At 63.0% G+C, this 56,954-nt stretch carries 50 protein-coding genes and 2 tRNA genes (1 of these 52 cut by a window edge); 32 read left to right on the top strand and 20 right to left on the bottom strand.

Going from position 1 to position 56,954, the window contains the following annotated elements; all coding sequences use genetic code 11:
* From O0882_RS20555 to O0882_RS20510, 10 genes are all read left to right on the top strand, one after another.
* A protein-coding gene (locus tag O0882_RS20555; protein ID WP_289950970.1) for a LysR substrate-binding domain-containing protein crosses the window boundary here: on the top strand, window positions 1–95 show its 3' portion. 808 nt of this gene lie to the left of the window's left edge; 95 of the gene's 903 nt are visible here — the last part of the coding sequence; the start codon falls outside the window, past its left edge; it ends in the stop codon at window positions 93–95.
* Window positions 96–198: 103 nt separating this feature from the next.
* The gene (locus O0882_RS20550) at window positions 199–1,392 is read left to right on the top strand and encodes an MFS transporter (RefSeq protein WP_289950968.1); all 1,194 of its coding nucleotides are present in this window, start codon (window positions 199–201) and stop codon (window positions 1,390–1,392) included.
* Between the two features lie 72 nt (window positions 1,393–1,464).
* Window positions 1,465–1,989: a hypothetical protein gene (locus O0882_RS20545; RefSeq protein WP_289950966.1), complete on the top strand. Its 525-nt coding sequence runs from the start codon at window positions 1,465–1,467 to the stop codon at window positions 1,987–1,989.
* A 10-nt stretch (window positions 1,990–1,999) separates the two neighbouring features.
* Window positions 2,000–3,646: a GMC family oxidoreductase gene (locus O0882_RS20540; RefSeq protein ID WP_289950965.1), complete on the top strand. Its 1,647-nt coding sequence runs from the start codon at window positions 2,000–2,002 to the stop codon at window positions 3,644–3,646.
* The gene (locus O0882_RS20535; protein ID WP_289950963.1) at window positions 3,643–4,602 is read left to right on the top strand and encodes an alpha/beta fold hydrolase; all 960 of its coding nucleotides are present in this window, start codon (window positions 3,643–3,645) and stop codon (window positions 4,600–4,602) included. The genes O0882_RS20540 and O0882_RS20535 overlap by 4 nt, the downstream gene beginning before the upstream one ends.
* 301 nt (window positions 4,603–4,903) lie before the next feature.
* The gene (locus O0882_RS20530) at window positions 4,904–8,542 is read left to right on the top strand and encodes an EAL domain-containing protein (RefSeq protein WP_289950961.1); all 3,639 of its coding nucleotides are present in this window, start codon (window positions 4,904–4,906) and stop codon (window positions 8,540–8,542) included.
* 142 nt (window positions 8,543–8,684) lie between these two features.
* Window positions 8,685–9,278, top strand: a complete 594-nt coding sequence (locus O0882_RS20525; RefSeq protein WP_289950959.1) for a phasin family protein — start codon at window positions 8,685–8,687, stop codon at window positions 9,276–9,278.
* 138 nt (window positions 9,279–9,416) lie between these two features.
* Window positions 9,417–10,088 (top strand): TetR/AcrR family transcriptional regulator, encoded by a 672-nt coding sequence (locus tag O0882_RS20520; protein ID WP_034758777.1) that lies wholly within the window; start codon window positions 9,417–9,419, stop codon window positions 10,086–10,088.
* A gap of 41 nt (window positions 10,089–10,129) precedes the next feature.
* Window positions 10,130–10,903 carry a hypothetical protein gene (locus O0882_RS20515; protein WP_289950957.1) on the top strand — a complete coding sequence of 258 codons (774 nt, stop codon included), beginning with the start codon at window positions 10,130–10,132 and terminating at the stop codon, window positions 10,901–10,903.
* Between the two features lie 11 nt (window positions 10,904–10,914).
* Window positions 10,915–11,460: a TIGR00730 family Rossman fold protein gene (locus O0882_RS20510; RefSeq protein ID WP_289951239.1), complete on the top strand. Its 546-nt coding sequence runs from the start codon at window positions 10,915–10,917 to the stop codon at window positions 11,458–11,460.
* Between the two features lie 28 nt (window positions 11,461–11,488).
* Here O0882_RS20510 and O0882_RS20505 read toward each other — a convergent pair whose 3' ends face one another.
* The 3 genes from O0882_RS20505 to O0882_RS20495 all read right to left on the bottom strand — a co-directional run bounded on the left by O0882_RS20505 (window position 11,489) and on the right by O0882_RS20495 (window position 13,068).
* Complete coding sequence (locus O0882_RS20505) at window positions 11,489–12,001, bottom strand: YgjP-like metallopeptidase domain-containing protein (RefSeq protein ID WP_289950955.1); 513 nt, start codon at window positions 11,999–12,001, stop codon at window positions 11,489–11,491.
* Window positions 12,002–12,123: 122 nt separating this feature from the next.
* Window positions 12,124–12,522 (bottom strand): KGG domain-containing protein, encoded by a 399-nt coding sequence (locus tag O0882_RS20500; RefSeq protein ID WP_289950953.1) that lies wholly within the window; start codon window positions 12,520–12,522, stop codon window positions 12,124–12,126.
* A gap of 33 nt (window positions 12,523–12,555) precedes the next feature.
* Window positions 12,556–13,068: a phasin family protein gene (locus tag O0882_RS20495; RefSeq protein ID WP_289950951.1), complete on the bottom strand. Its 513-nt coding sequence runs from the start codon at window positions 13,066–13,068 to the stop codon at window positions 12,556–12,558.
* 344 nt (window positions 13,069–13,412) lie between these two features.
* Between O0882_RS20495 and purU the strand changes: the two genes are divergently transcribed.
* Window positions 13,413–14,294, top strand: a complete 882-nt coding sequence (gene purU, locus O0882_RS20490) for a formyltetrahydrofolate deformylase (RefSeq protein WP_116743699.1) — start codon at window positions 13,413–13,415, stop codon at window positions 14,292–14,294.
* 50 nt (window positions 14,295–14,344) lie between these two features.
* On the top strand, window positions 14,345–14,887 hold the full coding sequence (locus O0882_RS20485) for a YaeQ family protein (protein ID WP_071078577.1): 543 nt from the start codon (window positions 14,345–14,347) through the stop codon (window positions 14,885–14,887).
* Window positions 14,888–14,951: 64 nt separating this feature from the next.
* Here O0882_RS20485 and O0882_RS20480 read toward each other — a convergent pair whose 3' ends face one another.
* Entirely contained in the window at window positions 14,952–15,500 is a 549-nt protein-coding gene (locus tag O0882_RS20480; RefSeq protein WP_289950945.1) for an XRE family transcriptional regulator, read from the bottom strand.
* 141 nt (window positions 15,501–15,641) lie between these two features.
* On the opposite strand from O0882_RS20480, the gene O0882_RS20475 reads away from it, so the two are divergent.
* On the top strand, window positions 15,642–16,457 hold the full coding sequence (locus O0882_RS20475; RefSeq protein WP_289950943.1) for an aldolase: 816 nt from the start codon (window positions 15,642–15,644) through the stop codon (window positions 16,455–16,457).
* 26 nt (window positions 16,458–16,483) lie between these two features.
* The gene (locus tag O0882_RS20470; RefSeq protein WP_289950941.1) at window positions 16,484–17,371 is read left to right on the top strand and encodes a dihydrodipicolinate synthase family protein; all 888 of its coding nucleotides are present in this window, start codon (window positions 16,484–16,486) and stop codon (window positions 17,369–17,371) included.
* Here O0882_RS20470 and O0882_RS20465 read toward each other — a convergent pair.
* On the bottom strand, window positions 17,368–18,153 hold the full coding sequence (locus O0882_RS20465; protein WP_289950939.1) for a head GIN domain-containing protein: 786 nt from the start codon (window positions 18,151–18,153) through the stop codon (window positions 17,368–17,370). The genes O0882_RS20470 and O0882_RS20465 overlap by 4 nt on opposite strands.
* Window positions 18,154–18,341: 188 nt before the next feature.
* On the opposite strand from O0882_RS20465, the gene O0882_RS20460 reads away from it, so the two are divergent.
* Window positions 18,342–18,977, top strand: coding sequence for an SAM-dependent methyltransferase (locus tag O0882_RS20460; protein ID WP_096234638.1), 636 nt, complete (start codon window positions 18,342–18,344; stop codon window positions 18,975–18,977).
* Between the two features lie 53 nt (window positions 18,978–19,030).
* On the opposite strand, the gene O0882_RS20455 is transcribed toward O0882_RS20460, so the two are convergent.
* Complete coding sequence (locus O0882_RS20455; RefSeq protein WP_289950937.1) at window positions 19,031–20,305, bottom strand: cytochrome c; 1,275 nt, start codon at window positions 20,303–20,305, stop codon at window positions 19,031–19,033.
* Window positions 20,302–21,030, bottom strand: a complete 729-nt coding sequence (locus O0882_RS20450; protein WP_289950935.1) for a c-type cytochrome — start codon at window positions 21,028–21,030, stop codon at window positions 20,302–20,304. The genes O0882_RS20455 and O0882_RS20450 overlap by 4 nt, the downstream gene beginning before the upstream one ends.
* A 152-nt stretch (window positions 21,031–21,182) precedes the next feature.
* On the opposite strand from O0882_RS20450, the gene O0882_RS20445 reads away from it, so the two are divergent.
* Window positions 21,183–22,601, top strand: coding sequence for a PLP-dependent aminotransferase family protein (locus O0882_RS20445; RefSeq protein ID WP_289950933.1), 1,419 nt, complete (start codon window positions 21,183–21,185; stop codon window positions 22,599–22,601).
* 6 nt (window positions 22,602–22,607) lie between these two features.
* Here O0882_RS20445 and O0882_RS20440 read toward each other — a convergent pair whose 3' ends face one another.
* The 3 genes from O0882_RS20440 to O0882_RS20430 are packed head-to-tail and all read right to left on the bottom strand — an operon-like array spanning window position 22,608 to window position 24,216.
* Window positions 22,608–23,036: an SMI1/KNR4 family protein gene (locus tag O0882_RS20440; protein ID WP_289950932.1), complete on the bottom strand. Its 429-nt coding sequence runs from the start codon at window positions 23,034–23,036 to the stop codon at window positions 22,608–22,610.
* Window positions 23,037–23,052: 16 nt separating this feature from the next.
* Window positions 23,053–23,703 (bottom strand): 3'-5' exonuclease, encoded by a 651-nt coding sequence (locus tag O0882_RS20435; protein ID WP_289950930.1) that lies wholly within the window; start codon window positions 23,701–23,703, stop codon window positions 23,053–23,055.
* A 9-nt stretch (window positions 23,704–23,712) separates the two neighbouring features.
* Window positions 23,713–24,216: a ProQ/FINO family protein gene (locus tag O0882_RS20430; RefSeq protein WP_289950928.1), complete on the bottom strand. Its 504-nt coding sequence runs from the start codon at window positions 24,214–24,216 to the stop codon at window positions 23,713–23,715.
* A 575-nt stretch (window positions 24,217–24,791) separates the two neighbouring features.
* Here O0882_RS20430 and rpoD point away from each other — a divergent pair.
* Window positions 24,792–27,350 carry an RNA polymerase sigma factor RpoD gene (rpoD, locus tag O0882_RS20425; RefSeq protein ID WP_289950926.1) on the top strand — a complete coding sequence of 853 codons (2,559 nt, stop codon included), beginning with the start codon at window positions 24,792–24,794 and terminating at the stop codon, window positions 27,348–27,350.
* Window positions 27,351–27,417: 67 nt separating this feature from the next.
* On the opposite strand, the gene O0882_RS20420 is transcribed toward rpoD, so the two are convergent.
* The 3 genes from O0882_RS20420 to ppc form a co-directional block, all read right to left on the bottom strand.
* Window positions 27,418–28,557: an HAF repeat-containing protein gene (locus tag O0882_RS20420; protein ID WP_289950924.1), complete on the bottom strand. Its 1,140-nt coding sequence runs from the start codon at window positions 28,555–28,557 to the stop codon at window positions 27,418–27,420.
* 55 nt (window positions 28,558–28,612) lie between these two features.
* On the bottom strand, window positions 28,613–30,409 hold the full coding sequence (locus tag O0882_RS20415; RefSeq protein WP_289950922.1) for a PAS domain S-box protein: 1,797 nt from the start codon (window positions 30,407–30,409) through the stop codon (window positions 28,613–28,615).
* Window positions 30,410–30,586: 177 nt separating this feature from the next.
* Complete coding sequence (gene ppc, locus O0882_RS20410) at window positions 30,587–33,427, bottom strand: phosphoenolpyruvate carboxylase (protein WP_289950920.1); 2,841 nt, start codon at window positions 33,425–33,427, stop codon at window positions 30,587–30,589.
* 272 nt (window positions 33,428–33,699) lie between these two features.
* On the opposite strand from ppc, the gene hemC reads away from it, so the two are divergent.
* Genes hemC through O0882_RS20390 form a run of 4 tightly spaced genes read left to right on the top strand, consistent with a single transcriptional unit; the run spans window position 33,700 to window position 37,819 of the window.
* Entirely contained in the window at window positions 33,700–34,680 is a 981-nt protein-coding gene (gene hemC / locus O0882_RS20405) for a hydroxymethylbilane synthase (RefSeq protein ID WP_289951238.1), read from the top strand.
* Window positions 34,673–35,455, top strand: a complete 783-nt coding sequence (locus O0882_RS20400) for a uroporphyrinogen-III synthase (RefSeq protein ID WP_289951236.1) — start codon at window positions 34,673–34,675, stop codon at window positions 35,453–35,455. The genes hemC and O0882_RS20400 overlap by 8 nt, the downstream gene beginning before the upstream one ends.
* Window positions 35,452–36,618, top strand: a complete 1,167-nt coding sequence (locus tag O0882_RS20395) for a uroporphyrinogen-III C-methyltransferase (protein ID WP_289950917.1) — start codon at window positions 35,452–35,454, stop codon at window positions 36,616–36,618. Before O0882_RS20400 ends, O0882_RS20395 begins: the two co-directional genes overlap by 4 nt.
* Before the next feature lie 4 nt (window positions 36,619–36,622).
* Window positions 36,623–37,819 carry a heme biosynthesis protein HemY gene (locus O0882_RS20390; protein ID WP_289950916.1) on the top strand — a complete coding sequence of 399 codons (1,197 nt, stop codon included), beginning with the start codon at window positions 36,623–36,625 and terminating at the stop codon, window positions 37,817–37,819.
* An 88-nt stretch (window positions 37,820–37,907) separates the two neighbouring features.
* Here O0882_RS20390 and O0882_RS20385 read toward each other — a convergent pair whose 3' ends face one another.
* A complete protein-coding gene (locus O0882_RS20385; protein ID WP_289950914.1) occupies window positions 37,908–40,334 on the bottom strand; it encodes a membrane-bound PQQ-dependent dehydrogenase, glucose/quinate/shikimate family in 2,427 nt (808 codons plus the stop codon).
* Window positions 40,335–40,971: 637 nt separating this feature from the next.
* Here O0882_RS20385 and ppa point away from each other — a divergent pair.
* Window positions 40,972–41,514, top strand: a complete 543-nt coding sequence (gene ppa, locus O0882_RS20380) for an inorganic diphosphatase (protein ID WP_101480430.1) — start codon at window positions 40,972–40,974, stop codon at window positions 41,512–41,514.
* 75 nt (window positions 41,515–41,589) lie between these two features.
* Here ppa and O0882_RS20375 read toward each other — a convergent pair whose 3' ends face one another.
* Window positions 41,590–42,723 carry a GNAT family N-acetyltransferase gene (locus O0882_RS20375; RefSeq protein WP_289951234.1) on the bottom strand — a complete coding sequence of 378 codons (1,134 nt, stop codon included), beginning with the start codon at window positions 42,721–42,723 and terminating at the stop codon, window positions 41,590–41,592.
* Window positions 42,724–42,814: 91 nt separating this feature from the next.
* On the opposite strand from O0882_RS20375, the gene O0882_RS20370 reads away from it, so the two are divergent.
* The gene (locus O0882_RS20370) at window positions 42,815–44,431 is read left to right on the top strand and encodes an NAD+ synthase (protein WP_289950909.1); all 1,617 of its coding nucleotides are present in this window, start codon (window positions 42,815–42,817) and stop codon (window positions 44,429–44,431) included.
* Between the two features lie 173 nt (window positions 44,432–44,604).
* Entirely contained in the window at window positions 44,605–44,943 is a 339-nt protein-coding gene (locus O0882_RS20365) for a P-II family nitrogen regulator (RefSeq protein WP_034758685.1), read from the top strand.
* Between the two features lie 25 nt (window positions 44,944–44,968).
* On the opposite strand, the gene O0882_RS20360 is transcribed toward O0882_RS20365, so the two are convergent.
* The 3 genes from O0882_RS20360 to trxB all read right to left on the bottom strand — a co-directional run bounded on the left by O0882_RS20360 (window position 44,969) and on the right by trxB (window position 47,357).
* Window positions 44,969–45,598: a trimeric intracellular cation channel family protein gene (locus O0882_RS20360; RefSeq protein WP_071078511.1), complete on the bottom strand. Its 630-nt coding sequence runs from the start codon at window positions 45,596–45,598 to the stop codon at window positions 44,969–44,971.
* A gap of 123 nt (window positions 45,599–45,721) precedes the next feature.
* Window positions 45,722–46,396 (bottom strand): Smr/MutS family protein, encoded by a 675-nt coding sequence (locus O0882_RS20355; protein WP_289950906.1) that lies wholly within the window; start codon window positions 46,394–46,396, stop codon window positions 45,722–45,724.
* 7 nt (window positions 46,397–46,403) lie between these two features.
* The gene (gene trxB, locus O0882_RS20350; RefSeq protein ID WP_096234654.1) at window positions 46,404–47,357 is read right to left on the bottom strand and encodes a thioredoxin-disulfide reductase; all 954 of its coding nucleotides are present in this window, start codon (window positions 47,355–47,357) and stop codon (window positions 46,404–46,406) included.
* Window positions 47,358–47,572: 215 nt separating this feature from the next.
* Here trxB and O0882_RS20345 point away from each other — a divergent pair, with 215 nt between their 5' ends.
* From O0882_RS20345 to O0882_RS20335, 3 genes are all read left to right on the top strand, one after another.
* Window positions 47,573–49,933, top strand: a complete 2,361-nt coding sequence (locus tag O0882_RS20345; protein ID WP_289950903.1) for a DNA translocase FtsK — start codon at window positions 47,573–47,575, stop codon at window positions 49,931–49,933.
* Between the two features lie 5 nt (window positions 49,934–49,938).
* Complete coding sequence (gene lolA / locus O0882_RS20340) at window positions 49,939–50,595, top strand: outer membrane lipoprotein chaperone LolA (RefSeq protein WP_257224860.1); 657 nt, start codon at window positions 49,939–49,941, stop codon at window positions 50,593–50,595.
* Window positions 50,596–50,665: 70 nt separating this feature from the next.
* Entirely contained in the window at window positions 50,666–51,985 is a 1,320-nt protein-coding gene (locus O0882_RS20335; RefSeq protein WP_289950896.1) for a replication-associated recombination protein A, read from the top strand.
* 1 nt (window position 51,986) lies between these two features.
* On the opposite strand, the gene O0882_RS20330 is transcribed toward O0882_RS20335, so the two are convergent.
* Complete coding sequence (locus tag O0882_RS20330) at window positions 51,987–52,727, bottom strand: NAD(P)-dependent oxidoreductase (RefSeq protein ID WP_289950895.1); 741 nt, start codon at window positions 52,725–52,727, stop codon at window positions 51,987–51,989.
* Entirely contained in the window at window positions 52,724–53,014 is a 291-nt protein-coding gene (locus O0882_RS20325; RefSeq protein WP_289950893.1) for a DUF2917 domain-containing protein, read from the bottom strand. Before O0882_RS20325 ends, O0882_RS20330 begins: the two co-directional genes overlap by 4 nt.
* Before the next feature lie 180 nt (window positions 53,015–53,194).
* Between O0882_RS20325 and O0882_RS20320 the strand changes: the two genes are divergently transcribed.
* The 5 genes from O0882_RS20320 to O0882_RS20300 all read left to right on the top strand — a co-directional run bounded on the left by O0882_RS20320 (window position 53,195) and on the right by O0882_RS20300 (window position 56,921).
* Window positions 53,195–54,616, top strand: a complete 1,422-nt coding sequence (locus tag O0882_RS20320) for a PLP-dependent aminotransferase family protein (RefSeq protein WP_289950891.1) — start codon at window positions 53,195–53,197, stop codon at window positions 54,614–54,616.
* Window positions 54,617–54,765: 149 nt separating this feature from the next.
* Complete coding sequence (locus O0882_RS20315; protein ID WP_289950889.1) at window positions 54,766–54,969, top strand: hypothetical protein; 204 nt, start codon at window positions 54,766–54,768, stop codon at window positions 54,967–54,969.
* Between the two features lie 134 nt (window positions 54,970–55,103).
* A complete protein-coding gene (gene serS, locus O0882_RS20310) occupies window positions 55,104–56,393 on the top strand; it encodes a serine--tRNA ligase (RefSeq protein WP_289950887.1) in 1,290 nt (429 codons plus the stop codon).
* 78 nt (window positions 56,394–56,471) lie between these two features.
* A tRNA-Ser gene (locus O0882_RS20305) sits at window positions 56,472–56,561 on the top strand.
* Window positions 56,562–56,831: 270 nt separating this feature from the next.
* Window positions 56,832–56,921: transfer RNA gene (locus O0882_RS20300), tRNA-Ser, on the top strand.
* Window positions 56,922–56,954: the final 33 nt, after the last annotated feature.

The following is a 56,954-nucleotide window of genomic DNA, read 5'->3' as shown; positions in this document are numbered from 1 at the left end:
GCCAGCTCGACCTGTACATGGCGTGGGACCCGCAGCGCACGTCTCCCGTGCGCGAGCGGCTGCTGGCGCAGCTGCGGCTGTCCGCCACTCAATGAGACTTAAAATGAGACGTTAAGCGTCTCGTTTCAAGATAAATAAGATATTTTACAGATGACGGCCCAGGGGCCAGCATGGCGTTTTTGATTGTCGGGAATTGCCATGTCCATCGTTTCATCGCGCAACCGTGCGCTGCCTCCCTCTATTTATTGGCTGTCGCTGTGCAGCTTTGCCTTCGGCTTGTGCGAATTCATCGCCGCCGGCTTGCTGTCGCCCATGGCGCGCGACCTGCACGCCAGCGTGGCGGCGACCGGCGGCGCCATCGCCGCGTATGCGCTGGGGGCGGCCATCGGCGCGCCCGTGCTGACGGCCATGCTGGCGCGCCGCCCCACGCGCCAGATCCTGGTGGCCACCATGCTCGTGCTGGCGGCCGGCAGCGTGGCGATGGCGGCCGCGCCGGCACTGGGCGCGCTGCTGGGTGTGCGCTTTGCCGTCGGACTCGCGCATGGGGTGTTCATGGCGGTGGCTTCGCATGCGGCCACCAGCCTGGTCGACCCGTCCCGCGCGGGCAGGGCGCTATCCATCGTCTGGCTGGGCCTGACCCTGGCGCTGGCCGGCGGCGTGCCGCTGGGGACGTGGCTGGGCGCCGTCTCGTCGTGGCGCTGGGTGTTTGCCGCCATCGGCGTGCTGGCCCTGTGCGGCGGCGCCGGCTTGCGCTGCGCCATGCCGGCCGCGCGCCAGCAGGCTGTTGCCGCATCGCCGTTGGCCAGCCTGTGCGCCATCCTGCAGCTGCACCTGCTGCTGGCGGCTGGCGTGGCGGCGCTGGTCAGCGTGGCCACCTTCAGTTTTTTCACGTATGTTTCTCCCTTCCTGCTGCAACTGGGCGGACTCGATGCGGGCTGGCTGAGTGCCGCCATGCTGTGCTTTGGCGCGTGCGCCATCGGCGGCAATCTGCTGGGCGGCTGGTGCGCGGATCGCCCCCACGCGCTGCGCGCCACCATGCTGGCCCTGGCCGCGCTGGCGTGTAATCTGCTGGGGTTCTATGTGCTGCGCACGCATCCCTTTGCCATGCTGGCCCTGTGCGGCACTTTGGGCATGCTGTTCTTTGCCCTCGTGACCCTGTCGACCATGCTCCTCTTGCTCCTGGCACAACGGCATTGCCCGGGCAGCGACGCCGTGGCGGCGGGCCTGAATATCGCCGCCTTCAATGCGGGCACGGCCTTTGGAGGCGCGCTGGGCGGCGCGCTGATCGTCGCCTTCGGCTTGCCCAGCATCGCCATCGGCGGCGCGCTGGCGGCGCTGCTGGCCATGCCGCTGCTGTGCTTCCAGTCGCGCAAACTAGACGCGCCGCTCTAGTTTTTGCGTTCAAACGCCCCCTGCCTTTGGCGTACACTGGCTTGCAAAAGGCCGTACAAAACAAGGGGACACATGGGATTGCAACGCAGATCGTTTCTGAAACTGGGCGTGCTGGGCGCCTGCGCGCTGGCCGCCGGCGGCGCCGCCTACCGCGCGCTGCGGGGGCCGTTGGCGCCTGGCCGCTTCGTGCTCGATGGCGCGGCGCGCGCGGCGCTGGTGGCCATCGTGCCGGCCATGCTGGGCGAGGCCTTGCCGCACGGGGGCGATGCGCGCAGCAAGGCCCTCGACGGCGCCATCGCCGGCGTGGACACGGCCATCCATGGCTTGCCCCTGGCGGCGCAGCAGGAAGTGCAGGATTTGTTTGGCTTGCTGGCGCTGGCGCCCGCGCGGCGCTTCGTCGCCGGCGTAAAAGATGGCTGGCGCGAAGCCGACCCTGCCCAGGTGGCCGCCTTTCTGCAGTCGTGGCGCACGCACCGCCTGGCCACCCTGCAGACGGTCTACCTGGCCCTGCACGACCTGATCCTCGGCGCCTGGTACGCCGATGCCGCCCATTGGGCCACTATCGGCTATCCGGGACCGCTGCCCGAGCTGAGTTAAGAGAGCATCCATGAGTACATCCCCCATTCCCGACCCCATCGCCATCGGCGTGGCCAGTGGCTGGAACGTCACCGACGCCAGCACCCTGGCCGCCGACCGCAGCTTCGAGGCCGATGTCGTCGTCATCGGCAGCGGCGCCGGTGGCGGCGTGACGGCGGAAATCCTCGCGCTGGCCGGCTTGAAAGTGCTGATCGTCGAGGAGGGCGGCTTGAAGTCCTCGAAAGACTTCAAGATGCGCGAAGCGGACGCTTATCCTGCCCTGTACCAGGAATCGGCCGCGCGCAAGACGCGCGACAAGGCCATCAACATCCTGCAGGGGCGCACGGTGGGCGGTTCGACCACCGTCAACTGGACCTCGAGTTTTCGCACGCCGCCCGGCACGCTGGAATACTGGCGCCAGCATTTCGGTTTGTCCGGCTATTCGGTGGACGCCATGGCGCCGTGGTTCGCCATGATGGAAAAACGCCTGCACGTGAGCGACTGGATCGTGCCGCCGAATGAAAACAACGATTTATTGCGCCGCGGCGCCACGGCGCTGGGCATCCCCACGGCCGCCATCCGGCGCAATGTGAACGGCTGCTGGAACCTCGGCTACTGCGGCATGGGCTGTCCGACGAACGCCAAGCAGTCGATGCTGGTGACGACGATCCCCTCGGCGCTGGCGCTGGGCGCGGGCCTGCTCGTGCATGCGCGCGCCGAGCGTTTCAGCTTCAAGGGCGAGCGCATCGACAGCTTGCAGGTGACGGCGCTGGACGCCGCCGGGCAAGTGCCGACGGGCGTGCGCCTCACGCTGCGCGCCAAACACTTTGTGCTGGCCGGCGGCGCCATCAATTCGCCGGCACTGCTGCTGCGCTCGCAGGCGCCCGACCCGCACGGCTTGCTGGGGCAGCGCACCTTTTTGCATCCGACGGTGATCTCGGCCGGCCTGTTCCCCCAGCGCGTCGATGCCTATGCGGGCGCGCCGCAAACGATTTATTCCGACCATTTCCTGCACCTGGCGCCCATCGATGGCCCCATCGGCTACAAGCTTGAAGCGCCGCCTTTGCACCCGCTGCTGATGGCCACCACCATGGGCGGCTTCGGCGATGAACATGCGCGCACGATGCGCGAATTTCCCCATGTGCACGGCTTGCTGGCGCTGCTGCGCGACGGCTTTCACCACGACTCGGCGGGCGGCAGCGTCTCCATCGACAGCTTCGGTGCGCCCGTGCTCGACTATCCGATCACGCCCTTCATCTGGGATGGCGCGCGGCGCGCGCTGCTGTCGATGGCGGAAATCCAGTTCGCCGCCGGCGCGAACAGCGTGTATCCCGTACACGAGCTGGCCCGCCACTACACCAGCTGGGCGCAGGCGAAGCAGGCCATCGGCGATTTGCCGATGAAGGCGCTGTTGACCAGGGTGGTGTCGGCCCACGTGATGGGCGGCTGCGCCATGTCGGACGATGTGCGTCTGGGCGTGACGGGGTCCGATGGCCGCTACCACGGCGTGCGCAACCTGTCCGTGCACGACGGTTCGCTGTTCCCCACCTCGATCGGCGCCAATCCGCAACTGACGCTGTATGCACTGGCGGCGCGCCTGGCCAGCGGCCTGGCGCGGGAGTTGACGGGCAAGCCGGCCCCCGTGCCCATGCCTGTCGCCGCCCCGGCCGCCGCATGATCGCGCGCATCCTCAAGTGGCTGATGCTGCTGCAAGTGCTGGCCGTGCTGGGCGTGGCGTATCTGGCGATGCAGGCGTGGGGCGTCGCCTCGCCGGCCATGGCCGTGCTGCTGGCGGGCGCCATGCTGCTGGCCGTGCGCGCGCTGATCGTGGCGCGCAACTTTTGGGAAAGCCGGCGCCTGGGCAGCCCCGTGCCGGCGCCATACCAGCTGGGTGCCCTGGGCGCCGCGCGGCTGTTTTTCGGCGAGCTGCGCGCCACCCTGTGGACGTCGTCATGGGGCATGCTGCGTCCGCGCCTGCATGTGGCCGACATGATCCCATCAGGCCAGGGCTTGCCGGTGCTGCTGGTGCACGGCTATGTGTGCAACCGCGGCTACTGGACGCAGCTGAGCCGCCAGCTGGCGCGGGCGGGCATCGTGCACAAGGCGATCGACCTGGAGCCGATCGATGCCAACATTGAGGACTTCGTGCCGCAGGTCGAGCAAGCCGTCACCGAGCTTTGCGCCCGCACGGGCAGCGACCGCGTCATTCTCGTCGCGCACAGCATGGGTGGCCTGGTGGCGCGTGCCTGGCTGCGCCATTACGGCGCGGCCCGCGTGGCGCGCATCATCACCATCGGCACGCCGCACCACGGCACGGCGCTGGCCAACCTGGCGGCGGGCGCGAATGCGCGCCAGATGAGTCGTATCGGTGGCGCACCCAGCGGCTGGCTGGCGCAGCTGGCCGCCAGCGAGACGCCGGAAACGCGCGCACTGATCACGTCGATGTACTCGCATCACGATAATATTGTCGCGCCGCAAACGTCCGCGCACTTGCCCGGCGCGCGCAATATTGCCTTCGGCGGCATCGGCCACGTGGCGCTGGCCAGCGATGCGCGCGTACTGCGCCAGCTGTTAGCGGAAATCACTATCAAGTACGAAGTCGCCCAGCCCCCGTCCAGCCCCCATTTTTCCTGAATCCTGTTGTGTTTTATCAGCATGGCAAGACTGTCTCTTTTGACTCTGCTGTTGCCCAGGTTTAACAGGTACAGGCCCAGAAAATGCTGTTTTCCACTGGCGTACTGTATTAAGCTAGCATCACGAAGGTGACGGCCAGCAATGATTGCCGAGGCCGTATGCGCCGCGCCACAGCGATCCGCATGCGAGATATTTGCGGGGATGCATGGCAGGATGTTGTAGGATTAGCATGTTGCCGCGCAAGCGGAAAGATGGGTGCAGGCAAAAAATGAGACTATGCCGTTTTCATGGGGGGTGCTAATTGTCCGCACGTATCCTGATTATCGAAGATAACGCCACCAATATGGAATTGATGGTGTACCTGTTACGTGCCTTTGGGTACACGCCGCTGGCCGCCTATGACGGCGAAGAGGGCGTGCGCATGGCGCGCAGCGAATTGCCGGACTTGATCATCTGCGACGTGCATTTGCCCAAGCTCGATGGCTATGGCGTGGTGGCCGAGCTGAAGAAAGACCCGCTGCTGCGCAAGATCCCGGCCCTGGCCGTGACGGCGCTGGCCATGGTGGGTGACCGCGAACGCCTGCTCGAAGCGGGTTTCAATGGCTATATCGGCAAGCCGATCGAGCCGGACCTGTTCGTGGCGGAGCTGGAATCTTTTTTACCCGGGGCGCCGTCGACGCCAGTTAAAAACGACATAGCTACCATCCTGATCGTCGACGATCATGTGCTGAACCGCGAATTCCTGACCGCACTGCTGGGCTACGGCGGCCACCGTCTGCTGGAGGCGGCCAATGGCGCCGACGCGCTGGAAATATTGCGCACCGAGCGGCCGGACCTGATCATCTCCGACATCCTCATGCCGAACATGGACGGCTACGAATTCGTCACGCGCGTGCATGCCGATCCCGCGCTGATCGACGTGCCCATCATCTTTTATACGGCCACCTACCGCGAGCAGGAAGCGATTTTGCTGGCGCAGGCATGCGGCGTGCGCTGGGTGTTGCCCAAGCCGTCCGACCCCGAAGTCATCGTGCGTACGGTCAACGAGGCGCTGGGACTGATGCCGGCGGCCGCCCAGGCGCCCGTTGTGCCGGGCGCTGGCGGTGCCGCGGCCCTTTCCGCCACTGGCAAGCTGGCCGCCATCGATCATCAGGTCAGCGGCTATCTCGACGAAGTCGAGTCCAGCAGCCAGCAGATTTCGCAGCTGGCCAGCCAGCGCGAAGGCCATGCCGCCATGCCCGAAGACCTGGGCATCATGACGGAGCGCCTGTCGCGCTCTTTGTCGAGCCTGCAGGCGGTGAGCCTGCGCCTGACGGCCCTGATCGAGCTGGGCATCGAGCTGGGCGCCGAACGCGATCCGCGCGCCTTGATCGAGGCGGGCTGCAAGGTGGCGCAGAATATCTGCGTCTCCAAGTATGCCTGCATCGGCGTGCTGGAAGAGGGCGCCGAAAAGCTCAGTTATTTTTCCTCCTGCGGCGCCGAGAAAGACCTGGAGCGCATTGCCAGCGCGCCGCGCACGGGCATCCTGAACCGCTTGCTGGAACAGCGCCAGCCCTACCGTGTCAATGGCTTGAAGGGCGACCCCGGCGCGCTGGGCTTGCCCGACACGCACCCGCCCGTGCACTCCTTCCTGGGCGTGGCCATCGCCTCGCGCGAACGCAGCCACGGCTGGCTGTACCTGGTCGACAAGCTGGGGGCGAATGAATTTTCCGAAGTCGACGAACGGGTCGCCGCCACGGTGGCGGCGCAGATCGCCGTCGCCTACGACAACCTGCTGCTATACGACGAGATCAAGCGCCACCACGAGCAGCTGACCCTGGACATGGCGGCGCGCATCCGTCTCGATGAAGACTTGCGCCGCTTCCGCCTGGCGATGGATGCCACGGCCGACGCGATTTTCCTCGTCGACCGCGCCGGCATGTGCTTCGTCGACGTCAACCAGACTGCCTGCCGCATGCTGGGCTTTGAGCGCGAGGATTTCCTGCGCGTGGGGCCGGGGCGCGCGAACGAGGGCGAGACCCAGCTGGAAGAACTGTACAACAAGCTGCTGGCTGGCGACCAGGGCGGCCCGATGACGGAATTGCAGCTGCAGCGCAAGGATGGCTCGCCGCTGTCGGTGGAAGTGCAGCGGCGTACCCTGCGCTCGGGGCAGAGCTGGATTCTGGTGGCCGTGGCGCGCGACATCACCGAGCGCAAGGATGCCGAGCAGCGCCTGATGAAGCTGGCCCATTTCGATACCTTGACGGGCTTGCCGAACCGCAGCCAGTTTTACGCCTCGCTGACCCATTCGCTGTCCCAGGCGGCCGAACACCAGTGGGCCGTGGCCGTGCTGTTCATGGACATCGACCGCTTCAAGAATATCAACGATACCCTGGGCCACACCATCGGCGACGACCTGCTGCGCCAGTTTTCCAGCCGCCTGGTCGATTGCCTGCGCGTGCGCGATACCATCGGCCGCTTTGGCGGCGATGAATTTGCCACCATCCTGGTGCTGCCAGAAGGCGTCCAGCATGCCGTGGGCGTGGTCGAGAAGATCCGCGAAGCGATGCGCAAGCCCTTCGACTTGCAGGGCCACGAGGTGACGGTGACGGTCAGCATCGGCATTTCCGTGTTCCCCGAAGACGGCGTCGATGCCGATACCCTGATTCAGTATGCCGACACGGCCATGTACCGCGCCAAGGAGGCCGGGCGCGATGCCTTCCGCTTCTTCACGGCGGAAATGAACGCGCAATCGATGGCGCGGCTGGACATGGAAAATGCCCTGCGGCGTGCCATCGACAACGAGGAATTCGTGCTGTTCTTCCAGCCCAAGGTGAATATCATCTCGGGGCGCATCAGCGGCGCCGAGGCGCTGATCCGCTGGCGCCGCCCCGGCCACGGCATGGTTTCGCCGGCCCTGTTCATCCCCCTGCTGGAAGAAACGGGACTGATCGTGCGCGTCGGTAACTGGGTGCTGGACGAAGCCTGCAAGAAGATCAGCGAATGGGGCGCCAGCAGCATCGGCCCCGTGCACCTGTCGGTGAATGTGTCGGGCATCCAGTTTTTCGTCGGCGGCCTGGAAGAAGAGGTGCTCAAGGCGATCAGCAAGCACGATATCGCGCCCGACCTGCTGGAACTGGAGCTGACGGAAAGCTCGCTGATGTCGAATGCGGAGGAAACCATCGCCGTGCTGCGCAACCTGAAGGCGCTGGGCATCCAGATTTCCATCGACGATTTCGGCACCGGCTATTCCAGCCTGGCCTACCTGAAGCGCTTCCCCATCGACAAGCTGAAGATCGACATCGCCTTCGTGCGCGAAGTGACCAGCAATCCGGACGACGCGGCCATCGTGCTGGCCATCATCAGCATGGCGCACAGCATGAAGCTGGAAGTGATCGCCGAAGGCGTGGAAAGCGATGCGCAGCTGGCTTATTTGCGGCGCCACGGCTGCGACGAGATGCAGGGCTATTATTTCAGCCGCCCCGTGCCACAGGAAGAATTCGAGCAGATGCTGATGGCGGGCAAGCTGCTGCAGGCGCCGCAGGATGCGGGCAGCGAAGAGCAGCAAACCTTGCTGATCGTCGACGACGATGTCTTCATGCTCGACGTGCTCAGCGACTTCCTGGCGCAGGACGGCTACCGCATCCTGACGGCGCAGACCGCCGCCGAGGGCTTCGACATCCTGGCGCGCCACAAGGTGCAGGTGATTCTGTGCGACCAGTGCATGCCGCTCATGAGCGGCACCGAATTCATGGAGCGTGTCAAGCACCTGTGCCCCGATACGTTCCGCATCATGCTGTCGGCTTTTGCCGACCTGACGCCCATCATGGCGGCCATCAACCGTGGCGCCGTCGACCGCTTCTATACCAAGCCGTGGAAAGGCGCCGTGCTGCGCGAGAACATCCGCGAAGGCTTCCGCCTGCACACGCTGCTGCATGGCCCGGTGAAAGCGGCCGCCTGAGCTTGCCGGGCAGGCCGCTGTGTGCGCTGGCTCACGTTGAGAAGCCGCTTTGTATCGAATTAGACTCCCGTCTCTAGTTTTGCTCACTAGAATAAAAAGCATCCATGAAGTGGCATGGCCTTTCATATGACGGGAGCGGGCGATGGTGAAGAAATTGAAGGAATTGACGGAAGACAAGGAGTTGGCGAGCACCGTGCGCTCGTCCGCGCAGCAGATCTGGCAAGCGGGCCTCGGTGCCTTCGCCAAGGCGCAGGAAGAGGGCGGGCGCGTGTTTTCCAAGCTGGTCAAGGAAGGCACGCAATTCCAGAAGCGCGCCGAAGACAAGGTGGCCGATGTCGGCGACAGCGTCAGCAAACTGGCCGATGGCGTGGGCAAGCAGGCCAGCGGCTCCTGGGACAAGCTGGAACAGGTGTTTGAAGAGCGCGTGGCGCGCGCCCTGGCCACCATCGGCGTGCCGATGCAAAACGATATCGCCGCGCTGCATGCCAAGATCGATGCCTTGAGCTTGCAGGTGGCGGCGCTGTCGGGCAAGGCCGCGCCGGCGCCCAAGCCGAAGGCCGTGGCCAAGCCCGCCGTGAAGGCGGCGCCGAAAGCCGCACCGAAAGCCGCACCGAAGGCGAGCGTCGCCAAGACCCCGGCCAGGGCCGCGGCCAAGCCAGTGAGCAAGCCAGTGAGCAAAGCTGTGAGCAAACCCGCCGCGAGAGTGGCGGCGAAGAAAAAAGCGCCGCCGGCCTGAGCTGGCGCAGCATTCCTCCAGCCTGCTCGCGCAGGCTTTTTTTTGCCTGCGTTTTTCGCCGGCGCCGTGGGGCGCAGTGTTTCATTACGGCTATCTTAGGTGGTATGCTTGAGGCAGAACACAGAGAGATTGCCCGCCATGCTACAAAAAGCACCACGCCGTACCCGCGAACGCATCCTGGAGTTGTCGCTGCGCCTGTTCAATGAGTTTGGTGAGCCGAATATCACGACGACCGTGATTGCGGAAGAGATGAATATTTCGCCGGGAAACCTGTATTACCACTTCCGTAACAAGGATGACATCGTCAACTCGATCTTCGTCCAGTTCGAGGCGGAAATCGAACGCATCCTGACCGTGCCTGACGGGCGCCGCTCGAATATCGAGGATGTCTGGCTGTATTTGCACCTGATGTTCGAACTGATCTGGCGCTACCGTTTTTTCTATCGCGACCTCAACGATTTGCTGTCGCGCAACCGCAAGCTGGAACTGCACTTCAAGCTGATCCTGGCGCACAAGATCAAGGTGGCCACGCAGCTGTGCGAAGATTTGCGCAGCGAACAGTCTTTGGAAGCGTCGGACATGGAAGTGGCCGCGATGGCGACGAATATGGTGGTCGTCGCCACCTACTGGCTGTCGTACGAATATGTGCGCAACCCGCGCAAGTACAGCGAGCAGCAATCGATGTCCGATGCGCTGGCACGCGGCTGCTACCAGGTGTTGTCCCTGATCGGCCCGTATTTGCGCAATGAAACGCATTTGCTGTTTCGCAAACTGTCGGAAGAGTATGTGACCAAACTCAAGAACGACTGACGCGGCTGCTGGCGCCACGTCGTCATTTACAGGAGAGATATATGGCTTGGAAACAATTTCCCTATCCGGACGCAGCCTATGTCTACACGCCGCAGACCCTGGAAGCGGCTTGGGCGCGCCTGCATGCGGGCGATGTGGAACCGTTTCCCACGCATCCGGCGCTGGTGCAAGCCTGGCTGGCCTTCCACGCGGGCGATTTCGAACGCGCGGTGAAGCTGGGCCTGGCTGTCGGCGTGCCCGGCTATGCGGTGGCGCACAAGGCGACCTGCATCTATGCCACGCACCTGGAAGTGGACGACCGCCAGAAACTCGACATGTACGAAGAAGTGGCGGAGCGCTGCGAGCGCCAGCAGAGCGAACAGCCGGACAACCCGGCCGGCTACTACTGGCATGCCTATAGCCTGGGCCGCTACGCGCTGGGCACCTCCGTCGTCAAGGCCCTGGCGCAGGGCATGGGCGCGCGCGTGCGCAACAGCCTGGACCGCACGATGACGGTGGCGCCCATGCATGCGGAAGCGCATATCGCGTTTGGGATTTATCATACGGAAATTATCGACAAGGTCGGCGCCATGATCGGCAGCCTGACCTACGGCGCCAACAAGGAAGATGGCTATCAGCACTTCAAGACGGCGCTTGCCCTGACGCCGTATTCGGCGCTGGCGCACAGCGAGTATGCGCGCGCCTTGAACATGCTTGACGGAAAGAAAAAGCTGGCGGAAGCGCTGGCCCTGTATGAAAAGGCGGCCGAGTGCGTGGCACTGGACGCCAAGGAACGCCTCGAGGTCGAGGCGGCGATCGATGAATTGAAAGGGTAGGGACTACTGTGATCAAGGCTTTATGTGTGTACTGTGGCGCCAACGCGGGCGTCTCGCCCGACTATGCGGTGGCGGCGCGCGAACTGGCGCGCGTGCTGGTGGCGGAAAATATCTCGCTCGTGTATGGCGGCGGCAAGGTCGGCCTGATGGGCGTGATCGCCGATGAAGTGCTGCGCCTGGGCGGCGAGGTGACGGGCGTGATTCCCACTCAGCTGGTCGAACGCGAAGTGGGCCACATGGGCTTGACGCGCCAGTTTATCGTGAAGGACATGCATGAGCGTAAGGCGATGATGGCCAGCCTGTCCGACGCCTTCATCGCCATGCCCGGCGGCTATGGCACCCTGGAAGAGCTGTTCGAGATGCTCACCTGGGCCCAGCTGGGCTTGCACGCCAAGCCCATCGGCTTGCTTAATGTCGACGGGTTTTATGACGGCTTGATTGCTTTCGTGCAAAACGGCAAGGAACAGGGCTTCATCCGCCCGCAGCACGCGGCCTTCCTCAATGCCGACGCCGATCCCGCAGCGCTGGTGCAACGCCTGAAGGAGTGCGCGCCCTAGGCCCTGGAAAGTGCTTGAGCGCCGCGCGTCACGACCACAGGCGCTGGCCCGACAGGTCGAGCTGGGTCAGGTACAGGCGCACGTCGAATTCGTACTGGTGGTATTGCGGTTCCATATACGTGCACAGCTTGTAGAACGGCTTGTCATGTTGCTTTTCTTTTACATGCGCCAGTTCGTGCACGGCGATCATGCGCAGGAACTCCAGCGGCACTTCCTTGAACATGGTGGCCACGCGGATTTCATGCTTGGCCTTGAGCTTGCCGCCCTGCACGCGCGAGATCGACGTATGCAAGCCCAGCGCATGCTGGATCACGTGGATCTTGCTGTCGAACGCCACTTTGTTGATGGGTTCGGCATTGCGCAGGAATTCATTCTTCAAGTCTTGCACGTACTGGTACAACGCCTTGTCGTTGCGCACATCGTGCGCATTCGGGTAGCGTTTTAACAGGACTTCGCCCAGCTTGTCCTGCGCGATCAGTTGGTGCACTTGCGCTTGCGTTTGTTCGGAATAGGCGCTCAGGTATTTCAGGGATGGCTGCATGCGGGGAAGGGCGGGGTGGGGGGTAAGGCGAGAATGTACCATACCGCCGCGCCCCGCGCTGCATCAGCCCCGGTACGGGGCTGCCAGGGCCGCCCCGTGCCGTCGGTGCCAGGTCAGCCAGGTCAGCCCTTGTCGTCTTCGTCCTTGTTGCCCTGCCGGCTAGCCTTCGACTGTTGTTGCTCGGCGTTGCCGCCGCGTGCCGTCGTGCCGCCGCGGCTTTCATTGGCGCGCTGGGCCGATTGCCGGCTTTCGCCGCCCTTGCGGCCGATTTCCGCCATGTGTTCGCGATTGCGGCTGACGGCTTCACCGCCTTTCTGCCCGGCCCGGCGTGCTTCTTCCGAGTCGAACTCATGCGCAGTACCCTTTTGATGGGCTGCCTGGCCGCCCTTGCTGGCAATTTCGCGTTGCTGCTCCTCGTTCATGGCGGCAAAGCCGCGCTTGCTCGTGCCTTTGCTGCTGCCCGCTTCACCGGCTTTCTGGCTGCTGCCAGCGCCTTTGCCCTGCTCATTACTGTTAGCCATGTCGCTCTCCTTGCTGTCGGGTGGGGTCACTGTTCAATGCGCCTGATCGGATTGCCTGCCGGTCTCGCGGCCATGGCCCGCGCCATCGCGGTGGCCAATGGCATGCATTTTTTCGATCATGTCACGCTGGCGCTGCGTGGCTTTTTCTGTTTCTTCGGCCGTCTTGCGCACCACTTCGTCGGCGAAGGCCACGGCCGTGCGGCTCGCTTCGGGCAGGTGGTTCTCTGCCGTGCGGTTCATCTCGACATTGGCGTTGGCGACCAGGTTGCCGAGTTGCTGCTGGTACTGGCGCAGCTTGTTGCTGCCCGGCTGCAACTGGGCGGCGGCCAGCGACATGAACTCGCCCGTGTCGTGTGCGCACAGCAGTTGCTGGCTGGCGCTGCTCCATTCCTGCAGCAAGTCTTGCGCCAGCCGCAGATGCAGCTCGCTCAGTTGCTGCGCCGTATCGAACAGCTTGCGCGATAGTTCTGTGGCGAAATTGCACTGGGCCTCCAGGTGGGACTTCAGGGCGGGGCTGAGACTGGGGGGGATACTGTTGGTGAACATGTTCTACCTCAATGAAAATCTGGTCCGAGAAACACCCGGTGTACCGGATGCGACGTGTGCTGAAACAAGCAAAGAGATAGACGCCGGACGGCGTGCCAGGTTCCACGCCAGGTGCCGGTTTGGCGCGAGAATGGCGTCTGGGCGCCTGAAAAAAGCGATGACTTTGTGCCAGATCAAAGGAACGTCAATCAGCTTGCCGCTGAGGGCAGCCACGCTGCTTGTGTGGAAAATGCAGGTTTACAGGCCCGGCCGTGCGACAATAGCCGGCTCGCGGCAGCGCAGCCGATGGCCGGCGCGCGTGGCTGAGCCGAGCATAGCCCTATTTTTTGCCTTATTCCGCGACCATGACGCATCCCGAATACATCCTGACCCTGTCCTGCCTGGACCAGCGCGGCATCGTGCACCGCGTGTCCGGCTTCCTGGCCGAACACGGCTGCAACATCCTCGATTCCGCCCAGTTTGGCGACCAGGAATCCCAGCTGTTCTTCATGCGCGTGCATTTCGCGCTGGAAGACGGCGCCGTCAGCGACGCCCAGTTGCGCAGCGATTTCGCCGAGCTGTCGCAAGTCATGCAGCTCAATGGCCAATTCCATGGCCAATTGCACGATGCGCGTGTCAAGCCGCGCGTCATGCTGATGGTGTCGAAGATCGGCCATTGCCTGAATGATTTGCTGTTCCGCTACAAGAGCGGCTTGCTGAACGTGGAAATTCCCGCCATCGTCTCGAACCACATGGAGTTCTACCAGCTGGCGGCCAGCTACAATATTCCCTTCCACCACTTGCCGCTGGCGGCCGGCGCGCCGGAAGCGGCCAAGCTGGCACAGGAAGCGAAGATCATCGAGCTGATGGACACGCACAAGATCGACCTGGTGGTGCTGGCGCGCTACATGCAAATCCTGTCGCCCGGCCTGTGCCAGGCGCTCGACGGCCGCGCCATCAATATTCACCATTCCTTCCTGCCCAGCTTCAAGGGCGCCAAGCCGTATGCGCAGGCGCACCACCGCGGCGTCAAGCTGATCGGTGCGACGGCCCATTTCGTCACGGGCGACCTGGATGAAGGCCCGATCATCGAGCAGGATGTCGAGCGCGTCGATCATGCGATGGATGCCGAGACCCTGACGGCCATCGGCCGCGACGTCGAGTGCGTGGTGCTGGCGCGCGCCGTGAAATGGTTCGTCGAGCACCGCATCCTGAAAAATGGCGACAAGACCGTGGTATTCCGCTGATACCGCCGCCCGTACAATATTGACATCCACTTTACCGAGACAGAAACACGATGGCCCTCAAAGCAACAATTTTCAAAGCCGATCTGCAGATCGCCGACATGGACCGCAATTACTACCAGGATCATGCGCTGACCCTGGCGCGCCACCCGTCCGAAACGGACGAGCGCATGATGGTGCGCCTGCTGGCGTTCGCCATCCACGCCGACGAGGCGCTGACCTTCACCAAGGGCTTGTTCGACACGGAAGAGCCGGACCTGTGGCAGAAGGACTTGACGGGCGCCATCCAGCTGTGGATCGAAGTGGGCCAGCCGGACGAAAAGCGCATCCTGAAGGCTTGCGGCCGTTCGGAACAGGTCATTGTCTACAGCTATGGCGCAACCAGCCACATCTGGTGGAAGCAGATTGCCAACAAGCTGGAACGGGCAAAGAACTTGACCGTGATCAACCTGCCATCCGAGGCGGCGCAAGACATGAGCAAGCTGGCGCAGCGCAACATGCAGCTGCAATGCACGATCCAGGATGGCCAGATCTGGCTGACCGACAGCGTCAACACGGTCTTGATCGAGCGCGAACCGGTGAAGCCGGCGCGCTGATTTTGACTGTTTGAAACGCAAAAAGCCCGGATCGCTCCGGGCTTTTTGCGTTGCGGTAGCGCTTTTATGGGGCCGCGTCTTCGTCGTTGCTGACGATCACCAGCAGTTGCGCCTGCTGTGCGCCGATGCTGCGCGTGCGGTGCGGAATCAGGGCGTTGAAATACACGGAGTCGCCCGTGTGCAACTGCACGGTTTCCTGGGGAAACTCGATTTCAATCGTGCCCTGGTGCACGAACAGGAATTCCTCGCCGGCATGTTCCTTGAAGGCGGAGGCGACGAAATCGGGCGCCGGATACACCATGAAGGGCAGCATTTTCTTCGGTGCCACGCCGGCCGCGATGCTGGCGAAATGCGGCAGCGGCGGCATCGCGCCCGCGCTGCCCGGATCGCCGGCGCGCGTGATGGTGACGGCCGCCTGCCGGTGGCTGTCGCTGAACAGCTGCTCCACATCCACCTGCATGGCGTGCGACAGTTTCAGCGCCACGGCGATGGACGGAACGCTCAGGCCTCGCTCCACCTTGGACAGGTAACTCTTCGTCAAGCCACTCTTTTCCGCCAGCTGTTCCAGGGTCCAGCCCTTGTGTTTTCTCAGCAGTTTCAGACGCATAGCCATGGTTGCATCGGTCGATTTAAAAAAACTATTGTACCCCATGACACAAAGTGTCCTAAAATACACTTAGTTTCCTTGGATTGGGTTGCGCGGCCACTGCCGTGCATGCCGGGAAGCGTAGTCAGCATGAGTGAAGGAAAGACGATGCAGAAAAATACTCCGTATGAAGTCGCCGCCCCGGGCGCCAGCCTGGGCTTATCGAAAGACGCACTGGTGGCCATCGCCGAGCGGCGCCTGGCCAGCGTCACGCAGGACAGCCCGTGGTCGGCGCTGCAAACCCTGGCGCTGTCCTGCCGTATCCTGTTCGATGGCGGGCATGATTCCGGCCTGGCAGGGCAGATCAGTTGCCGTGGCGGTCAGGACGGCACGTTTTACACGCAACAGCTGGGCCTGGGCTTCGATGAAATCACGGCCAGCAACCTGATCGAGGTCGACCACGACCTGCGCGTGGTGCACGGCGAGGGCATTCCCAACCCGGCCAACCGCTTTCACAGCTGGATCTACCGCCAGCGCCCGGACGTGGCCTGCATCATCCACACGCATCCCACGCACGTGGCGGCGCTGTCGATGCTGGAGCAGCCGCTGATCGTGTCGCACATGGATACCTGCCCTCTGTTCGACGATTGCGCCTTCCTGCCCTCGTGGCCGGGCGTGCCGGTAGGAAATGAAGAGGGCGAGATCATCGCCAGCGCCCTGGGCGACAAGCGCGCCATCCTGCTGGCCCATCACGGCCAGCTGGTGGTGGGCCGCACGGTGGAAGAGGCGTGCATGCTGGCCTTGCTCATGGAACGGGCAGCCCGCCTGCAATTGCTGGCCATGGCTGCCGGCACCATTTTGCCGCTGCCGCCAGCCCTGGCGCGCGAGGCGCACGACTGGATTTCCACGGCGCGGCGCGACAGCGTGACCTTCGCCTATTACGCGCGGCGCGCCTTGCGCCAGCATGCCGATTGCCTGGCTTAACGACATTCACTGGAGGACATCACATCATGCAAACCTTATTTCAAGGCATCATTGCCTACCCTGTCACCCCGTTCACGGCCGCTGGCGGCGATGTCGACTTGCCGCGCCTGCGGCAACTGATCGAGCGCCTGATCGCCGACGGCGTGCACAGCATCGCCCCGCTGGGCAGCACGGGCGAGAGCGCCTACCTGCAGGACGGGGAGTGGGATGCCGTGGCCGCCACCTCGCTGGCCACCGTCGCCAGACGGGTGCCCACGGTGGTGGGTATTTCCGACCTGACCACGGCGGGCGCCATGCGCCGCGCCCGCTTTGCGGAAAAGCAGGGCGCCGACGCGGTGATGGTCTTGCCGGTGTCGTACTGGAAACTGAGCGAGGAAGAAATCGTGCGCCACGTGGCGCGCATCGGCGATGCCGTGGGTATTCCGATCATGCTGTACAACAATCCGGCCACCAGCGGTATCGACATGTCGCCCGAGTTGATCGTGCGCATCTGGCGCGACGTGCCGAATGTGACGATGGTCAAGGAAAGCACGGGCGACATCCAGCGCATGCACCGGCTGGCGCAGCTGAGCGGGGGCGAGTTGCCGTTCTATAACGGCAGCAACACCCTGGCCTTCGCTGCGCTGGCGGCCGGCGCCCACGGCTGGTGCACGGCCGCGCCCAACCTGCATGCGGGCTTGCCGCTGGCCCTGTATGCGGCCGTGCAGGCGGGCGACTTGCCGCGCGCGCGCGAACTGTTCTTCCAGCAATTGCCATTGCTGCAATGCCTGATGAAAGGGGGCCTGCCGCCCACCGTCAAGGCGGGGCTGGCGCTGCGGGGCTTTGATGTGGGTACGCCGCGTGCGCCGCTGCAGCCGCTGGGCGAGGCGGCCACGCGCGAGCTGGCCGCCGTGCTGGCCAGCCTGACGGCTTAATTCGGCGCAGCGCCCAGGCGCTTGATGCTGCTTGAGCGCTGCATGCTGCGGCTGATGCGCGGATCGCCGTAGTAGTTCACTTCGCCCGAGCCGCCGATGCTGATGCTCAAGTCATCCTTGGCCCATACTTCGGCCTCGCCCGAGCCGCCGATGCTCACCTGTACCTCGCGCGCGGCCAGGCGCCCCGCCTGGATATTGCCCGAGCCGCCGATCGACGCCGTCAGTTGCTCCGTCTTGCCGCTGGCCTTGACGTTGCCGCTGCCGCCGATGGCCACAGCCACCTGGCGGCTGTCGAGGTCGCGCGCATTGATGGAGCCCGAGCCGCCCACGTCGAAGCGCAGTTTCTCGGCGCGCAAGCCCGTTGCCGTGACGTTGCCCGAGCCGCCCACGCTGATGCGTTCCACCTGGCGCGCCTGGATGATGATGGTCAGGCTGCTCTGGCGGAAGTTGGCATTGCGCTTGGCGGGGCGGATGCGCAGGGTGCCGTTTTCCACGGCTGTCTCGATCAGCGGCAGGATATTGTCGTCGGCCTCGATGGTGACGCTGTCCGTGTTGCCGATACGCAGCTCGACCGTGCCCGGCACGTTCAGCGCCACGCCATGGAAGCTGCCCACTTCGCGCGTCTGTTTTTGCAGCTTGCCGCTGCCCTGGATGCTGTTGCCGGAGATCCAGTCGAGCGGCGACGCCAGCGCCGGCGCGGCCGGGATGGCCAGGGCGCAGACGGCCAGCAGCAGGGTGGTCACGGCGCGGGCATGGCGCGGGTGGAAAAGTGGCTGTGTCATTCTTGCTCCCTCTTTTGAATTGGACTGCGTGCATGGTATGCCAGCCGGTGGCGCCCGCGTACCGCGCTGCGACAGACTGCGCCAGCGGCGGCATGGAATGCAGGAGGATGCGACAGGATGGCATGAGGTATCATGCGGGTATTGGACATACGACGAGCGGTACGCGCCGCTCACACTACTGGAATTACATGCTGATCATCACCATCAAACAGGGCAAGGAAAAGAGCTTGCTGGGCCAATCGTGGATTTACGCGTCCGCGATTGAAAAAGTCGAAGGCAAGCCGCAGGAAAAAATGAAGCCCGGCTCGACGGCCATCGTGCAAAGTTCGTCGAAGCAATTCATCGCCCGCGCCGCCTACAATTCGAAGTCGCAGATTCGCGCGCGCATCTGGAGCTTCAAGGAAGACGAACCGGTCGACCACGCGCTGATCAAGCGCCGCGTCAAGGCCGCCATCGAGAAAAAACTGCCGGCCATCAAGAAGGCGGGCGAAAACCAGCTGTTGACCCTGATTAAGGGCGAAGACGAGGGCTTGCCCGGCCTGGTGGTACAGCTGTTTGGCGGCGTGCAAGGTTATCTGATCTGCGAATTCAATGCCGGTGGCGTCGATGCGTGGAAAGTGGCCATCGTGCAATCGCTGATGGCATCCACCGCTTGCGTCAACGTGTACGAGCGTTGCGACGACCTGATGCGCAAGGGCGAAGGCTTGCCCCTGATCGACGGCGCCCTGGCCGGCGAAGAGCCGCCCGATGAAGTCATGCTGACGGACAATGGCGTGCGTTATGCGCTGGATTTGAAAACGGGACATAAAAGCAAGTTCCGTTGAGAGCGGCTGCCTGACAAGAAAAAAGCCGGCGCGAGCCGGCTTTTTCATGTCTGCTACTCCAATGGCACGCTGCGGTAGCGATTCACTTCCAGAGCGCTCACCGCCGGCGCATCATTGCCCCACGAAGCGCGCAGATACGTCACCACGGCGGCGACTTCCGCGTCATCCATCACGGGGCCGAACGGCGGCATGCCGTAGGGGCGCGGGTTGCCGCTGGTGCCGGGCGCGAAGCCGCCGTTGAGCACGAGGCGGATGGCGTTGACGGCCGAGTCCGTCGTCAGCGCGCGGTTGCCGGCCAGCGGCGGGTAGCCGGGTGGTACGCCCTTGCCGTCGGCCTGGTGGCAGCTCGCGCATTGCGCCTCATACAGTTTCGCGCCCAGCGCCAGTTGCTGCGTGGCTTGCTCCGAGGTGCCGCGTGGCGCCTTTTTCGCCGCTTGCGCGGGGCCGGGCAAGCTTTTCAGGTACACGGCCATCGCCTGCACGTCGGTGGTGCCCATGTGCTGCAAGCTTTGCCGCACCACTTCCGCCATGGGGCCGAAGACGGTGGCGCGCGGCGAGACGCCTGTTTGCAGCAATTCCACGATATGCGCCGTGTCCCAGTCACCCAGGCCCGCTTCCGCGTCCGACGTCAACGACGGCGCATACCAGCCCAATACGGGGATCAAGCCGCCCGACAGGCCGTCGTCGCTGCCGCCCAGGGTGGTGCGGCTGCTATGGCAGGCGCTGCAGTGGCCCAGGCCCTGCACCAGGTAGGCGCCGCGGTTCCATTCCATGCTTTTAGTCGTGAGCGGCTGGTACACGCCCGGCTTGAAATACAGCGCGCGCCAGGCGGCCAGCGCGATCTGCTGGTTGTAGGGGAAGCGCAGCGCGTGCGGCGCGTTCGCCTGCCTGTGCGGCGGCACACTCTGGAAATACGCGTACAGGGCGTCGCTGTCCTCGCGCCGCACCTTGGTGTAGCTGGTGTACGGAAAGGCCGGATACAGCAGCCGGCCATCCTTCGACTTGCCGTTGTGGATGGCGCGCCAGAAATCGTCGGCCGTCCAGCTGCCGATGCCCGTTTCCTTGTCGGCCGTGATGTTGGGCGAGAGTACCTTGCCGAACGGCGTTTGCAGTGCACGGCCGCCCGCGTACGCCACGCCGCCGCGCGTTGTGTGGCACGCCATGCAATCACCCGCCCTGGCCAGGTAGGCGCCGCGCGCGACCAGCTGTTGCTGGCTCAGGGTGCTGGCAACGGCGGGCGGGCCGATGTCGTCGTCCGGGTATAGCAGGAACTTGGCGCTGCCGCCTGCGATCAGCACCAGGCCGGCCGCGATCATCCATTTCTTCATGGCGCCACCTGCGCGGTAGAACCTGGCACGCCGCCGCAGTGCAGCGGCAAGGGCAGGGCGATGCCGCTGGCGGGGCGCGCGTCGGCGCTGGCCACTTGCGTGCCCAGCCAGGCCGAGACGGCGCCCACGTCCGCGTCCGACAGGCGCTGCGCCACTTGCGCCATGCAGTCGGGCGCATGGGCGCGGCGGATGCCGTTCTTCCAGGCGCCCAGCTGGGCGTTGATGTAGTCGCGCGGCAAGCCCAGCAAGCCGGGGATGGCGGGCGCCACGCCGGCCAGTTTCTCGCCATGGCAGGAGATGCAGGCGGGAATCTTTTTCCCACTGTCGCCGTGCAACACCAGCTGCTTGCCACGCGCCAGGGCTGTCGTGCCGGCGCTGCTGGGCTGGGCCGGCGGCGGGGCGGGGTGCTGCGCCGCAAAATACTCGGCGATTTCGCGCAGGTAATCGTCGGGCAAGTGCTCGACCATGTAGTTCATCATTGGATACTGGCGCCTTCCCTCGCGGAAATTGAGCAGCTGGTTGTACAGGTAGCCGGCCGGCTTGCCGGCGATGCGGGGAAAGAAGGCGTCGTGGCGTTCCTTGGGCGCATGGCAAGCCGTGCACGCCTTGATGCGCTGTTCCAGGCTGTCGTGGCCGGCTGGCACGCTGGCCGGTGCGGCCAGCGCCATGCCGGGCAAGGCGCAAGCCAGGGCCAGCAGCAGCACGAGGGGGGAATGCGGTAGCATGGGAAGTTGCATGGGAAAATAACCTGTCTCGTCGGTCGATATGGCGTGCCGGTGTTGTTGCCCGGATATTATTACCCTAGCATATAACGGGCGCTGTCACTGTGACAGGATCAGTTGTGCAATAAAAATACGGATCAGTTTGAGGAGCAGGGTTGAAACGCTATGAAGAATTGGCGGAAGAAGTCGCCGCCATGATCAGCACGCAGCTGTTGCTGCCTGGTGATAAGTTGCCTTCCGTGCGCCAGCAGCATGCGCGGCGCGGCGTGAGCCCGTCGACGGTGTTCCAGGCGTATTATTTGCTCGAAGCGCGCGGCATGATCGTCTCGCGTCCCCGCTCCGGCTATTACGTGGCGCCGCAGCGCGCCGCGCTGGCGCCCGAGCCGGATAGTTCTCGCCCGCTCGACGCCAGCACCACTGTCGACGTCAGCGACCTCGTCTTCGAGGTGCTGGGCGCCGTGGGCGCGCGCGATATCGTGCCCTTCGGCTCGGCGTTTCCCAGTCCGCATCTGTTTCCGATGGAACGGCTGGCGCGGGCCGTATCGGCCAGCATGCGCCGCCTCGATCCGTGGAGCACGGTCACGGATTTATCCCTGGGCAATGCGGAATTGCGCCGCCAGATCGCCCTGCGCTACCAGCTCGACGGCGTGCTCGTTTCCAGCGACGACATCGTCATCACGAATGGTGCGCTGGAAGCGCTGAACCTGTGCCTGCAAGCCGTCACGCGGCCCGGCGACACGGTGCTGATCGAGTCGCCCAGCTTTTATGCCTGTCTGCAGGCGCTGGAACGGCTGGAACTCAAGGCCGTCGAGATCGCCACCAGCCCGCGCGACGGCGTCGACCTGGCGGCGCTGGAAGAGTTGCTGCAACGCCACCAGCCCAAGGCGTGCTGGCTGATGACGAGTTTCCAGAATCCCCTGGGCAGCCTGATGCCGCCGGAAAAGAAGCGCGCACTGGTGGCACTGCTGGCGCGCCATGGCGTGCCGCTGATCGAGGATGATGTGTATGGCGAGCTGTATTTTGGCAAGCAGCGCCCCGGCCTGACGAAAAGCCATGACAGCGCGGGACTGGTCATGCATTGCAGCTCGTTTTCCAAGACCCTGGCACCCGGATTCCGTTTGGGCTGGGCCGTGGCGGGCCGCTACGCGCGCCAGGTCGAGCGCTTGAAACTGACCACCAGCCTGTCGGCGCCGATACCGCTGCAGATGGCGCTGGCCGATTACCTGGTGCACGGCGGCTACGACCGCCATTTGCGCCAGTTGCGGCTGACCCTGGCGGCGCAGCAAAACACCATGCTGCAAGCCATCGCCGTGCATTTTCCGCCCGGCACGCGGGTCACGCGGCCGCAGGGCGGTTATTTTGTCTGGGTGGAAATGCCTGCCGGCATCGATGCGCTGGCCTTGCACCGCAGCGCGCTGGCGGCCGGCATCAGCATCGCGCCCGGTCCCATCTTTTCCGCCACGCGCGCGTTTCGCCATTGCATCCGCCTCAATTACGGCCACCCGTGGAGCGCGCAGCTGGAAGAGGCCATCGCCACGCTGGGGCGGCTGGCGGCGCAGCAGCTGGCGCCGTAGGGGAAGTCAGCCGGGACGGCCGGGCAGGGCGAGAAAGGCGGTAAAGTCGGGCGCCACCATGCTGGCGGCCCCCGTTTCGTGCGACCACAGCACGACTACCGGCTCGCCCGATGGGCCGATGTGGCCATAGTCGAAACAATAGCAGTCGCCCGTGCCGAATTGCGCGAAGGGCAGCAGGCTGGCGCAATCGATGCCGCTGCCGGCGAAGTTGTCCAGCCACGCCTGCCAGCCTTCGCGGTAGTGGCGGTCGATCGATTCCCAGGTCTTGCGCGGATTGTCCGCGTCGTAGACGGGAAACAAGGTCAGCGCGCCCAGTGCGCGGCCATTGTTGGCCAGCAGCCACGCGGCGTGCGATGGCGGCAACGGGCGGCCCAGCGCCTGTGCCGCAGCGGCGATGGCTGCGACGCTGGTGCCGATGCTGTTCTTCCTGCGCATGCGATGAACGCTGGAATCAGGCCGCCGAAGCGGGCGCCGCGGGCGGCGCAGCGGCCGGGCGCGGGGCTTTTTGCGGCGTGACTTTGCCGCCGTCGGCGATCCAGCGACGGTACACGCGCAGGGCCACTTGCGCATCGTCGGCCGCGTACAGGATCTGCTTTTCCGTCAGGCGCGAGGTGGCCCAGTTGGTGGTGGATATCTTTTTCGATTTCTGCAGGTGCAGGCCGAAGAACTTGGCCACGGCCGTCTTGGCGCCCAGATCGTTGCGCTGGCCGCCGCGCAGGGCGACGGACAGGTCGAGCACCTGAGCTGGAACAATGCCCAGTTTGTTGCGCAGGCGCTTGACGTCGTCGGACAGGCCAAAGCCCACCTTCAGAGTGGTGGTCGATTCGAGGATGGCTTTGAGTTCGGCCAGGGCCGGCGCCGGCGTGCTGCCCACCTGGAACAGGTAGGCGATGTCGTCGGTGGCCAGCTGGATCAGGTGCGGCCCCGTGGAGGACTCGCCCTTGACGAAAGTCGGCTTCGATTCCGTATCGAAGCCGATGGCGTCCGCGGCCAGCAGGGCGGCCATGGCCGCTTTTGCATCATCACTGGTGCGTACCAGCTTGACGTGCTCGAGTGCAATGCCTTGATACGGGGGCAGTGGCGGTGCGGCAGCTGTGTCCATGAAACCGGATCAGCCTTTGCGCGAGAATTTCGCGGTCAGCTGATTCAGTTTTTCCAGGCGCAAACGGTTCGCTTCTTCGGCGGCGGCCGCATCGCGTTCGGCTTTCTTGCGCTCGGCTTCTTTCTTGAAGCGCTGCTGCAATACTTGCGTGGCGTGGTCGCGGTGGGTTTGCGTCACTTCCGCGCCGGCAGTGCCGTCGAGGTCGTAGCGGATCTTGGCTTTTTCCATCATGCGCAGGTAGCGCAGCGAACCCGTGTGGATGCCCAGCGCCGTGCGCATCAGCTTGCGGTCCAGGTCCGGCAGACGCGCCAGGATCTGCTTGTCTATACCGATCGACAAGGGCAGGCAATCGCGGAATGGCGGGAATTGCTCCTGGAACTGCTTCAGCAGGGCGCGCGCGGTCAGGCCGGCAGGTGCCGGCGTGGGCGCCGCTGCGGCCGGCGCCGCCGCTGGGGCTGCATCGACTGGCGTGTCAGGAGTGGTGGCTTGCTGGTCTGGCGTGGAGCTGGTCATCGACATCATTGGTTGGGCTATAAAAGGGGAGCATAGCACGCGCCACAGGCAAGTGCATTGTCTTTTTTGGCAACTTGCGCAGAGATAAGCGGGTGCGTACTACAGTGCCCGCAGCGCGAAATGCGGGAAATGTGTATAATGTCGGCTTGCGCTGATGACTGGACCCCGTATTTGACGGTCTGGCTCAGGTGTGCAGGGGATAGGAGCAGTGCGGTGCAGGGCCCAATTATTAGTATTTTTGATATCGGATATTTTGCTTATCAATTATCCAGATAACTGGCCTTCGTGCATAATCTTGCTCTCCGCTGTGTCTTCACTGAACAACAATAGATTCAAGCCCGTTCTGGTACGGGCTTTTTTTCATTCCGCAATGTACATCGCTTATTTATCTGATCCGGCTTCGGCCCCGCCGCCCTCATTACGGGATGCGCGGGCTTTGAGCGCCCCGATAAGCAGGCGCCGCTGCCGTTAACGGCAGCCGCAACAATACGCTCCATCGAGTCCGGTTTCGCAGGCTTAGGTGGAATCATTCACTTCGCGCCGACACCATCTGGTCTCGCATTAAGAGATATCTCATGAAGAATACGCCAAAAACTTTAACGTTGTCCGCCAAGGCGCCACGCCCAGCCGCGGCACCACTTGCCGTACCCAAAACGACTTTATCTTACTTCATCGATAATGCGCAAGCGAATCCGGAAGCCACCGTCACGACGGCGCCCACCGTCGTCACCGTGGTGAAGAAAAGCCGTTCGCGCCTGGCCGCCGTGCCACCGGCCGATGCGGCTGTGGAAGCGGCCGTCAGCGCCCCGGCTGCCGAGGCTGTTGCCGACGTGGCCGAGACCGCCGAAGCCGTACCGGCCAAGACGCCAAGCGTGAAGATCGCCCCCGGCGCCAAGGCCCCGGCCGCGCCGCGCAAGATCAGCGAAAGCGCCGCCACGAACAAAGTGGTGACGGCAGCCCGTTCGAAAGTCGTGCGCGCCAAGCCTGAAGTGGCGCCCGTGACCATCATCACCGGCGCGCAAGTGGTCAGCAAGACCACCGACGCCGATGCCCTGGCCGCCATCGATACCTCGAATTACTTCTTGCCGACCGTCAAGGTGCCAGGCCGCCGTGGCCGAAAACCAAGCGAATTCACGCCGGAAAACGATGAAGTGGCAGCACTCAACGCCGTCGAACGCGCCGAATTGAAGGCCGTGTCGAAAGCGCGCGACCGCAAGGCCAAGGGCGGTCTGGCGGACGCATTGGGCGATCCGGAAGCCTCGGCAGCGGACCTGGAACGCCGCCGCAAGCAAATCACGGGCTTGATCAACATGGGCAAGGAACGCGGTTTCCTCACCTATGCCGAGATCAATGACCAATTGCCGGAAAACATCATCGATCCGGAAGCGATCGAAGGCATCATCGCCACCTTCAACGACATGGGCATCGCCGTCTACGAGCGCGCCCCTGACGCGGAAAGCCTGTTGTTGACCGACAACGTCGCCACCGTCACCAGCGACGATGAAGTGGAAGCGGCTGCCGCGACCGCCCTGTCGACGGTCGACTCCGACTTCGGCCGCACCACCGACCCCGTGCGCATGTACATGCGTGAAATGGGCGCCGTGGCGCTGCTGACGCGCGAAGGCGAGATCGAGATCGCCAAGCGCATCGAAGGCGGCCTGAAAGACATGATCCAGGCGATTTCCGCCTGCCCCACCACCATCGGCGAAATCGTTGCACTGTCGCAAAAAATCGCGCGCGACGAAATCAAGGTCGATGAAGTGGTCGACGGCTTTGTCGACTTGAACGAAAGCAATGCCCCGGCACCCGCCGCCGCTCCCGCGCCCGCTAGCGCCAGCGGTGACGACGAGGAAGAGGAAGAAGAAGCCGAGGAAGAGGACGGCGACGCCAATGGCGGCGCTGCCGGTTTCTCCAGTGAGCAATTGGCCCAGCTGAAAAAAAATGCGTTGGAGAAATTCAACGTCATTTCGACGCAGTACGACAAGATGCGCAAGGCGCCAGAGGGTTACAACTCGAAAGCCTACATCAAGGCGCAGGAAGCCATTTCGCAGGAATTGCTGGGCATCCGCTTCACGGCCAAGGTCGTGGAAAAGCTGTGCGACACCTTGCGCGGCCAGATGGAAGAAGTGCGCCACATCGAGCGCGCCGTGCTGGAACTGTGCGTGAACAAATGCGGCATGCCGCGCGCCCACTTCATCAAGGTATTCCCGGGCAATGAATGCGACCTGGAATGGGTCGACCGCGAAGTCGATTGCAAGTATCCGTACAGCGCCATCCTCAGCCGCAACGTGCCTGCCGTCAAGGAACTGCAAAAGAAGATGATCGACCTGCAAGCGCGCGTGGCCCTGCCACTGGCGGACCTGCGCAAGATCAACAAGCAGATGGCTGCCGGCGAAAAGCGCGCGCGTCACGCGAAACGCGAAATGACGGTCGCCAACTTGCGCCTGGTCATCTCGATCGCCAAGAAATACATCAACCGCGGCTTGCAATTCCTCGACCTGATCCAGGAAGGCAACATCGGCTTGCTGAAGGCGGTCGATAAATTCGAATACCGTCGCGGCTACAAGTTCTCGACCTACGCCACCTGGTGGATCCGCCAGGCCATCACGCGTTCGATCGCCGACATGGCCCGCACCATCCGCGTGCCGGTGCACATGATCGAAACGATCAACAAGATGAACCGCATCTCGCGTCAGATCATGCAGGAAACGGGCAGCGAACCGGACCTGGCGACCCTGGCCGTCAAGATGGAAATGCCGGAAAACAAGGTGCGCGAGATCATGAAGATCGCGAAAGAGCCGATTTCCATGGAAACGCCGATGGGCGAGGATGGCGATTCGCAACTGGGCGACTTCATCGAAGACAACACCACGCTGGCACCGCTGGATGCCGCACTGCACGCATCGATGCGCAACGTGATCAAGGAAGTGCTCGATTCCCTGACGCCGCGCGAAGCGAAAGTGCTGCGCATGCGTTATGGCGTGGAAATGTCGAACGACCACACCTTGGAAGAAGTGGGCAAGCAGTTCGATGTGACGCGCGAGCGCATCCGTCAGATCGAGGCGAAAGCCATGAGCAAGCTGCGCCAGCCTTCGCGTTCGGACAAACTCAAGACTTTCCTGACGCAAAACTAAGCGTAGGGCAAGCACACAAAAAAAGAGGCGCAAGCCTCTTTTTTTTTCGTCCATCCCTAGCGTTGGCTTACATGAAACGCGTGCGCGCGCCCAGCAGGCCCAGGCGATAGTTGCGCTGCAATTTGTACAGCACCACGCCGCTGGCGGAGATGAGAATGGTGATGAGCAGCCAGTCCAATGGATTGCTGCGCTGCGGTGCGGGCGCCGCTTGCGACGGTACGGCGAAGGCCTGGAACTTGTGCCCTGTGTAGATGGCGCCGACCACCAGGCCCGCATCGGTGATCTTGTTGGTCAGGTACAGGCCGTCGTCGCGGCGGCGCACCGTCATCACGCCTTCCTTGTAGACAAAGGTCATCGGCTCAAAGCCTTTGATGCTGACGCTGCCGACGACGTGTCCGGCCGCGTTGACTGCCGTGGCGTAGCTGTCGCCCTGGCCGATCATGGCACCCAGGTCGAGCATGCGCTTGCCATCCCAGGCAAACGCGTGCCAGCGGCGCTTCTCCGTTTCCGACGCGCCCACGACCAGGCCGGCGTCATTGAGGGCGGTGGCTGAACTGATGCGTCCGCCGGGCAGGGTACCGATTTCCTGCATGCCCGTGCCGGGGCGGTAGACGAAGGCGCGGCGGTAGCCGTCGCCGCGCTGCGCCGTGCCCACCACCACGCCATGTGTGTTCAAGCCGCTGGCATAGCTGCTGGCGCCGCCCAGGGTGCCCAGGTCTTGCAGGCTGTGGTCGGCTTTCGTCACAAAGGCGTGGAAATCGCCGGCGCTGGTGTCGGCATAGCCGGCGATCATGCCGTCGCGCGTGATGGCCGTGGCATAACTGCTGGTGCCGCCCAGGGTGCCCAGGTCGCGCATGCCGCCCGCCGCGTCGTAGCGGAAGGCGTGCCAGGCGCCGGCGGCCGTCTGCGCCGAGCCCACCACCACGCCATGGGTATTGATGGCCTTGGTAAAGCCTTCATTGCCACCCAGGGTGCCCAGTTCGCGGATGCGGCCATGCTGATAGGTCACGGCGCGGCGCCGTCCTTCTTCTTCCATGATGATGCCGGCCACCAGGCCGGCCGGGTTCAGGTCGGAAGCGATGCTGCCATTGCCATCCCTTTCACCAAAGCCGCGTTCGGCATAGATGGTGGCGCTGGCGGTGGGGATGGCGGCCAGCAGGAGCAGGCCGAGCAGTGGGGCGGGGAAGCAGGCGAACCGTGGCGGCATGATAGTTTCCTCAAAGAAAAAACTTACTATACTTTTTTATGTCGCAAATGCATACTTAATTTACTACCTTTTTTGCTAATTTTTGTGTTTTAGCATGATCGGCACGGCGCTGGCCTGCCTGCTGGGGCAGGTGGATGGCCAGCGCCGTGCCGCGGCCCGCCTGGCTGTCGATGCGCAGTTCGCCGCCCAGCGCATGCACACGTTCGCGTATGCTTTTCAGGCCGAAGGCGGCCCGCTTGCCGTGGTCGCCCGGCTGCATGCCGATGCCGTTGTCGCTGATGCGCAGGACGATGGCGTCCGCATCTTGCGCCAGCGCCACTTCCACTTCGCTGGCCTGGGCGTGGCGCACGATATTCGACAGCGATTCCTGCAGCACGCGGAAGATGGCCGATGTCTGGCGCTGGTCCAGGCCCAGGTCGGGCGCCTCGCTGTCGAGCGTGAGCCGGTAGCGGATGGCGCCACGGCTCTCCATCTGGCGGATCAGCCACTCGGCCGCGGGGCCCAGTCCCAGCTCCAGGGTGCTGGGATGCAAGTCATTGATGATGGTACGCACGGAGCGGATGGTGGCGTCGATGGTGTCGAGCACGCGCTGTGCGTGGCGGTGCAGGCGCGGGTGGGTGGTGGCCGTGCGCGCGTGCAGCAGCGACACATCGATGCGCAGCACCATCAGATTCTGGCCCAGGTCGTCATGAATATCGAGCGCGATGCGGCGTCTTTCCTGTTCCTTGATGGTTTGCTGGTGGTCCGTCAGTTCGCGCAGCTGGGCCAGGGTACGCTCCAGGTTTTCCTCGTTGCGCTTGCTGTCGGTGATGTCGACGGCCATGGCGATGATCATCTGCGGCCGGCCTTGCGCGTCAAACACGGGTTTCTTGTGCGTCTGCACCAGGCGATTTTCCTGCAACTGCGCGTTCCAGACCAGTTCTTCGCGGATCACCACTTTGCGGCTGGCAAACGCTTCCTGGTCGGCCGCGTGGAAGCCCGTGTTCTGATCGCTGGGAAAGTGTTGCAGGTCGCGCCCTTCGGCGATGTCTTGGTGGAGCACGCCCCATTGCTGCTCGCAGGCCTGGTTCATCAGCACGATGCGCGAATCGGCATCTTTCAGGAACAGCGACAGGGGCATCATGGAAATGATGTCCTGCAGCCGCTCTTCGCTGCGCGCCAGGGCCGCTTCCGTTTGTGCGCGCATGGCGATTTCCGCGGAGAGCTGGAGATTGACATCGAGCAATTGGGCCGTGCGCAGGGCCACGCGGCTTTCCAGCTCCGCATGGGCCAGGCTCAACGCGTGTTCGGCCCGCTTGTGTTCGGTGATGTCGCTGGCCAGCACCAGTGCGCCCGTCACGGTGCCGTGCTGGTCGTACAGGCGCCGTCCGCTGAGCATGGCCCAGCGCTGCGTGCCGTCGCCATGCTGGTATTGCAGTTCGCCCATGCAGCTATCGCTCGCCGTCTGGCGTAGCGGACACAGGCGCAGCAAGGTGGCCTCGTCGTGGAATTCCTCCATGGTGTGGTACAGCAGCTGCCCGGCGGGGACGCCCAGCATGTCGCACAGGCGCTGGTTGACGTACAGGATGCGGCCTTGCGCATCCGTTTGCCACATGCCGTCCTGCGCCGTTTCGCTCAGGTGCTGGTAGCGCATGAGGCTATCGTCCAGTTGCGAACGCGTGCTGGCGAGGTGGGCGCGCAGCCTGCGCATCAGCCACATGGCCGTGCCGGCGGCGGTCGCCAGCAGCAGGGTCAGCCAGACATGCTCCCAGAAGTCGAGCGCCGGCCAGGCCGCACCGGCCAGCCAGCCCAGCATGATCAGGATGAGGGCGGCGCAGGCCGCACTCAGCGTTTCAATCGACCATTTGCTCATCCGCGTCCCTGGCGTCATGGTTGGCCGCTGCGGTGTGCATGGGGCCGAAGTTGGGAAGGTGTCTACCGCTAGTGTAATACCAATTGTTGTTTTATTGAGAATATTTTGCAATTGGGCAAGCAAAAGGGCCGGCCCTTGCGGTGCCGGCCCTTGTCTGCCGATGGCAGCCTGGCGTGATCAGCCCGTGTTGCGCAGGCCGGCCGCCACTCCGTTGATCGACAGCTGGATGCCGCGGTGCACCCTTTCGTCGATCTTGCTTTCCGCCGACAGGGCGCGGTTGCGCTTGATCAATTCCACTTGCAAGTGGTTCAGCGGATCGAGATAGGCGAAGCGGTTCTGGATCGAGCGGGCCAGCAGCGGATTGCCCGCCAGGCGCTCCGTGTTGCCGGTGATGAGCTCCAGGCAGCGCAAGGTGTTGCCATGTTCGTCCGTGATGCGCTTGTAGATGCGTTCGCGCAATTCCTGGTCTGCCACCAGTTCCGCATAGCGCGAGGCAATCGCCAGGTCCGTCTTGGCCAGCACCATGTCCATGTTCGACAGCAAGGTGGCAAAGAACGGCCATTCGGCGTACATGGCGCGCAGGGTGGCGATTTTTTCATCTTTCGACGCGCCGTCGGCCTGGTCGATCCAGGCCTCGATGGCGCTGCCGAAACCGAACCAGCCCGGCAGCAGCAAGCGGCATTGGCCCCAGGAAAAGCCCCAGGGAATGGCGCGCAAGTCTTCGATGCGCTGGTTGGCCTTGCGCGAGGCGGGGCGCGAACCGAGGTTCAGCTCGGCGATTTCCGCAATCGGCGTGGCCGAGAAGAAATACTCCGTAAAACCCGGCGTTTCATACACGAGGTGGCGGTAGGCGTGATAGGCCAGGTCCGACAGCTGCGCCATCACGGCTTCGAACTGCGCCAGCTCGCTTGCGTGGGCCGGATTGGCTGCCTGCGGCGCCAGGCTCGCTTCGAGGGTGGCAGCGACCAGCAATTCCAGGTTGCGCCGGCCGATTTCCGCGTTGGAAAACTTCGAGGCGATGATTTCGCCCTGTTCCGTCAGGCGGATCTGCCCGTTGACGGTGCCTGGCGGCTGGGCCAGGATGGCTTCATAGCTGGGTCCGCCGCCGCGGCCCACCGTGCCGCCACGGCCATGGAACAGGCGCAGCTTGACGCCGGCCTTCCGGAAATCCGCCACCAATGCCAGTTCCGCCTTGTACAGTTCCCAGTTGGAGGTCAGGAAGCCGCCATCCTTGTTCGAATCGGAATAGCCGAGCATGACTTCCTGCAACTGTCCCTGCTTGGCGATCAATTGCTTGACCAAGGGCAAGGCCATGACCTCGCTCATGATGCCGGCCGCGCGCTGAAGGTCGGGGATCGTTTCGAACAGGGGAATGACCATCAGCTCGCACGTGCTCGCGCCAGCTTGCCAATCGGTGCGCAGCAAGCCCGTTTCCTTTTGCAGCAGCAACACTTCCAGCAGGTCGGACACGGTTTCCGTGTGCGAAATGATGTAGTTGCGGATGGCCCGTGCGCCATAGCGCTGGCGGATGTCGCGCGCCGCGCGCAGGATCGCCAGCTCGGAATCCGTTTCCGTGGCGTAGGCGATGTAGGGCGAATACAGCAGCCGCGGCTGGCCCAGTTCGCTCAACAGCAGTGCCTGCTTGTCTTCCTCGGACAGGGACGTGTAATCGGCGGCCACGCCGCTTTGCGCGAACAGGTCGGCCAGCACGCGCTCGTGCACGTCGGACGTCTGGCGCATGTCCAGCGATGCCAGGTGGAAACCGAAGATGTCGGCCGCGCGCGCCAGCGTGGCCAGGCGCGGACGCACCAGGGCCGCGCCGTGGTGCGCTTCGAGCGAGGCGACGATGGTGCGCAAGTCGGCGACAAACGCGGCCGCGTCCGGATAGGCGGCGGCCGGCCCCACTTCCTTGCGCAGGATGTTGGTGGCGCCCAGGGCGCGGGCCGTGGCGGCCAGGCGCGCATAGATGCCGATCAGGGCGCGGCGGTACGGCTCGTCGCTGCGGTGCGGCGAGGCGTCCGGCGACTGGTCGGCCAGTTCCTGCAGTTCGGCGCTCACGCCCACCATCAGGGTCGAGACGGACAATTCCGCGCCCAGCGCGTGCGCTTCGTCGAGGTAAAAGTCGAGGATGGTGGTGGCGTGGCGCGCCAGCGCGTGCTGCATGGTGCCCGCGTTGACGTTCGGGTTGCCGTCGCGGTCGCCGCCGATCCAGCTGCCCATCTGCACGTAGGCGGCATTGATCGGCTCGATGGTGCCGTCGCCGTTCGGGTATTCGGCGGCGATGTCGTCCTCGATGTCGTCATACAGGCCCGGCAGTTCGCGCAGGAAGGTGATGCGGTAGTAGGACAGGGCATTTTCGATTTCGTCGGCCACCGTCAGCTTCGAGTAGCGCAGCATGCGCGTCTGCCACAGGGTGGAGACGCGCGAGCGCAGCAGCTGCATGTTGGCGTGCCGCTCTTTCGGCGTCTGCGGCAGGTCGCGCTCGGCCAGCAGTCGGGCGATGTCGTGCTCGGCGTCGAGGATGCTCTTGCGCTGCACTTCCGTCGGGTGGGCCGTCAGCACGGGGGAGATCAGCGCATCCTGGAAGAAGGTATCGACCGTCTTGCGCGGCACGCCGGCGGCGCGCAGTTTTTTCAGCGCGAAGCTGACGCTGCCCTTTTGCGCGGGCGAGCCGGCCAGCAGGTGGGCGCGGCGGCGGCGGATGTGGTGCTGGTCTTCCGCAATGTTGGCCAGGTGCGAAAAATAGGAAAAGGCGCGCACCACGGAAATCGTCTGTTCGCGGCTCAGTTCTTTCAGCATGGCGTCGAGTTCCAGCGCGGCGTCCGCGTCCGCTTCGCGGCGGAAGCGCACGGACGTCTGGCGTATGGTTTCCACCACATTGAAGACGGCGTCGCCTTCCTGTTCGCGCAACACGTCGCCCAGCAGGCGGCCCAGCAGGCGGATATCTTCTTTCAGTGGCGCGTCCTTGTCGGAAGCGGCCGCTGGAACTATTTCTGGTGCTACTGCGTCATTGAGCATAATAAAGAACCAAAGTAAGTGTAAAAGCAAGGGAATGTGGATCGCACCGGGCGTTTGGCCGCAGAGGGGAGGGGCGCATGATAAAATTTGTGGTCTTCAACATGGACGCTAGCCTGACTTGGCCTTCTAGGCCAAGGGATAACGATTATAGCGACGCCGGGTGCCTTTTCGATATAAATTGATATCGGACGGGCGAATTGGCAACGATAATGACAACCACAGCCACAGCGAAAGAACTTGTTTTGAAAGCATCCGAATTGACCCCGAACGAATTGACCCAGAATATTCCCGCCCGCCTGGTGATCGCCACGCGCGAGAGCCGCCTTGCCATGTGGCAAGCTGAACACGTGCGTGCGCGCCTGGCCGCCCTGTATCCGCAGTGTAGCGTTGAAATTCTCGGCATGACCACGCGCGGCGACCAGATTCTGGACCGCGCCCTGTCCAAGGTAGGCGGCAAGGGCCTGTTCGTCAAGGAGCTGGAAGTGGCGATGGAAGAAGGCCGCGCCGATCTGGCCGTGCATTCGCTGAAAGACGTGCCGATGGAGTTGCCAGAAGGCTACAGCCTGGCCGCCATCCTCGAGCGCGAAGACCCGCGCGACGCGTTCGTCTCGAACGACTACGCCAGCCTGGCCGAGCTGCCGCACGGCGCCGTGGTCGGCACCAGCAGCCTGCGCCGCCAGTCGCTGATCGCCGCGCGCTACCCGCATCTGACGATTTTGCCCCTGCGCGGCAACCTCGATACGCGTTTGGGTAAACTGGATCGCGGCGATTATGCCGCCATCATCCTCGCCGCCGCCGGCCTGAAACGTCTGGGCCTGGCATCGCGCATCCGCGCCGTGCTGGCGCCGGAAGACAGCCTGCCGGCCGCAGGCCAAGGCGCCATGGCGATCGAGATTCGCAGCGGCCGCGTCGACGGCGCCGACCTGGTGCGCCTGCTGGCGCCGCTGAACCACACGGCCACGGCGCAAGCCGTCACGGCCGAGCGCAAGGTGTCGAAGATTTTCGGCGGCAGCTGCCAGATTCCGCTGGCCGCGTTTGCCACCGTCGAGGGCGAACAGATGCGCTTGCGCGCCATGGTCGCCACGCCCGATGGCGCGCGCATAGCCAGCGCCGATGTCAGTGGCCCGGCCAGCGCGCCGGAACAGCTGGGCGAACAGGTGGCCGAATTGCTGCGCGGCCAGGACGCCGCCGGCATCCTCGCCTCGTGCGCCGTTACCCCCGACAACCATGAAGGCCTGGCGCCGCATGCCTGACAGCGTGGTGATCACGCGGCCCGCGGCGCAGGCGGGGCCGCTGGCCGCCCGCATCGAGGCGCTGGGCTGGCCCGTGACCCTGCTGCCGCTGCTGGAAATCCACGCGCTCGATGGCGAACAGGAATGCGCGCAGCTGCAAGCCGTGCTGGCGCGCCTGATGGAATACGACCTGGTGGCGTTCGTTTCGCCCAACGCCATCGATTGCGTCTTTGCGCACCTGCCCGCCTGGCCGCCAGGTGTGCCGCTGGCCGTGGTGGGCGAGGGCAGCAAGATGGCCTTGGCCGCGCATGGCGTCACGCACGCCAACGCCAGCATCACCAGCCCGTTTGACACGGCGCGCAGCGATTCCGAACATCTGTTGCTGGCGCTGGACTTGCCGGCGCTGCGCGGCAAGCGCGTGCTGATCGTGCGCGGCGACGGCGGACGCGACTACCTGGCTGACGGCTTGCGCGCGGCCGGCGCGCAAGTCGAGTTCGTCACGGCTTACCGCCGCAAGGTGCCAACGCTGACGCCGGCCTTGCGCGCGACCCTGGAAAACCTGTTGCAGCATAATAATGACTGGATCATCACCAGCTCGGAAGCGTTGCGCGGTTTGCTGGCGCTGCTGGGCGAAATGGGGGATGAAAAGATGGCTGTTGCAAAAATGCAACAGCAGCATTTGATCGTGCCGCACGCGCGCATTGCACAAACGGCGGCGGCCCTGGGTTTTGCCCGTGTCACCTTGACAGGATCAGGCGACGCAGGAGTGCTCGCCGCGTTACAATCACGACCATGAACGAAATGCCTACACTCTCCGAACCGAATGCAACGCCTGGCAGCGCCGTGAAGACGGCGCCGCAGGCGGCCGACCAACCTGCTGGCCGCGCGCCGACCTTGCTGGAACAGCTGCAAAAGCCCATGAGCATCGCCGTCATCGTGCTGGCCGTGCTGCTGGCTGCGCAAAGCTGGTCGACCAGCAAGCAGATCCGCAACCTGCGCGAAGAAGTGGCCAAGCGCCTGCAAAAGGGCGATGTCAGCAATGCCGAAACGGGCGTGCTGGCGCGCAACGTGCAAGAAGGCACGAAAGAGCTGCAAATCAAGGTGGGCGCGCTGGAAAATCGCCAGAGCGAAACCCAGAGCCAGCAGCTGGCGCTGGAACAACTGTACAACGACCTGTCGAAAAACCGCGACGAGTGGGCGCTGACGGAAATCGAGCAAGTGCTGTCGACGGCCAGCCAGCAGCTGCAGCTGGCAGGCAACGTGCCCGGTGCGCTGATCGCCCTGCAAAACGCCGACCGCAGCCTGTCGCGTTCCGACAAGCCGCAATTCATCACCATCCGCCGCGCCATCGGGCGTGACATGGAAAAACTCAAGGCCCTGCCCAGCGTCGATTCGACGGGCGTGGCCCTGCGCCTCGATGCCGTGATCGCCCAGATCGACGCCTTGCCGATGCTGTCCGACGAAACGCCGGCCTTGCCGGCGGCGCCGGAAAAGCCGGGCAAGGCCAAGACCAAGGCCGGGGCCAAGCCCGTGCGCGATGCCAGCGGCAAGCTGGTCGGACCGCCGGCGCCGGAACCGCTGCTGCAAACAGTGCGCGACGGCTTCAATACCTGGAGCGGCGACATGTGGAATGACGTGCGTCAATTGATCCGCATCCGCAGAGTCGATACGCCGGAAGCGCTGATGCTGTCGCCGACGCAATCGTATTTTTTGCGGGAAAACGTCAAACTGCGCCTGCTGAATGCCCGCATGGCTTTGTTGTCGCGCAATGAAACGGCTTTCCGCAACGACTTGATCGCCGCCCAGGATGCGCTGGCCAAGTATTTCGACACCCGCGCCAAGAGCACGCAGACGGCGCAAGCCTTGCTGCGCCAGGTGCAGGGCAGCAACCTGGCCATCGAAATGCCAACCTTGTCCGACAGCCTGACGGCTGTGCGCAACTACAAAGCGAAGTCCTGAGCCCATGCGTCTATTTCTCTGGTTACTCGCCCTGATGGCCGCGGCGATCGGTATCGCCGTGACGGCCCGTTTCAACCCCGGCAACGTGGTGCTGTTCTATCCGCCGTACCGCATCGATTTGTCGCTGAACTTCTTCCTGCTGCTGCAGGTGGCGCTGTTCGTGCTGCTGTACCTGCTGGTGCGCGCCGTGCGCGCCACCGTGCGCATGCCGGCGCAAGTGGCGGCCTATCGCCAGCGCAAGCGTGAGCGCGATGGCAACAAGGGCTTGCGCGAAGCCTTGAAAGCCCTGTTCGAAGGCCGTTTCGGCCATGCCGAGAAGGCCGCCCTGCGCGCCGCCGAGCTGGAAGAAAATGCCGGCCTGGCCGCGCTGATCGGTGCGCGCGCCGCGCACCGCATGCGGCAGTCCGAGCGCCGCGACAGCTGGCTGGCCCGTGTCGAAGGCGATGCCAGCCTGAAAACGGCCCGTTTGATGACGGTGACGGAATTGCTGGTCGATGACCACCAGCCGGAAGCGGCCCTGGCGGCCGTGCGCGAACTCAATGCCAGTGGCACGCGGCATATCCACGCGCTGCAATGGTCGCTGAAGGCCGAGCAGCAGGCGAAGAACTGGCCGGAAGTGCTGCGCCTCGTGCGTTCGCTCGACAAGCACCGCGCCCTGCATCCGGCCCTGTCCTCGCGCCTGCGCGAGCTGGCCTACGACCATTTGCTGTCCGATCCTTCGCATGACGCCGAATCGCTGATGCGCGTCTGGTCCACCGTGCCCAGCACCGACCGGGTCAAGCCGTATATCGCCTGCCGCGCCGCCACGGCCCTGAATGCGCGCAGCCTGCACGATGAGGCGCGCCTCGTGTGCGAAGAGTCGCTGGCCGCCGACTGGGACGAGCGCGTCGTGCGCGCCTACCGCGAAGCGGCGGCGCCGGCCGGCACGCCGGCCCTGCTGCTGCAGATCGAGCATTGCGAGCAATGGATGAAACAGCGTCCGCTGGATGCGGAACTGGCGCTGACCCTGGGCACCCTGTGTCTCAAGCAAAAACTGTGGGGCAAGGCCCAGCGCCACCTGGAGCAGGCTTTGTCGGATGCGAACGAGCCGCAAATGGTGCGCGACGCCCACCTGAAGCTGGCGCAGATGCACGATGCCTTGCAACAGACGGAACAGGCCGCCGCGCATTACCGCCAGTGCGCGCTGGCTACCATCCTGTAACCTGTTTCTCCAGACGTAAAAAAGCCGTTCAGTGCAGACTGAACGGCTTTTTTTATGGGCGCACTCCATGGAAGAGTGCGCTGTTACTTTACTTCTTCGGGATGGCCGTGCCTTCCGGCAAGGCATACGCGATCAGGGTATCGCTCATCTTCGTGCCCAGCGAACCGTGGCCGCCGGCCATGACGACGACGAACTGGCGTCCCGACTTGTTCGACACATAGCTCATCGGCGTAGCCTGGCCGCCGGCTGGCAGGCGGGCTTTCCAGATCACTTTACCGTTGCTGACGTCGTAGCCGCGGATGTAGTAGTCGAGCGTGCTGCTGAGGAAGGTCACGCCGCCACCGGTGGTGACCATGCCGCCCAGGCTGGGCACGCCCAGTGGCAAGGGAATCGGCACGGGACCGCTGTCGCGCGTGGTGCCGTTCTTGTGCATCCACACTTTTTTCATGGTGCGCAGGTCGACGGCGGCCACATAGCCCCACGGCGGTGCCTGGCATGGGAAGCCCAGCGGCGAAAGGAAGGCCTTGATTTCCACGGCGAACGGTACGCCCGTCTGTGGCTGCAAGCCCATTTCGCCGCCCGTGCCGCCCTTGGCCGTCGTTTCGGCGCGTGGCACGAGTTTTTCCAGGAAGCCCATGTAGTCAGGATTGACGATCAACAACTGGCGCACGGGATCGATGGCCGCGCCGCCCCATTCGAAGATGCCCAATGGGCCCGGCGAGATGACGGCGCCCTTGCCAGCCGTTTGCGGCGTGAACGGGCCTTCATAGCGGCGTTCCTTGAAGATGATGCGGCAGGCGAGCTGGTCGAACGGCGTGGTACCCCACATGTCCGCTTCGCTGATATTGCGCTCAGGCAAGAAGGTGAGGGCCGAGAACGGCTGCGTGGGCGACAAGGTGTCGCCAGCGGCAGGATTGCTCGTCGGCACAGGTTTTTCCGGCGCCGGCACGACCAGGCTGCCATCGCGGCGGTCGATCACATAGATGTCGCCCCGTTTCGTCGTGGCCACCACGGACGGGACTTTGCCTTTCGGCGTGTCGATGTCGACCAGCGAAGGCTGGCCGCCGATATCCATGTCCCAGATATCGTGGTGCACGGTCTGGTAGGCCCAGCGTACTTTACCGGTCGCCAGGTCCAGCGCGACGATGGCGCTGTTGAATTTCTCGCCATTCTTGTTGCGGTTGCCGCCCCAGGTGTCGGGGGTTTCATTGCCCATCGGAATGTAGACCATACCCAGCTTTTCATCGATGCTGGCCACGCCCCAGGAATTGGGCGAGTTGTTGGTGTAGTTCTTGCCTTCAGGGAAGGGCTTGGTATCTTCCGGCGTGGCCGGGTCCCAGTTCCACAGCAGCTTGCCGGTGACGGGATCGTAACCGCGGATCACGCCCGATGGCTCTTCCGTCGAATGGTTGTCCGTCACGCTGGCGGCGATCACGGCCACGTTTTGCGCCACGGCCGGTGGGGACGTGGGCATCAGGAAACCGCGCTTGATCATGGCCATGTTTTTATACAGGTTGACGACGCCGTTGTTGCCAAAGCTCTTGCACGACTCGCCCGTATCGGCATTCACGGCGATCATGGTGCCGTCCATGGTCGGCGCCAGGATGCGGCGCGGGCATTCCATGCTGGCAGCCTGTGGCGCCGGATTGTTCTTGGCGCGCCCCGCGTTCACGTCCCAGTAGGCGACGCCGCGGCAGATCATGTGCTGGTAGCTGGCCGCATCGCGGTTGATCTTCGGATCGTGGCGCCAGATTTCCTTGCCCGTGTCCGGGTTCAGCGCGATGACGATATTGTGCGGCGTGCACAGGTACAGCATGTCATTGACCTTCAGCGGCGTGACTTCATTGGCGATCTCGCCCGGGTCGCTCAAGCCCTTGAAGTCGCCCGTGTGGTAGGTCCAGGCTTCTTTCAGGCCGGAAATATTCGCGGGCGTGATCTGCGCTGCCGGGGCGTAGCGGTCGCCATAGCCGGAGCGGCCATACGCGGACCAGTCGTTGTGTTCGACGCCGGGCGCCAGGTCGCCCGTGGCGGTGGCGGCCATGTTTTCGGCCGGCACGTCGCCATGCAGGTCATGGTAGTCCTGGAACAGGGCGATGACGCCGGCGATGACGGTCAGCGCGACGGCGGCGGAGAGCGCCGTCTTGCCCGCTTGCGGCTGTTTCTCGGCGGCGGCTGGCGCCAGGCGGCGGCTGACGAAGGGCAGCAGCAGCCAGACAGCGGCGGCAAACCAGATATCGAGGCGCGGCAGCAATTGCCACCAGTCGAATTTCACTTCAATCACGGACCAGATGAGGGTGGCGAGCAGCAGCAGCGCCATGAATGGTTGCGCGCTGCGCTTGCCTTTGAAGACGAGCACGCCGGCAACGAGCATGCCTATGCCGGCCAGCAAGTAGTACCAGGAGCCGCCGAGCGTGGCCAGCCAGATGCCGCCGCCCAGCAGGGCGAGGCCGAACAGAATGAAAATAACGCCGGTGACCTTTAATAAAGGACCGGGTCGGAAAGAGGGAATCATCATATTCCTTTTTGCAAGGATTTATCGGTGGCGCGCTGAGGCGCCATATTGAATTCAGGGAAGGCGTCGATTGCAGAATATACAAAGTTTGGAATCACCAGAATGTGATAGTTTATCAGAATTGATGATTTTCTTTCGGTCGTGCCGTTTTTTTGGCAGGGCCGCCATTTGAATTAAATGAATGCTTAAAATAAAAGCAAATATTATGCTGGATGAGGGAAGTGTGGGGCTGGCAGGCCGCCTGAACGGTGGTGAATAGGGCGTGTTGAAACGCTCGCGTAATAATGCCGATGTGTCGTGGGATGAAAGATAATAAAGCTGTTGTTATAAGTGGCTGCAAAAAATGCAATGTCGATCAGCATAACCATGCTGGTGGAGTGGTGATATTGAAATGAAAATAGACAGATAATCAAACGGCATTAACTCAGGGTGGTGGTAGTATTACTTAAGTGTTTATACTTATTATTGTCGATGGTCTGTTTATTTTCTCTGAGGCAGGCTGCGCACGCTGGCGGGCCGTGCATGTCACTGTTGTTGGCTGGATGCGCAAAACGCCGGCAGGCCGCTGCTGCATCGCACAAGCCGCCTGTACTTCGCTATAATTACGCGGTTAAAACACAATCCGCTAATGAGGAACCCCATGAGTTTGAATAACGTCTCTTCCGGCCGCGACCTGCCGAACGATTTCAACGTCGTCATCGAAATCCCGATGAATGCCGATCCGATCAAGTACGAAGTCGACAAGGAAAGCGGCGCGATCTTCGTCGATCGCTTCATGGGTACCGCCATGCATTACCCGTGCAACTACGGCTACGTGCCGAACACCCTGTCGCCGGATGGCGACCCGGTTGACGTGCTGGTCATCACCCCGTTCCCGCTGATCCCGGGCGTGGTCGTGCGCTGCCGTCCTATCGGCGTGCTGAAAATGACCGACGAGTCGGGCGAAGACGCGAAAGTGCTGGCCGTGCCAGTCGACAAGGTCCTGTCGATCTACAGCCACTGGCAAAAGCCGGAAGATTTGAACGAACTGCGTTTGCGCCAGATCCAGCATTTCTTCGAGCACTACAAAGATCTGGAAAAAGGCAAATGGGTCAAGATCGACGGCTGGTATGGCCCTGACGTGGCCAAGGAAGAAATCCTGAACGGCGTCGCCGCGTTCAAGAAAGATGCTGAAAAAGCATAAATAACGGGGCGCTTCACTGCCGCCCACCGTTCAAAACGCTCCCCGCCAGCCATGGCCGGGAGCGTTTTTATTTTTCTAGCCGCGAAACGGGCTGTGTTCGTTCAATTCATCGAGGTAGGCATCGATGCCGCCCCGTTCGCGCTCGAGGAAGCGCTGCACGGCGTCGGCAAAGGCCTGGTGCGCCAGCCAGTGGGCGGACCAGGTCTTTTGCGGCAGGAAGCCCCGCGCCATCTTGTGCTCGCCCTGGGCGCCCCCTTCGAAGGTGGCGATGCCATTGGCGATGCAAAACTCCAGCGGCTGGTAGTAGGCCGTCTCGAAATGCAAGCAGGGCACATGCTCGAGCGCGCCCCAGTAGCGGCCATACAGGGTGTCCTTTGTATAGATCACCAGCGAGGCGGCAATGGCCCGGCCTTCGCGCTCGGCGATCACCAATAAAATGTTCTGCGGCATGCTGGCACCGATGCGCTGGAAGAACTCCAGGCTTAAGTACGGCGACGAGCGGTGTTCCGCATAGGTATTGCTGTAGCAGCGGTGGAAGAGTTTCCAGTCGGCATCAACAGCATCGACGCCGCATACTTGGCGCAGGGTCACGCCCGCTTCCTGTACCTTGCGCCGCTCGGCGCGGATATTCTTGCGTTTCTTGTGTTCCAGTGTGGCGAGGAATTGTTCGAAATCCGTGTAGCCGGGATTGAGCCAGTGAAATTGCACGCCACTACGCATCAGGTAGCCGGCTTCTTCCAACTGGCGCGCTTCGCTTTCCGGCGGGAACAGGATGTGGCAGGACGACACTTCGGCCGCTTGCTGCTGCGTCTGCAGGAAGGCCAGCAGGGCCGCGCGCGCCTGGCCATCGCGGGCCAGCAAGCGCGTGCCGCTCACGGGCGTAAACGGGATCGCGGACAACAGCTTCGGGTAATATTCCAGGCCATGTTGCTGATACGCCTCGGCCCAGGCCCAGTCGAACACGTATTCGCCATACGAGTGCAGCTTCAGGTACAGGGGCAGGGCGGCGGCCAGCACATCGCCTTGCCACAGCACCAGGTAATTCGGCTGCCAGCCCGTGTCCGCGCTGGCGCAGCCGGACTCGTGCAGCGCGTGCAGGAAGGCGTAGGAAAGGAAGGGAGTGGCGTCCGCCTGGCTGGCCAGCAGTTCAGACCAGGCCGCTTCGCCAATTTCAGCCAGGGTAGTGACGATAGCCGTGCGATAATTCATTGTTGTAGTGTGCATTCATCACTCTCGGGGCGCCGCCGTCGGCCTGCGCGCCCCTGTCTTGTTTAATAGAACGAAAATATCCATCATCATCATGACAGTCAAAGTCGCAATTGCTCAAATGAATAGTACGGTCGGCGATCTGGCCGGCAACCGTGCCAAGATCTTCGACCTTTCCCGCCGCGCATTTGACGCGGGTGCCGATATCGTGCTCACGCCGGAACTGTCGCTGGTCGGCTATCCACCCGAGGACTTATTACTGCGCAATGCATTCTACGCAAAAACGCAGGAAGCGTTTGCGGGGCTGGCCGCGGACCTGGCCCAGTTCAAGGATTTGCATGTGGTGGTGGGCTTGCCCCTGCAGGACGAGAAGGGCGTGCGCCACAACGCCGCCTCCGTGCTGCTGAACGGTGAAGTACTGGGCACCTACCGCAAGCACGATTTGCCGAATACCACCGTTTTCGATGAAAAGCGTTATTTCACCTCGGCGGACCAGGCTTTCGTGTTTGGCGTGAAGGGCGTGCGTTTCGGCATCAATATCTGCGAAGACACGTGGTTCGAGCACGCGCCCATGCGCACCCGCGCCGCCGGCGCGCAAGTGTTGCTGGTGCCGAACGGCTCGCCGTACCACATGAACAAGCAGCATCTGCGCTATGAAACCATGCGCAAGAACGTCAGCGCACAAGGCATGGCACTCGTGTACGCCAACCTGGTCGGTGGCCAGGATGAGCTGATTTTTGACGGCGACTCGTTTGTCATGGACGCGGCCGGCACCATTTGCGCCCAGTTGCGCCATTTCGAGGAAGACTTGCAGCTGGTCGAATTCGACGGCGCCACGCCCGTGCCGCAGGCCCTGGCCGCGCCGTTGACGACGGAGGCGCAGGTGTACCAGGCGCTGGTGCTGGGCGTGCGCGACTACATCGGCAAGAATGGCTTCCCTGGCGTGCTGATCGGCATGTCGGGCGGCGTCGATTCCGCTCTGACTCTGGCCATCGCCGTCGATGCGCTGGGCGCCGACAAGGTGCGCGCCGTCATGATGCCATCGCAATTTACGGCCGATATCTCGTGGATCGATTCGCGCGACATGGTAAAACGCCTCAATGTGCGCTACGATGAAATTCCGATCAAGCAAACCTTCGACGCCTTCCGCGCCACTTTGGCTACCGAATTTGCGGGGCTGGCGGAAGACGCGACGGAAGAGAACATCCAGGCGCGCATCCGCGGCACCTTGCTGATGGCCCTGTCGAACAAGCATGGCAGTATCGTGCTGACGACGGGTAACAAGAGCGAGATGGCGGTCGGCTATTGCACCCTGTACGGCGACATGGCGGGCGGCTTTGCCGTCATCAAGGATATCGCCAAGACGCTGGTGTACCGTTTGTGCGCCTGGCGCAACAGTATCTCAAGCGTGATTCCCGAGCGCATCCTGACGCGCGGACCATCGGCCGAGTTGCGCGCCGACCAGCTGGACCAGGATTCCTTGCCGCCGTATGACGTACTCGACGGCATCATGCAGCTGTACATGGAAGAAAACCGGCCGATCGCCGAGATTATCGAGGCTGGCTACCCGCCGGCCGATGTGGCCCGGGTCACACGCCTGATCAAGATCAATGAATACAAGCGGCGCCAGTCGCCGGTGGGCATCCGCGTCACGCACCGTGGCTTCGGCCGCGACTGGCGCTACCCGATTACCTCGAAATTCTACGAATAACGTGGGGAACCCCGCCAAACCTACTGCGCAGCTCACTACCGGGCATCCGTTGCTCACCGTACTAAAGTACGGCTCCGCTACTCAACCCGGTATTGAACTTGCTCGCTACGGTTTTGCGGGGTCCCGTTAAGCCAGCTAATGAAGAACTGACGATTACCAATAAGGAGAAAGCCATGAAACAGATTACCGCCATCATCAAACCATTCAAGCTCGACGAAGTACGCGAGGCCCTGGCCGATGTGAACGTGACGGGCTTGACCGTGACGGAAGTGAAGGGATTTGGCCGCCAGAAGGGCCATACCGAGCTGTACCGTGGCGCCGAGTACGTGGTCGACTTCTTGCCGAAAGTCAAAGTGGAAGTGGTGGTGGACGACAGCGTGTCCGAACTGGTGGTCGACGCCATCATCAAGGCGGCCCGTACGGGCAAGATCGGCGATGGCAAGATCTTCGTGCGCGACGTGGAGCAGGTCATCCGCATCCGCACGGGTGAAACGGGGCCGGACGCGGTGTAAGTGTTTCAGCTTGGGCCGCTGACCTTCAGCGCCCCAAGCGCATGTCGAATTTCCAGCATATCAGGCGCAGTATCGTGATACCGCTGGCGCTGGTCCACAGCGCGAAGTCGTGCTGGGCGCCGAAGTGCATTTGCAATAAATAAGCCCAGCAGCCGAAAAAGGCGCAGATGGCGTACGGTTTGCCGTCGCGAAACACCATCGGCACTTCGTTGCAGACGATGTCGCGCATCACGCCACCAAAAATCCCCGTAATCACCCCCATCATCGAGGCGATAAAGATCGGCATGCCGGCGCGCATCGCTTCGGCCACGCCCGCGATGGCGAACATGCCCAGGCCGATGGCGTCGGCGATGACGATCAGGCGTTCCGAGACGATCTGGCGCAAATGCTGGATCAGGGGCGCGGCCGTCAGGGCCAGCACAAAAATCAGAATCGCGTATTCCTGGTGCGAGACCCAGAACAGGGGCCGCTTGTCGAGCAGGATGTCGCGCAGGGTGCCGCCGCCGAACGCCGTGATGAAGGCCACGACAAACACGCCGACCAGGTCCATGCGCTTGCGGCGCGCTTCGATGAAACCGGAAAACGCACCCACCAGGATGGCGATGACCTCGATGATCTTGATCAGCGAGCCAGGCGGTAGTTGGGGTGGCATCATGGGTGGAGCGCTTGAGCAGGAAATAATTGTCACAGGTTAACATGACACGGCCCCGAATGGTGACAAACGGGGCCGTGTGCAGGGTGTAACTTGTGACTGAATTGTGATTTCTTGCTGGCAAGCTCAGCGGATGGGTTGCAGCGCGGAAGAAAGCAAGACCACCAGCGCCCCATCGCCCCCTTCGGAACGGCGCGCCTGGCAAAAGGCGATGACTTCATCCTTTTGCACGAGCCAGCTGTGCACCATCGATTTCAAGACCGGTTCCTGGCCTTTCGAGCCAAAACCCTTGCCATGGATCACGCGCACACAGCGCAGCTTGCGCCGCGTCGCCTGGTTCAAGAAGGCGCCGATGCCGTCGCGCGCCTCGTCGCGGCGCAAGCCGTGCAAGTCCAGCTCATCCTGGATGGGCCAGTGGCCCTTGCGCATCTTCTTGACCACGTCCGGTCCCACGCCGGGGCGGGCGTAGTTCAGGGCCGGATCGTTTTCCAGATAATGGTCGACCTCGAACAAGTCCGACAGCGACTCGCGCAGCACGGCCGCAGCGTCCTCTTCTGGCGTGAGCTTGCGTGCCGGCTGCTGGGCCGCCATGGCGCCCGCCTTGGGCACGCTGGGCACGTAGCGGTCCGACTCGGGCAGACGCTTGACGCCGCCGATGCTGGCCTTGAACAGATTGCTTTCCACGGCTTGCACCTTGACCTGCTGGGCGCGCTCAGCCGCGGCTTGCGCGCGCGCATCGGCCTGCTCCTTGAGCTGCTTGCTGACCGCTTTCAGGTCGGCAAAGTCTTTCATCGACGCCATGCGACGCTTACTCCTGGCCTTCCAGGTAGCGCTGGGCATCCAGTGCTGCCATGCAACCCGTGCCGGCGCTGGTGATGGCCTGGCGGTAGATATGGTCTTGCACGTCGCCGGCGGCGAACACGCCCGGCGCGCTGGTGGCGGTGGCCATGCCTTCCAGGCCCGTCTTGGTCTTGATGTAGCCGTTGTGCATGTCCAGCTGGCCTTCGAAGATGCCCGTGTTCGGCTTGTGGCCAATGGCGATGAACACGCCGTGCACGGAGAGCGCTTCGACCTTGCCGTCGATGGTCGACTTGATGTTCAAGCCAGTCACGCCGCTGTCGTTGCCCGTCACTTCATCCAGGGTGTGGTTATATTTCAACACGATCTTGCCTTCGGCCACCTTGGCGTTCAGGCGGTCGATCAAAATCGCTTCGGCGCGGAACTTGTCGCGGCGGTGGATCAGTGTGACTTTATTGGCGATGTTCGACAGGTACAGCGCTTCCTCGACGGCCGTGTTGCCGCCGCCAACGACGGCCACTTCCTGGTTGCGGTAGAAGAAGCCATCGCAGGTGGCGCAGGCGGACACGCCCTTGCCCATGAAGTGCGCTTCGGATGGTAGGCCCAGATATTGCGCGGATGCGCCCGTGGCGATGATCAGCGTGTCGCAGGTGTATTCGTGGCTGTCGCCCTTCAGGCGGATCGGCTTTTCGTTGAGGAAGGTGGTGTGGATATGGTCAAACACGATTTCCGTATTGAAACGCTCGGCGTGCTGCAACAAGCGCTGCATCAGGTCCGGACCTTGCACGCCCATCGGGTCGCCGGGCCAGTTTTCCACGTCCGTGGTGGTCATCAACTGGCCGCCTTGTTCCACGCCGGTGACCAGCATCGGGTTCAGGTTGGCGCGGGCGGCGTAGACGGCGGCGCTGTAGCCGGCTGGGCCGGAGCCGAGGATCAAAACGCGGGCGTGTTTGGTAGTGGTCATGGGAGGCTTCTCTATGAGTGGGGTCTGTCCGAATTGGGGGCATACGCGCGAAGAACAAGGACGTATTGCGCTTGCGCAAGCAATCCAAGATTATAGACCAAGCCGCCTGTGGCGACGAATCGTGGGGCCGTCCGGGGCATATATGGCTTAGAATACTTCCTTATTATGGGAAATTCCCTTTCAGAAACATTTACCACCTTGCAGCGCTTCCCAGAATGACTAAACCAGCCCAGGCCAATCAAAATAGCTACACCCGAAAACCGGTCGAACGCCGGCCTCTGCCGAACCGGCTGGTGCGGCTGCTGTCCGAGGCGCGCTGGTTCGCGCTGGCCGCGTTTGCCCTGTATTTCGTGCTGATACTGGCCAGCTTCAACAAGCTCGATCCGGGCTGGTCGCATGCGACCTCCGTCGACAAGGTGGCCAACCTGGGCGGCAAGCTGGGTGCGACCTTCTCCGATTTGTTGCTGTATATCTTCGGCTTTTCCGCCTGGTGGTGGTGCGTCTGGCTGCTGCGCACGGTATGGAATGGCTATCGCCGCCTGAGCAAGCGCTTCCTGCTGGAAGAGGAAGAGGTGGAGCGCGAGCACCATGTCGAGATGCTGATCCGCATCGTCGGCTTCTCCATCATGCTGATCGGCAGCATGGGCCTGGAATACCTGCGCATGGCGAAAAGCCTGCACGTGCAGCTGCCGCGCGAGCCGGGCGGCGTGCTGGGCCAGCTGGTGGGCCACTCGGCCCACGTGGCCTTCGGCTTCACCGGCGCCACCTTGCTGTTGCTGCTGCTGTTCGGCCTGGGTTTCAGCCTGTTCTTCCACGTCTCCTGGTTGCAAGTGGCCGAGCGCATCGGCGGCGCCATCGAAGACGTTTTCAACTGGTTCGTGCTGCGCTACCAGGACCGCGAAGACCGCCGCCAGGGCGAAGTGGCCGCCGTGCGCCGCGACGAAGTGGTGGTCATCGAACGGGCCAAGCACGTGGAAAAGCATGTGGCCGCGCCGCCCGTGAAGATCGAGCCGCAGGTGGTGACCGTGGTGAAATCGGAGCGCGTGGAAAAGGAGCGCCAGGCGCATCTGTTTGAAACCCCCGGCGACGGCAAATTGCCGCCGCTGTCGCTGCTCGACGAGGCGCCACCCGTGGTGGAAACGGTTTCCGTGGAAACCTTGGAATTTACGAGCCGCCTGATCGAAAAGAAATTGTCGGACTTTGGCGTGGATGCCAAGGTAGTGGTCGCTTACCCCGGCCCTGTGGTGACGCGCTATGAAATCGAGCCGGCCACGGGCGTCAAAGGCAGCCAGATCGTGGGCCTGGCGCGCGACCTGGCCCGTTCGCTGTCGTTGACGTCGATTCGTGTGGTGGAAACCATTCCCGGCAAGAACTACATGGCACTGGAATTGCCGAACAGCAAGCGCCAGATCGTGCGCCTGACGGAAATCCTCGGTTCCAAGGTCTACAACGATGGCGTGTCCAGCCTGACGATTGCGCTGGGCAAGGATATCGCCGGCAAGCCCGTCGTGGCCGATCTGGCCAAGATGCCGCACTTGCTGGTGGCCGGTACCACCGGTTCCGGTAAATCCGTGGGCATCAATGCGACGATTTTGTCGCTGCTGTACAAATCCGACCCGCTCGACGTGCGCCTGATTCTGATCGATCCGAAGATGCTGGAAATGTCCGTCTACGAAGGCATTCCGCACTTGCTGGCGCCCGTCGTGACCGACATGCGCCAGGCGGGCCACGCGCTGAACTGGGCCGTGAACGAGATGGAACGCCGCTACAAGCTGATGAGCAAGATGGGCGTGCGTAACCTGGCCGGCTACAACGCGAAGATCGCCGACGCGAAAAAGCGCGAAGAACATATTCCGAATCCGTTCAGCCTGACGCCCGATTCGCCCGAGCCGCTGGATAAACTGCCGACCATCGTCATCATCATCGACGAGCTGGCCGACTTGATGATGGTGGTGGGCAAAAAAGTCGAGGAATTGATCGCGCGTATCGCGCAAAAGGCGCGCGCTGCCGGTTTGCACTTGATTCTGGCCACGCAGCGCCCATCTGTAGACGTGATCACGGGCTTGATCAAGGCGAACATCCCCACGCGTATCGCCTTCCAGGTCTCGTCGAAGATCGACTCGCGCACGATCCTGGACCAGATGGGTGCGGAAGCCTTGCTGGGCATGGGCGACATGCTGTACATGCCGCCCGGCACCGGCTTGCCGATGCGCGTGCACGGCGCGTTTGTGTCCGATGAAGAAGTCCACCGCGTTGTCAGCTATCTGAAGCTGCAGGGCGAACCGAATTACATCGATGGCATCCTCGAAGGCGGCACCCTGGAAGGCGATGGCGCCGAAGGCGGCGCGCCGGGCGAGGGTGGCGGCGAGGCCGATGCCCTGTACGACCAGGCGGTGGCGGTGGTGCTGAAAAACCGCCGCGCCTCGATTTCGCTGGTGCAGCGTCATTTGCGCATCGGCTACAACCGCGCCGCCCGTCTGCTCGAGCAGATGGAGCAGAGCGGGGTGGTATCAACCATGCAATCCAATGGCAACCGGGAAATCCTGGTGCCGGCGGCGAGTAGTGAACAAGGGTAAACAGAATGAAGAATACGACTTTCGCAACAAAAATGATCATCGGCGCGGCCAGCGTCGCCTGCAGCCTGCTGTTCGCGGCCAGCGCCTCGGCCAGCGCGCTGGAGCAGTTCAAGAGCTTTGCCGCCGGCACCAAGTCGGCCAAGGGCGAGTTCGTGCAGCGGCAAGTCAAGAAGGCGGACGCCAGCGGCAAGGCGAAAGTATCGACCCCCGCCAGCGGCACGTTTGAATTCGCCCGTCCAGGCAAGTTCATCTGGACTTATCTGAAACCGTACGAGCAATTGCTGCAAGCGGACGGTGACAAGCTGTATATCTACGACAAGGATTTGAGCCAGGTGACGGTCAAGAAACTGGGCGACGCGCTCGGTTCCTCGCCGGCCGCCATCTTGTTCGGCAGCAACGATCTGGAAAAGAATTTCACCCTGGCCGAAGCGGGCACGCGCGATGGCCTGGAATGGCTGAAAGCCACGCCGAAAGCCAAGGACACGACCTTCGACGAAATCACCATCGGCCTGCGCAATGGCGTGCCGGAAGCGATGGAATTGCGCGATTCGTTCGGGCAGACGTCGGTGCTGGCGTTCAAGAATTTCCAGAAAAATCCGGCTTTGTCTGCCAATCACTTTAAATTTGTCATGCCCAAGGGCGCGGATGTCATCAATAATTGATTATTGAACTCCTGTTGTTGACCGGCCTCGCAGCGATGCGGGGCCTTTGCATTCTTACCCGGTAAATATTATGGCGGATCTCTTTTCCACCGCACCGCGCCAGCCGCTGGCCGAAGCCTTGCGGCCGAGCACTCTCAACGAAGTCATCGGCCAGACGCATTTGTTGGGCGTGGGCAAGCCGCTGCGTCTCGCTTTCGAGGCGGGCAAGGCCCATTCGATGATTTTATGGGGGCCGCCCGGCGTGGGCAAGACGACGCTGGCGCGCCTGATGGCGAACGCGTTCGACAGCGAATTCATCGCCTTGTCGGCCGTGTTTGCGGGCGTGAAAGATATTCGCGCGGCCATGGACCAGGCGCGCCACAGCCTGGACCAGTTTGGCAAGCATACTTTATTGTTCGTCGACGAGATCCACAGGTTCAACAAGTCGCAACAGGATGCCTTGTTGCCCTTCGTCGAATCGGGCCTCGTGACGTTCGTTGGCGCGACGACGGAAAACCCCAGCTTCGAGGTCAATTCGGCGCTGTTGTCGCGCGCGCAAGTGTATGTATTGAAATCGCTCAACGAAGACGAGATGAAGCTGCTGCTGGCCAAGGCGCAGTCCACGGCGCTGACGCACTTGACCTTTGACGAGGCGGCCGCCGACACCCTGATCGGCTACGCGGACGGCGATGCGCGGCGTTTCCTGAATTTACTGGAACAGGCCGAGACGGCCGCCAGCTCGACGGGGACGACGAAGATTGATGCGGCCTTCGTCGACAATGCGCTGACCCTGAACTCGCGGCGCTTCGACAAGGGTGGCGACAATTTCTATGACCAGATTTCCGCGTTGCATAAATCCGTGCGCGGCTCGAACCCGGATGCGGCCCTGTACTGGTTTTGCCGCATGATCGATGGCGGCGCCGACCCGCGCTACTTGTCGCGGCGCATCGTGCGCATGGCCTGGGAAGACATCGGCCTGGCCGACCCGCGCGCGCTGACCATGGCCAACGACGCAGCGGCAACCTATGAACGCCTGGGTTCGCCCGAAGGCGAACTGGCGCTGGGCCAGGCCGTGATCTACCTGGCGATTGCCGCGAAAAGCAATGCCGGCTACAACGCGTTTAACACGGCCATGGCGTTTGTGAAGAAGGATAAATCGAAGGAAGTACCCGTGCACTTGCGCAATGCGCCGACGAAACTGATGAAGGAACTCGGCTACGGTCACGCCTATCGCTACGCGCACGATGAGCCGGACGCTTACGCGGCCGGCGAAACCTACTTCCCGGACGGCATGGCCGAACCAGGCTGGTACCAGCCCGTGCCGCGTGGCCTGGAAAGTAAAATTGCCGATAAACTGGCCTGGCTGCGCGAGCTGGACAGGAAAGCAGGAAAACCAGCCGGCAAGGGCTGAATTACAAGCCCAGCAAGCTAAAACCGTCATCCTGCGGCGCGTAGCCGACCAGTTGGCGCGTCGCCGCGATCGACAGCCGTTTGTAGCGGTTGTCCGACACGCCATGCACGACGTGGTAGCCGGGCGCCACGTCCGCCGCCACGCAGCGGGCCAGTAGCTGCACCACGTCGCGTTCGCTGATGAAGGCGGCGATGTCGCGCGCGCTGTGCTGTTGACCTGGCGCAAAGTGGGCCACGTTGGCGATGCGCACGGCGATCGCCGTCATGCCATGCTGGTGCGCGAACGCGGAGGCCACGCCTTCGCCAAAGGCCTTGCTGGCGCCATACATGTTGGCCGGCCGGGCCGGCATGTGCTCATGCACTTGCATATCGAGCGGATAGCCCTCGATGGCTTGCGCGCTGCTGGCAAACACCACTCTTTTCACTCCCTGTGCCTGTGCCGCGCGGAAGATGTTGTGCGTGCCGATGATGTTCGGCTGCAGCAATTGCGCATCGAAATCGGCGCTGGCGTGCGGCACGCCGGCCAGGTGCAGCACCACGTCGATGCCGGCGCAGGCGGCCAGGCAGGCGGCGTAGTCGCTCACGTCGAGCTGCATGGACGGGCAGGGCGCTTCGGCCAGCTTGCCTGTCTGCAGGTCGGCCAGGCGCAGGGAGAATTCCCCGTGCCGGCGCTTCCAGAAAGCGGTGCCGATGATGCCGGCGGCGCCCGTGACGAGGACGCGCAGTGGTGGTGCTTGAATCATGTATTCCTTGTGATTAATGTTTGAGGGCGGTGCCGATGCAGCCAGCGCAGCAGGGTGGGGCGGGGTGCGGCGGTCCCATGCACGCGGATGCGTCCGCTACCCACGGCTTCGACCAGCACCAGGCCGTCATTCGGTATCGTGTAGCGTTCGCCGCTGCGCAGCACGCAATCCTCGAACTGGGCGTAGGCCGTGATCCAGGCCATGCCGGACAGGCATTCGATGACCCTGGCGTGCGCTTTTTCCAGGCGCAAGGGCCGTTCGCTGCGTAATTCGTGGTCGGTATGCATGGCATCGCTCCTGTTGTGCTGACAGGAACAGCTTAGGCCCTTGCTGCAAACCATGACAGATGCAGGAAAACGAAATTGTGATGCATACAGTGCCCCTTGCCGTACACTGTGCTTGTCAAAAAATCGGGCAACTGTATCTGTGCGGGCCGCGCGCGGCAGCCGCATACTGAAGGGATGAACATGAGCGCGCATTTGAATCTGTACGAGCACCTGGCCAACGAGCTGGGCGCCTTGATCGACTCGCGCGTGTTCGCGCCCGGCGACCGCCTGCCATCGATCCGCCACCTGGCGCAGCAAAAGCGCATTTCTGTCAGTACGGTGATGCAAGCCTTGCGCCTGATGGAAGACCGCGGGCAGGTCGATGCGCGGCCCCAGTCCGGCTATTTCGTGCGCCACCGGGCGCCGCGCCGTCCCTGCAGTGCCGACGCCCAGCACTTGAAGGAGCCGGCCTTTGTCGGCATCAATAATCTGCTCATGCGCGTGCTGAAGGACAATGAAACGGCGAATATCGTGCAGCTGGGCACGGCCTGGCCGCCCGATGAGATACTGCCCGTCAAGCGCATGCAGCGCACCATCAGCGCGGTGGCGCGGCGCGAGCCCGCCTTGTTGAGCAAGGTCAGCTGCTACGACGTCAGCGAAGGCAATTTCTTGCGCCAGGTGACGCGCCGCGCGCTGGACTGGGGCAAGCTGGACCTGCACGAGATCGTCGTGACGAATTCCTGCACGGAAGCGATCAGCCTGTGCCTGCGCGCCGTGGCCAAGCCGGGCGACACCATCGCCATCGAGTCGGCCACGTATTTCGTGCTGCTGCAGATGATAGAAAGTCTGGGCATGAAGGCGCTGGAAATTCCCACCGACCCGAAGACGGGGCCGTCGCTCGATGCGCTGGAGCTGGCCTTGCGCGCCGGCCTCGTGCAAGCGTGTCTGTTCGTGCCGAACGCCAACAATCCGCTCGGCTGCGTCATGCCGGAAGCCAACAAGAAGCGGCTGGCGGGACTGCTGTCGGAATTCAATATTCCGCTGGTGGAAGATGATGTATATGGCGACCTGTGCTTTGCGCCGCAGCGTCCGTGGCCCGTGAAGGCTTACGACACGAGCGGCAATGTGCTGCTGTGCTCCTCTTTTTCCAAGGCGATTACGCCCGCGTCTCGCGTCGGCTACGTGCTGGCCGGGCGCTTCGCGCAGGAAGTGGCCTTGCTGAAAACCGTGTCGAGCGGCGCCACCAGCCATTTCTTCCAGGCTGTGCTGGCCGATTTTTTGGAAGGCAGCAGCTACGACCAGCAGTTGCGCAAGATGCGGCGTACTCTGGTGCAGCGCATCGCCCGCATGTCCGACGCCGTGGCGGCCAGCTTTCCGGCGGACTGCATGCTGTCCGAGCCGCAGGGCGGTTTCGTGCTGTGGGTGCAGATGCCGCCGCAAGTCGATGCGCTGGCCCTGCATGGCCAGGCCATCGCCGACGGCGTGGCGTATATGCCGGGCCAGCTGTTCTCGGCGTCGGGCAAGTTCAGCAATTATCTGCGCCTCAATTGCGGCAATGCGTGGACGCCGCGCATCGAGCAGGCGATTGGCCGCCTGGGCCGCCTGGTGCATGAGGCCTTGTAACTATTCTTTGCGTTTCAGTCCCTGTTTTTCACCGTTCGCTCCCTGTTTCTCGCCGCTGGTCGCAAGCCGGTGGCGTTGTTTGCGGCCGTTGGCTAAAGTACCACCATACCAGCAGCAGTCAACTACACAAACCAACCAGGAGTCACATCATGCACGCACTGAAAAACATGGAAATCACCTTTGTCGCCGCCGCCATCATCGCCATCGGCGCCAGCTTCGCCAGCGCCGGCGCGAATACGGTGGAAGTGAGCGCCAGCAGCACCGTGATTGCCCAGGCTGCCGACAGCGCGATGCCTGTCGTCACCGTCAGCGCCCGCCGCCTCACCGCTGCCGAAAAAGCCGCCTTTATCTGAACACAAGTTGTATAGCGGGCGCGAGTGCCCAGCCACACTGCCATGACGATGGTGGAGCGTGCGCAAAACTCATCGAAGTGAACAGGGTCTTGGTACAATGAGTGCTTTCGATACATCGGCACCGCCATCCACCCATGATAGATATCCAACTTCTCCGTAAAGACATCGCCACCGTCGCAGAACGCCTGGCGACGCGCAACTTCCCGCTCGACGTGGCCGGTTTTACCGCCCTCGAAGCCGAACGCAAGGCGATCCAGACGCGCACCGAGGAACTGCAGGGCAAGCGCAATGCGCTGTCCAAGCAAATCGGCATGTTGAAAGGCAAGGGGGAGGACACCTCGGCCGTGATGGCGCAAGTGGCCGGCCTGGGCGATGAGCTGAAAGCCGATGAAGCAGCGCTGACCCTGGTGCAAGCCAAGCTGAGCGACTTCATCATGGCCGTACCGAATTTGCCGCACGAATCGACGCCAGCGGGCGAAAACGAAGCGGGCAACGTGGAAGTGCGCAAGGTCGGCACGCCGCGCAGCTTCGACTTCGAAGTCAAGGATCACGTCGACGTGGGCGCCCCGTTGGGTCTGGACTTCGAAGTGGCCACCAAGCTGACCGGTTCGCGCTTCTCCGTCATGAAGGGCGGCATCGCCCGTTTGCACCGCGCGCTGGCGCAGTTCATGCTCAACACGCACGTGGACGAGCACGGCTACACGGAATGCTATACCCCGTACATGGTCAACGCCGATTCGCTGCGCGGCACGGGCCAGTTGCCGAAATTCGAAGCCGATCTGTTCTCGGTGAAAAAGGGTGGCGCGGAAGGCGAGGGCGAGACCTTCTACCTGATCCCTACCTCGGAGGTGACGCTGACCAATATCGCGCGCGATGAAATCCTGGCGCTCGATCAATTGCCACTGAAAATGACGGCCCACACGCCATGCTTCCGCTCGGAAGCGGGCAGCTACGGCCGCGACACGCGCGGCATGATCCGCCAGCACCAGTTCGACAAGGTGGAAATGGTGCAAGTGGTGCATCCGGACACGTCGTACCAGGTGCTCGATGAAATGGTCGGCCACGCGGAAGCCATCTTGCAACGCCTGGGCCTGCCATACCGCGTGATGTCGCTGTGCACGGGCGACATGGGCTTTGGTGCCACCAAAACCTTCGACCTGGAAGTGTGGTTGCCGGCGCAAAACACCTATCGCGAAATCTCGTCCCTGTCGAACTGCGAAGCCTTCCAGGCCCGCCGCATGCAGGCGCGTTTCCGCAACGCCGCCGGCAAGCCGGAACTGGTGCACACCCTGAACGGCTCCGGCCTGGCAGTGGGCCGCACCCTGGTCGCCGTGCTGGAAAACTACCAGCAAGCAGACGGCAGCGTCGAGATCCCGGCCGTGCTGCGTCCGTATATGGGCGGCCTGACGCATCTGAAGGCTTAAAAATAGTCCTTTTCTTTTTGTCGCGGGCTGCTATAATCTTGCCTTCCCGCAGCAATGCAGGAAAAGACCGCAGTAAATGGAGAGGTGGCAGAGTGGTCGAATGTACTTGACTCGAAATCAAGCGTACGTTAAATCGTACCGTGGGTTCGAATCCCACCCTCTCCGCCAGAACAAATAGAGAAAGCTCCCGCAAGGGAGCTTTTTTTATTTGTGCCGGCGGAAAGGAGTACGCCCCCTGCGGGGCGTACGCGTGGGATTCGAAGCCCCGCGCATATTTGCGCGGGGCTCTCCGAATCGCCCAATTGGTTTCTCGGTTTGGCGGCCAGCCCTCAGTTGCAAATCGCCAATAAAACCCCTACCCAACCCAACAACACCCATGCTAAAATAGCGCCTCGTTCAAACCGGCACGCCAGTTTGAATGAATAGACCGCAGTAAACGGAGAGGTGGCAGAGTGGTCGAATGTACTTGACTCGAAATCAAGCGTACGTTAAATCGTACCGTGGGTTCGAATCCCACCCTCTCCGCCAGAATACATAAGAGAAGCTCCCGCAAGGGAGCTT

It is taken from the genome of Janthinobacterium sp. SUN073 (genome assembly GCF_030397665.1).
Taxonomy (GTDB): Bacteria; Pseudomonadota; Gammaproteobacteria; order Burkholderiales; family Burkholderiaceae_D; genus Janthinobacterium.
The sequence above is the reverse complement of the archived record's forward strand: the minus strand, read 5'-3'. Positions and strand labels throughout refer to the sequence as shown.

Bases quoted from the DNA above. Each gene is read 5' to 3' on its own strand.
- O0882_RS20550 (WP_289950968.1), top strand. From the start codon at position 199: ATGTCCATCGTTTCATCGCGCAACCGTGCGCTGCCTCCCTCTATTTAT.
- O0882_RS20545 (WP_289950966.1), top strand. From the start codon at position 1,465: ATGGGATTGCAACGCAGATCGTTTCTGAAACTGGGCGTGCTGGGCGCC.
- O0882_RS20540 (WP_289950965.1), top strand. From the start codon at position 2,000: ATGAGTACATCCCCCATTCCCGACCCCATCGCCATCGGCGTGGCCAGT.
- O0882_RS20535 (WP_289950963.1), top strand. From the start codon at position 3,643: ATGATCGCGCGCATCCTCAAGTGGCTGATGCTGCTGCAAGTGCTGGCC.
- O0882_RS20525 (WP_289950959.1), top strand. From the start codon at position 8,685: ATGGTGAAGAAATTGAAGGAATTGACGGAAGACAAGGAGTTGGCGAGC.
- O0882_RS20520 (WP_034758777.1), top strand. From the start codon at position 9,417: ATGCTACAAAAAGCACCACGCCGTACCCGCGAACGCATCCTGGAGTTG.
- O0882_RS20515 (WP_289950957.1), top strand. From the start codon at position 10,130: ATGGCTTGGAAACAATTTCCCTATCCGGACGCAGCCTATGTCTACACG.
- O0882_RS20505 (WP_289950955.1), bottom strand. From the start codon at position 12,001: ATGCAGCCATCCCTGAAATACCTGAGCGCCTATTCCGAACAAACGCAA.
- O0882_RS20500 (WP_289950953.1), bottom strand. From the start codon at position 12,522: ATGGCTAACAGTAATGAGCAGGGCAAAGGCGCTGGCAGCAGCCAGAAA.
- O0882_RS20495 (WP_289950951.1), bottom strand. From the start codon at position 13,068: ATGTTCACCAACAGTATCCCCCCCAGTCTCAGCCCCGCCCTGAAGTCC.
- purU (WP_116743699.1), top strand. From the start codon at position 13,413: ATGACGCATCCCGAATACATCCTGACCCTGTCCTGCCTGGACCAGCGC.
- O0882_RS20485 (WP_071078577.1), top strand. From the start codon at position 14,345: ATGGCCCTCAAAGCAACAATTTTCAAAGCCGATCTGCAGATCGCCGAC.
- O0882_RS20480 (WP_289950945.1), bottom strand. From the start codon at position 15,500: ATGGCTATGCGTCTGAAACTGCTGAGAAAACACAAGGGCTGGACCCTG.
- O0882_RS20475 (WP_289950943.1), top strand. From the start codon at position 15,642: ATGCAGAAAAATACTCCGTATGAAGTCGCCGCCCCGGGCGCCAGCCTG.
- O0882_RS20470 (WP_289950941.1), top strand. From the start codon at position 16,484: ATGCAAACCTTATTTCAAGGCATCATTGCCTACCCTGTCACCCCGTTC.
- O0882_RS20465 (WP_289950939.1), bottom strand. From the start codon at position 18,153: ATGACACAGCCACTTTTCCACCCGCGCCATGCCCGCGCCGTGACCACC.
- O0882_RS20460 (WP_096234638.1), top strand. From the start codon at position 18,342: ATGCTGATCATCACCATCAAACAGGGCAAGGAAAAGAGCTTGCTGGGC.
- O0882_RS20455 (WP_289950937.1), bottom strand. From the start codon at position 20,305: ATGAAGAAATGGATGATCGCGGCCGGCCTGGTGCTGATCGCAGGCGGC.
- O0882_RS20450 (WP_289950935.1), bottom strand. From the start codon at position 21,030: ATGCTACCGCATTCCCCCCTCGTGCTGCTGCTGGCCCTGGCTTGCGCC.
- O0882_RS20440 (WP_289950932.1), bottom strand. From the start codon at position 23,036: ATGCGCAGGAAGAACAGCATCGGCACCAGCGTCGCAGCCATCGCCGCT.
- O0882_RS20435 (WP_289950930.1), bottom strand. From the start codon at position 23,703: ATGGACACAGCTGCCGCACCGCCACTGCCCCCGTATCAAGGCATTGCA.
- O0882_RS20430 (WP_289950928.1), bottom strand. From the start codon at position 24,216: ATGACCAGCTCCACGCCAGACCAGCAAGCCACCACTCCTGACACGCCA.
- rpoD (WP_289950926.1), top strand. From the start codon at position 24,792: ATGAAGAATACGCCAAAAACTTTAACGTTGTCCGCCAAGGCGCCACGC.
- O0882_RS20420 (WP_289950924.1), bottom strand. From the start codon at position 28,557: ATGCCGCCACGGTTCGCCTGCTTCCCCGCCCCACTGCTCGGCCTGCTC.
- O0882_RS20415 (WP_289950922.1), bottom strand. From the start codon at position 30,409: ATGAGCAAATGGTCGATTGAAACGCTGAGTGCGGCCTGCGCCGCCCTC.
- ppc (WP_289950920.1), bottom strand. From the start codon at position 33,427: ATGCTCAATGACGCAGTAGCACCAGAAATAGTTCCAGCGGCCGCTTCC.
- O0882_RS20400 (WP_289951236.1), top strand. From the start codon at position 34,673: ATGCCTGACAGCGTGGTGATCACGCGGCCCGCGGCGCAGGCGGGGCCG.
- O0882_RS20395 (WP_289950917.1), top strand. From the start codon at position 35,452: ATGAACGAAATGCCTACACTCTCCGAACCGAATGCAACGCCTGGCAGC.
- O0882_RS20390 (WP_289950916.1), top strand. From the start codon at position 36,623: ATGCGTCTATTTCTCTGGTTACTCGCCCTGATGGCCGCGGCGATCGGT.
- O0882_RS20385 (WP_289950914.1), bottom strand. From the start codon at position 40,334: ATGATGATTCCCTCTTTCCGACCCGGTCCTTTATTAAAGGTCACCGGC.
- ppa (WP_101480430.1), top strand. From the start codon at position 40,972: ATGAGTTTGAATAACGTCTCTTCCGGCCGCGACCTGCCGAACGATTTC.
- O0882_RS20375 (WP_289951234.1), bottom strand. From the start codon at position 42,723: ATGAATTATCGCACGGCTATCGTCACTACCCTGGCTGAAATTGGCGAA.
- O0882_RS20370 (WP_289950909.1), top strand. From the start codon at position 42,815: ATGACAGTCAAAGTCGCAATTGCTCAAATGAATAGTACGGTCGGCGAT.
- O0882_RS20365 (WP_034758685.1), top strand. From the start codon at position 44,605: ATGAAACAGATTACCGCCATCATCAAACCATTCAAGCTCGACGAAGTA.
- O0882_RS20360 (WP_071078511.1), bottom strand. From the start codon at position 45,598: ATGATGCCACCCCAACTACCGCCTGGCTCGCTGATCAAGATCATCGAG.
- O0882_RS20355 (WP_289950906.1), bottom strand. From the start codon at position 46,396: ATGGCGTCGATGAAAGACTTTGCCGACCTGAAAGCGGTCAGCAAGCAG.
- trxB (WP_096234654.1), bottom strand. From the start codon at position 47,357: ATGACCACTACCAAACACGCCCGCGTTTTGATCCTCGGCTCCGGCCCA.
- O0882_RS20345 (WP_289950903.1), top strand. From the start codon at position 47,573: ATGACTAAACCAGCCCAGGCCAATCAAAATAGCTACACCCGAAAACCG.
- lolA (WP_257224860.1), top strand. From the start codon at position 49,939: ATGAAGAATACGACTTTCGCAACAAAAATGATCATCGGCGCGGCCAGC.
- O0882_RS20335 (WP_289950896.1), top strand. From the start codon at position 50,666: ATGGCGGATCTCTTTTCCACCGCACCGCGCCAGCCGCTGGCCGAAGCC.
- O0882_RS20330 (WP_289950895.1), bottom strand. From the start codon at position 52,727: ATGATTCAAGCACCACCACTGCGCGTCCTCGTCACGGGCGCCGCCGGC.
- O0882_RS20325 (WP_289950893.1), bottom strand. From the start codon at position 53,014: ATGCATACCGACCACGAATTACGCAGCGAACGGCCCTTGCGCCTGGAA.
- O0882_RS20320 (WP_289950891.1), top strand. From the start codon at position 53,195: ATGAGCGCGCATTTGAATCTGTACGAGCACCTGGCCAACGAGCTGGGC.
- O0882_RS20315 (WP_289950889.1), top strand. From the start codon at position 54,766: ATGCACGCACTGAAAAACATGGAAATCACCTTTGTCGCCGCCGCCATC.
- serS (WP_289950887.1), top strand. From the start codon at position 55,104: ATGATAGATATCCAACTTCTCCGTAAAGACATCGCCACCGTCGCAGAA.